36 protein-coding genes, 1 rRNA gene and 4 pseudogenes (1 of these 41 running past the window's edge) are annotated in these 57,671 nt (G+C 37.0%); 27 read left to right on the plus strand and 14 right to left on the minus strand.

Annotated elements, in window-relative coordinates; genetic code table 11:
* Window positions 1-1,657: 1,657 nt before the first annotated feature.
* A pseudogene (locus tag ACFINL_RS06975) lies at window positions 1,658-2,104 on the minus strand (integrase arm-type DNA-binding domain-containing protein); the annotation flags it as partial.
* Between the two features lie 2,408 nt (window positions 2,105-4,512).
* On the opposite strand from ACFINL_RS06975, the gene ACFINL_RS06980 reads away from it, so the two are divergent.
* The 5 genes from ACFINL_RS06980 (at window position 4,513) to rrf (ending at window position 16,962) form a co-directional block, all read left to right on the plus strand.
* Window positions 4,513-7,035, plus strand: coding sequence for an autotransporter outer membrane beta-barrel domain-containing protein (locus ACFINL_RS06980; protein ID WP_375651208.1), 2,523 nt, complete (start codon window positions 4,513-4,515; stop codon window positions 7,033-7,035).
* A 631-nt stretch (window positions 7,036-7,666) separates the two neighbouring features.
* Window positions 7,667-10,015 carry an autotransporter outer membrane beta-barrel domain-containing protein gene (locus tag ACFINL_RS06985; protein WP_375651210.1) on the plus strand — a complete coding sequence of 783 codons (2,349 nt, stop codon included), beginning with the start codon at window positions 7,667-7,669 and terminating at the stop codon, window positions 10,013-10,015.
* Window positions 10,016-10,155: 140 nt separating this feature from the next.
* Entirely contained in the window at window positions 10,156-12,222 is a 2,067-nt protein-coding gene (locus ACFINL_RS06990) for an autotransporter outer membrane beta-barrel domain-containing protein (RefSeq protein ID WP_375651212.1), read from the plus strand.
* Window positions 12,223-12,357: 135 nt separating this feature from the next.
* A complete protein-coding gene (locus ACFINL_RS06995; protein WP_375651214.1) occupies window positions 12,358-15,495 on the plus strand; it encodes an autotransporter outer membrane beta-barrel domain-containing protein in 3,138 nt (1,045 codons plus the stop codon).
* Window positions 15,496-16,847: 1,352 nt separating this feature from the next.
* A 5S ribosomal RNA gene (rrf, locus tag ACFINL_RS07000) occupies window positions 16,848-16,962 on the plus strand.
* Between the two features lie 408 nt (window positions 16,963-17,370).
* Here the strand turns inward: rrf and ACFINL_RS07005 are convergent.
* From ACFINL_RS07005 to parA, 9 genes are all read right to left on the minus strand, one after another.
* Window positions 17,371-17,775, minus strand: coding sequence for a flagellar protein FlgN (locus ACFINL_RS07005; RefSeq protein WP_273790974.1), 405 nt, complete (start codon window positions 17,773-17,775; stop codon window positions 17,371-17,373).
* Window positions 17,776-17,945: 170 nt separating this feature from the next.
* Window positions 17,946-18,167, minus strand: coding sequence for a hypothetical protein (locus ACFINL_RS07010; protein ID WP_375651215.1), 222 nt, complete (start codon window positions 18,165-18,167; stop codon window positions 17,946-17,948).
* A 3,463-nt stretch (window positions 18,168-21,630) separates the two neighbouring features.
* Window positions 21,631-21,849 (minus strand): EexN family lipoprotein, encoded by a 219-nt coding sequence (locus ACFINL_RS07015; protein ID WP_375613558.1) that lies wholly within the window; start codon window positions 21,847-21,849, stop codon window positions 21,631-21,633.
* 3 nt (window positions 21,850-21,852) lie between these two features.
* Window positions 21,853-22,122: an EexN family lipoprotein gene (locus ACFINL_RS07020; protein WP_375627922.1), complete on the minus strand. Its 270-nt coding sequence runs from the start codon at window positions 22,120-22,122 to the stop codon at window positions 21,853-21,855.
* Window positions 22,123-22,166: 44 nt separating this feature from the next.
* Window positions 22,167-22,379 carry an EexN family lipoprotein gene (locus ACFINL_RS07025; protein WP_375621543.1) on the minus strand — a complete coding sequence of 71 codons (213 nt, stop codon included), beginning with the start codon at window positions 22,377-22,379 and terminating at the stop codon, window positions 22,167-22,169.
* A 3-nt stretch (window positions 22,380-22,382) separates the two neighbouring features.
* Window positions 22,383-22,649, minus strand: coding sequence for an EexN family lipoprotein (locus tag ACFINL_RS07030; protein ID WP_375651217.1), 267 nt, complete (start codon window positions 22,647-22,649; stop codon window positions 22,383-22,385).
* Between the two features lie 189 nt (window positions 22,650-22,838).
* Window positions 22,839-23,126 (minus strand): EexN family lipoprotein, encoded by a 288-nt coding sequence (locus ACFINL_RS07035; protein ID WP_375638604.1) that lies wholly within the window; start codon window positions 23,124-23,126, stop codon window positions 22,839-22,841.
* A 1,089-nt stretch (window positions 23,127-24,215) separates the two neighbouring features.
* Window positions 24,216-24,446 carry a plasmid partition protein ParG gene (locus tag ACFINL_RS07040; protein ID WP_375651219.1) on the minus strand — a complete coding sequence of 77 codons (231 nt, stop codon included), beginning with the start codon at window positions 24,444-24,446 and terminating at the stop codon, window positions 24,216-24,218.
* Window positions 24,443-25,072 (minus strand): ParA family partition ATPase, encoded by a 630-nt coding sequence (parA, locus tag ACFINL_RS07045; RefSeq protein ID WP_375613562.1) that lies wholly within the window; start codon window positions 25,070-25,072, stop codon window positions 24,443-24,445. Before parA ends, ACFINL_RS07040 begins: the two co-directional genes overlap by 4 nt.
* A gap of 990 nt (window positions 25,073-26,062) precedes the next feature.
* Here parA and ACFINL_RS07050 point away from each other — a divergent pair.
* Window positions 26,063-26,392, plus strand: a complete 330-nt coding sequence (locus tag ACFINL_RS07050) for a TIGR01244 family sulfur transferase (RefSeq protein WP_375610590.1) — start codon at window positions 26,063-26,065, stop codon at window positions 26,390-26,392.
* 2,110 nt (window positions 26,393-28,502) lie between these two features.
* Here the strand turns inward: ACFINL_RS07050 and ACFINL_RS07055 are convergent.
* On the minus strand, window positions 28,503-29,504 hold the full coding sequence (locus tag ACFINL_RS07055) for a bifunctional riboflavin kinase/FAD synthetase (protein ID WP_375610591.1): 1,002 nt from the start codon (window positions 29,502-29,504) through the stop codon (window positions 28,503-28,505).
* Complete coding sequence (locus ACFINL_RS07060; protein WP_375610592.1) at window positions 29,504-30,349, minus strand: TIGR01459 family HAD-type hydrolase; 846 nt, start codon at window positions 30,347-30,349, stop codon at window positions 29,504-29,506. The genes ACFINL_RS07055 and ACFINL_RS07060 overlap by 1 nt, the downstream gene beginning before the upstream one ends.
* Before the next feature lie 1,195 nt (window positions 30,350-31,544).
* Here ACFINL_RS07060 and ACFINL_RS07065 point away from each other — a divergent pair.
* Window positions 31,545-31,903, plus strand: a pseudogene (locus ACFINL_RS07065) (helix-turn-helix domain-containing protein).
* 1,013 nt (window positions 31,904-32,916) lie between these two features.
* On the opposite strand, the pseudogene ACFINL_RS07070 reads toward ACFINL_RS07065, so the two are convergent.
* Both ACFINL_RS07070 and ACFINL_RS07075 read right to left on the minus strand, forming a co-directional pair.
* Window positions 32,917-33,045 (minus strand): annotated as a pseudogene (locus ACFINL_RS07070) (hypothetical protein); the annotation flags it as partial.
* A 1,149-nt stretch (window positions 33,046-34,194) separates the two neighbouring features.
* Window positions 34,195-34,920, minus strand: a complete 726-nt coding sequence (locus ACFINL_RS07075) for a hypothetical protein (RefSeq protein ID WP_375638527.1) — start codon at window positions 34,918-34,920, stop codon at window positions 34,195-34,197.
* A gap of 398 nt (window positions 34,921-35,318) precedes the next feature.
* On the opposite strand from ACFINL_RS07075, the gene ACFINL_RS07080 reads away from it, so the two are divergent.
* The 20 genes and pseudogenes from ACFINL_RS07080 to ACFINL_RS07175 all read left to right on the plus strand — a co-directional run.
* Window positions 35,319-35,642, plus strand: coding sequence for a TrbC/VirB2 family protein (locus ACFINL_RS07080; RefSeq protein ID WP_375613587.1), 324 nt, complete (start codon window positions 35,319-35,321; stop codon window positions 35,640-35,642).
* Window positions 35,643-35,951, plus strand: a complete 309-nt coding sequence (locus ACFINL_RS07085) for a type IV secretion system protein VirB3 (protein WP_273723684.1) — start codon at window positions 35,643-35,645, stop codon at window positions 35,949-35,951.
* A gap of 22 nt (window positions 35,952-35,973) precedes the next feature.
* Entirely contained in the window at window positions 35,974-38,328 is a 2,355-nt protein-coding gene (locus ACFINL_RS07090; RefSeq protein ID WP_375612194.1) for a VirB4 family type IV secretion/conjugal transfer ATPase, read from the plus strand.
* On the plus strand, window positions 38,325-38,810 hold the full coding sequence (locus tag ACFINL_RS07095) for a type IV secretion system protein VirB5 (protein WP_375651221.1): 486 nt from the start codon (window positions 38,325-38,327) through the stop codon (window positions 38,808-38,810). The genes ACFINL_RS07090 and ACFINL_RS07095 overlap by 4 nt, the downstream gene beginning before the upstream one ends.
* Window positions 38,797-39,783, plus strand: coding sequence for a type IV secretion system protein (locus tag ACFINL_RS07100; RefSeq protein ID WP_375610597.1), 987 nt, complete (start codon window positions 38,797-38,799; stop codon window positions 39,781-39,783). The genes ACFINL_RS07095 and ACFINL_RS07100 overlap by 14 nt, the downstream gene beginning before the upstream one ends.
* Window positions 39,784-39,993: 210 nt before the next feature.
* Window positions 39,994-40,296, plus strand: coding sequence for a type IV secretion system protein VirB7 (locus tag ACFINL_RS07105; RefSeq protein ID WP_375610598.1), 303 nt, complete (start codon window positions 39,994-39,996; stop codon window positions 40,294-40,296).
* Window positions 40,250-40,954, plus strand: coding sequence for a virB8 family protein (locus tag ACFINL_RS07110; RefSeq protein ID WP_375610599.1), 705 nt, complete (start codon window positions 40,250-40,252; stop codon window positions 40,952-40,954). Before ACFINL_RS07105 ends, ACFINL_RS07110 begins: the two co-directional genes overlap by 47 nt.
* Window positions 40,951-41,817, plus strand: a complete 867-nt coding sequence (virB9, locus tag ACFINL_RS07115; protein ID WP_375612192.1) for a P-type conjugative transfer protein VirB9 — start codon at window positions 40,951-40,953, stop codon at window positions 41,815-41,817. The genes ACFINL_RS07110 and virB9 overlap by 4 nt, the downstream gene beginning before the upstream one ends.
* Window positions 41,810-42,970, plus strand: coding sequence for a type IV secretion system protein VirB10 (gene virB10 / locus ACFINL_RS07120; RefSeq protein ID WP_375612191.1), 1,161 nt, complete (start codon window positions 41,810-41,812; stop codon window positions 42,968-42,970). Before virB9 ends, virB10 begins: the two co-directional genes overlap by 8 nt.
* Entirely contained in the window at window positions 42,967-44,037 is a 1,071-nt protein-coding gene (gene virB11 / locus ACFINL_RS07125) for a P-type DNA transfer ATPase VirB11 (protein WP_375651223.1), read from the plus strand. The genes virB10 and virB11 overlap by 4 nt, the downstream gene beginning before the upstream one ends.
* A 65-nt stretch (window positions 44,038-44,102) precedes the next feature.
* The gene (locus ACFINL_RS07130; protein WP_375651224.1) at window positions 44,103-44,318 is read left to right on the plus strand and encodes an antitoxin VbhA family protein; all 216 of its coding nucleotides are present in this window, start codon (window positions 44,103-44,105) and stop codon (window positions 44,316-44,318) included.
* Between the two features lie 10 nt (window positions 44,319-44,328).
* On the plus strand, window positions 44,329-45,975 hold the full coding sequence (locus ACFINL_RS07135) for a BID domain-containing T4SS effector (protein WP_375651226.1): 1,647 nt from the start codon (window positions 44,329-44,331) through the stop codon (window positions 45,973-45,975).
* 155 nt (window positions 45,976-46,130) lie between these two features.
* Window positions 46,131-48,047 (plus strand): Ti-type conjugative transfer system protein TraG, encoded by a 1,917-nt coding sequence (traG, locus tag ACFINL_RS07140; RefSeq protein ID WP_375612187.1) that lies wholly within the window; start codon window positions 46,131-46,133, stop codon window positions 48,045-48,047.
* Between the two features lie 516 nt (window positions 48,048-48,563).
* On the plus strand, window positions 48,564-50,192 hold the full coding sequence (locus ACFINL_RS07145) for a BID domain-containing T4SS effector (protein ID WP_375651228.1): 1,629 nt from the start codon (window positions 48,564-48,566) through the stop codon (window positions 50,190-50,192).
* 248 nt (window positions 50,193-50,440) lie between these two features.
* Window positions 50,441-50,623, plus strand: a pseudogene (locus tag ACFINL_RS07150) (type IV secretory system conjugative DNA transfer family protein); the annotation flags it as partial.
* Between the two features lie 703 nt (window positions 50,624-51,326).
* Window positions 51,327-51,485 carry a hypothetical protein gene (locus ACFINL_RS07155; RefSeq protein WP_375646909.1) on the plus strand — a complete coding sequence of 53 codons (159 nt, stop codon included), beginning with the start codon at window positions 51,327-51,329 and terminating at the stop codon, window positions 51,483-51,485.
* A gap of 334 nt (window positions 51,486-51,819) precedes the next feature.
* Window positions 51,820-53,418, plus strand: coding sequence for a BID domain-containing T4SS effector (locus ACFINL_RS07160; RefSeq protein WP_375646914.1), 1,599 nt, complete (start codon window positions 51,820-51,822; stop codon window positions 53,416-53,418).
* A 309-nt stretch (window positions 53,419-53,727) separates the two neighbouring features.
* Window positions 53,728-55,035, plus strand: coding sequence for a BID domain-containing T4SS effector (locus ACFINL_RS07165; protein WP_375651230.1), 1,308 nt, complete (start codon window positions 53,728-53,730; stop codon window positions 55,033-55,035).
* A gap of 342 nt (window positions 55,036-55,377) precedes the next feature.
* Complete coding sequence (locus ACFINL_RS07170; RefSeq protein WP_375651232.1) at window positions 55,378-56,223, plus strand: BID domain-containing T4SS effector; 846 nt, start codon at window positions 55,378-55,380, stop codon at window positions 56,221-56,223.
* A 354-nt stretch (window positions 56,224-56,577) separates the two neighbouring features.
* Window positions 56,578-57,671, plus strand: partial view of a BID domain-containing T4SS effector gene (locus tag ACFINL_RS07175; RefSeq protein ID WP_375651234.1) — the 5' portion only. The gene runs 187 nt beyond the window's last position; only the first 1,094 of its 1,281 coding nucleotides appear in the window; its start codon is at window positions 56,578-56,580; the stop codon falls past the right edge of the window.

Below are 57,671 nucleotides of genomic sequence, written 5' to 3' on the forward strand. Positions count from 1 at the left end.
TGTGCAACGATCTGGGGGCGTGTTTATGGCAATGCAAAAATCAATAAAAAAAGCAAAGTAAGGTTGGTTCCAAAAAAATGTGAGGTGTATGAAAGGGATAATGTTGTCAATATAACTGATAAAACAGAATAAAAAGAAACATGGGGGCGTGCATTCTTTATGGTTATAAACGCATATAAAATGCATTGCTATAAACATCTCATAAAAGATAGCATTCATAAAAAAAAGCCGTGTCGAAAGTGATATGACGCGGCTTTCAAATAGCGTTTTTTATTGATTAAAATGAATCATCCACAATGGAGTAATCAGTGCATATATACAAAACGTATCATATTGCAAGCGCTCTATTATCTTTATGAAAACTTATCAAAAGGAATGTAAATGATGCGTTTGATTTTTACTCACTCATTTGAATGAGAAAACCTATAAACGCTTTTTGTTGCTCTCAAACGTATCAAAACGCTCGGTAGCTTTAATAATTCAATCAAAAGCAAATGCATATTCAATAAATATCTGCAAAAAACGTTCTTTTTAGCTTGCAAGCATTGGTTTTTAAAAGCAGCTTTTTATAAGATAAATAAACAAACGCTTTTATAAAATGTAAGGTTTTTAAATTTTTTCTGCTGTGAAAGCTAAATCTTAGTTTTCTCATAAATGAAACGTTCTTAAGGGCAAATGATAACTAAGTTATAACTGTAATAAAAAAGAGTTTTAACGTTTCTTATAAAGATCTCATTTTATGTTTCAAACGTTTAAACGTGCATTTAAAGAGCTTTCATAAGCGTATTTGTACTTTTCATTAAAACCTAATTTCTTTAAATATTAGCCGGTCCATTTTGGGGGTGTTATCTTAGAATAGAGCATTCTTTAAACATTGTTGCTTTTAATAAAAAGTGAGAAACCCCATACCTTATGATGTTACAATGGTTTTGAAGTTTGTTTGCTTATCTTTGTCTTAATAGCTGCCCCCAAATTTGGAAAGAGCTCTTTTGGTTTCGTATTTTTAAACTATAACTTTTAAAACGTTTTTAGTACCAAATCTAAAGTAGATAGTTATTCTACTGCCATAGCATTATTTGCCTCCATTTTTTTGTGGAAGCGAATAGTTCCGTTCTTAAAGACTAGCCTGCAATCTATTCATTAAAAGGCTTTTCATTTCATGAGATATAGCGTTTTGAATTTCATGACCTTTATTTCCTACCGCGGTAAAAAATACCGTGGTTATAAAATCGATCTTGTCTTTAAATCCTTTTATGCAATCTTTATAAACTAAACCTATAAGCTTATGACCGTTTCAAACGATTATTCCTTTGAAGGTTTAGCTCAAAAAAGAGCAAAACTCATACCATTTTTTAAACCTATACAATTTATGTTATCGATATTTTCAAACGACTAAATTTTTAAATAATGTGATTTGTGCTGTGATAAAAACGTACCATAAAATTTATGAACTGTTATGAATGATATCTGCTTTTCATTTCATTTGAACGTTTACATGCGTTATAATATTTGCATCATGATTTGCTTTTTACAGTCTATTCATCCATGGCAATCTTATATAAAAAATGGTCAAATGAATCATGCATAAAAAGATGGATTCTTGAGTGGATTCATATAAAATAATTTCACACAACCTATTGACTTTATTGTGTTTTTTAGTATTATATCTTGAATGACCGATGGAAGCGAGGATATTGCGTATTTCTGTTTGTGTAATCTCTGAAATAGGCAGACAGCCTAATTTGAGGAGAATATGGAGTTTTAAAGGTGAAAACCAGTTTCCATCTTTACCATCATTTTTAATTCAGCTTTACGACTTTCAAAAGCATCTAAGGCAATGTCTTTTAAGTAATGGAGATTACGCATTGCCTCACGTTTTCGTTTCTCACGTTCTTTAATGGGGGCACGCCCCTCACGTAAAACAGCACGCCACCCAGTTGCCAATTCACGAGCTTGTTTTAAAAAGACATCTCTCAAAGCACCCAAGTCCATTTAGCGACAGCGCCCATGAATGGTATATGAATGGTATAACGATAAAGCATTGAGTACCCCCATCTTTACGTTTGTGAAAGAGCAATCCGGCACCATCATTATATTTTCCAGCTCGTGGGTGTTGCTAAAGCCCTTGGCTTTTGAGACGATTCATAAGAGTCATTTTAGTCCTTTCTTATACATTTTTTACCCACACGCCAGCCCCGCTTGTGGTGTGCAAGAGAATGGTTTTTCTTGATTTAAGACAAACAGGTTTAAAATGAGAGAATCTTACGTTATTCAGAACTCTAACTCAATGAAAGTAACGATAAATTATCATTATAAATCAGCATATTATACCATTTTTATCAAGATAAAGGATCAGGTATTTTTATCTAGAATATGTCACAAAGTATGCAGCCTTTTCGTACATGAAATCCATTTTTTCCTGAAGTGTTTTCTTTTCCACTTAAATACGATTTTTCTCCTCTTCACATGGGTTGCGCAGCTATTTATCATCGAATTTGCCCATAAAGCTAAGCAAAGTGTATTTCTAGATAATATAAAGATAACAGCATTAAGAATAAATCTTAAAAAATAGAAGATTTCTTGCTTTTTCACTTATGGAAGTACAGAAACTCTACCGTTTGATTATGCTCCTCTTTGAAGATAGATATGGTGCTAATATGCGCCATAGAGCTGTCCAAGCAAAGATGATATTAGAAAAATGAAAAGTTAACCACTGCACATTTAAAACAGATAGGAAACCTACAGCCACTCTCATTCATTCCAAAGGATATAGAAAATGAAAAAAAACATATCGGATAAATAATCAATCATAGCTTATAATATAAGAGCATAACAGTGTTTTCATATGGCTACACTCTTCCCTTATGATATCTGGACAGCAAATATCTCTAAAACTTCTATAAAAATACTATTAAAGTTATGCTGTAAAAATGTTAATTGCCTCAACAATCATTTGTCAAAAATTTGCAAAAAATAATCAGAGAACTAACCTTTTGAAGCACAAACATAATTTGTGTACTAAGAAATTGATTTTTAACGCCTTTTAACATATTGATAATCTTAAAATTAAATCAGACAGTCTCCCCAGTTAGTCCGGATGAGTAGGTATCTAACAAAAACTATTGTTAGGACCGTAGAAGATCGTACCCCATCCTTGTATGAGAAAGTGAACTTCCTTAAAAAACTTTGATATTAATGATACTAAACAGATTGGTATTCATTTTCACCTTAATCCGATAGATTCTGCCGTTAAAGGTGCGTTTAGCACAATACACAATTATCTCACAATTTAACTCTCTATATTGATGTAAACTATCAAAAATTTTTAAAAGACGTGTAGCCGAGACAAGTTTTTCTGATAGAATACGCTACCAATTTTAATATAAAAATTATAAAAAAATAAGCATATTAATCCGTTTACTATTAACAAAAAAACGGACTGTATTTTTTTATTTACAATCTATTATAGCAATAAAATAATTTCTTTCTTTACGATGTGTTGTCGCTATCTATAAAAATTTATTTACACTTCCATTGCTGGTTCTTCTAAACAAACAGTTTTGAGAAAATTAATGCATGAAAAGAAAATCTAACAACAAGCGCTTTATCTTTCATATACAAAATGCTCAAGAAAGCTAATTTTTTCATTTATAAAATGAAATCACTCAATAAAGTTCTTTTTATATCAATAAAAGATGTTTTAAATTGAATATTCAAAATATTGATTTATAATGATAATTTAGCGTTATTCCTATTGAATTAAAATCTTGAATATCGTAAATTTCTCTCATTTAAAATCTGTTCCATGTTGAACTAATCAAAATCATTCACTTACACATTACAAGCAGGGCTGGCGTGTGGAGAAAAGTTATATAAGAAAAGCCTGAGAATTCCTCTCATGAACTGTCTCAAGTGCCAAGGGCTTATCACAAATATTGGGAGCTAGCAAAATGTGTGACGGGCTTGCTCTTTTATTAAGCGTAAAGGTATCGGCTTGCTCCTTCGTAAGCGTAAATATGATGGGATTCTATGGCTTTAGCGTTATAGCATTCATGAACACCATCGCGAAATGGGCTGTGCTTCCTTAGAAAAATGGACTTTGCTACCCTTAGCCTCTTTAAAGAAAGCCTGTGAATAGCCCCCTCATCTCTTCTTCTTATAGCAGAAAAAATTTGCTGATCGTTTTGGTGAGTGCATCAAATAATACATCTCAACACTATAGAGCTTTTTATAACGATTATCTTTAATAGACAATTTTTAAATATCATACTTCATAGTGCTTTTAGCATAAGCTTAACCAAGCTAGGTTTTATGAAATCCACTTTTCTCAACTTTTTATGATCATGAAAAAAGTTTTTCTGAAGCAAAACTTCAAATCATAGAGAACATCATCGATATAATTCGTTTTGTTATTTACAATAAAAACATAATGATATAGAAACTGTCTGGGTACTTGCGCCATCAGGGGAATGAAGTAAGCATCAAAGCATACCAAATACTAAAGGCATATCTATGTGTAAGAAATATATTTATAAGAAAAATTTTTTGTTATGTACAATTGCTGGAACTTTGATTTTTTCTCATTTCGGTTCAACTTATGCAAATACATCGGCTCCTGAAACTCCTGGAATTTTGGGAAAGATTGAATTAAATAAGGGAGAAGAAAAGACTTTAAATAATGTTCTTGTCCGCGATAAAGGACCTGGAATATTAGCGCATGATAAAGCAGCTATCACAATTGTAAAATCAACAATACACACGGAAATGTCTGCACTTTCTGTATCAGAAGGTGGACGCATTCATGCTAAAGAAATTAAAGCAAATACAGTATACAAAGGTTTAGAAACAAAGAATGGTATAATCAACGTTGAAGATTCAACCATAACCGTCCAACGAGGAGGTGCCGGTGGTATCGTTTTTTATGAAACAAAAGATTCTTCACTGAAAAGTGGAGAAAAAGTTGTCAATAAGGTTGTTCTTAGCAATACAAAACTTCTTGTGAAAAACGGTACCGGTATTCTTGGTCCCTACTGCTCAAGAGCCGTTGCTGAAGTTCAACTTAAAGACTCAGAAATTCGATCTGACGTATTATTGAGAAATAAAACGAAACGTAAATATTATGACAACGATACTCTTCCTGTAACTTTAGCATTAACCGCTGATAATTCAACAATAGAGGGACGAGCAAGAACTTTAAAAGTCAATACAACGGTTTTGACTCTGAATAACAAAAGCAAATGGTACTTAAAGACCTCTCAAGAGGAAGTCGATACTGACTTTAATGTGTTTAACTATGAGCTCAGTGATATTAAACAACGAGCCCTTTCTACCGTTTCAGTACTGAATCTTAATAATAGTTCTATCATATTTAAGACACCACAAGGGCGGGAAAAAGATCATTATCATACCTTGTATGTAGGGCGAACAGCTGAGGTTCGTAGACCTGAGGGAAGTACAATCCCCGATATAGAAAGCACTTATAATACAGTTTACAATGCCACAGGCGATGCAAAAATTTATTTTAATATTGAATGGAGTGATGGTCTAGTAAAAGAACAGCAAAAAGCTGACCGCCTCCTTATACATGGTGATGTATCAGGCAGCACAACAGTCCATATCAAGAACCTTGCGAAAGGTGAGATATTAAAAGCTGAAGATTCTGTGTCTTCGAATATGCGTGGTCTTTCACTCATTCAAGTTTCTGGAAATGCAAATGAAGATTCCTTCAAACTTGCACACGGCTACACCACAATGGGGGGATTGCCCTATAAATATATACTCAAAGCCTATGGTCCAACATCCAGCCATGGGGCAGCCGATAGCACACAAAGTCATTTTAGCGGAATATCACAAGAATCAAAAGAAAATACCCTCAAAGACTACACAATCTACACGATATCAGCATCAGGAACAATGATTGAAGGTGTTTCACCAAAAGAGAAAGAAGCGCAAAATACCGGTTCATCATCCCTTGGACAAGCAAACAACGCACAAAACATCTTGGAAAAAAATCAGAATTTCTGGGATTTTCGCTTGCAAAATGCGACTCTCGATAATGAAGGAAAGATCAGAGCTCTCGTTCCTCAAGTGGCAAGCTATTTGTCCATGCCTAACGCACTATTCTCAGCTGGACTGGCTGATATAAACAATCAAAACACTTTACTCAACTCGATGCAGGAAAACACCTTTGAGACAAAAGATCATAAAAACAAAGGAGTCTTCTTCTCAACTTATGGAAATAAGATGACATTATCCTCTCACCGTACGCCATTACAATATGGCTATGGTGCCGATATTCACTATGCAGCTTTACAGTCAGGCATTACATTAGCAGCTCTAGAAGATCAAAATATGACCGCCAATTTCGGTCTTTTGGGGACATATGGGAAATTAGCTTTCACCCCTAAAGACATGGAAGGTGCTGACAAGAGTACACTCAATAAATGGTCAATTACTGCATATAGTGGGCTGCGCCATAATAATGGGATATACATCCATGCGCTCTTCTCCTATGGAATGCTCAAGGGAGATATCACCACAGCTCTCATAGGAAAGACTGCAGAATTGAAAAATGCTGATACATTCAGTGCGTCAGCAACCATTGGACAAAAATTCGAAACCAGTAAGAAAGGATTGGTCTTTGAACCACAAGCACAACTTGTTTATCAACGCCTCATGCTTGGCACACTCTCAGATGTCGATGGCTTTGATGTGGATATGGGAAATCCTTATCAATACTTAGTACGTGTGGGTGGACGCTTAACGCAAACGAAGCTTTCTATTGAAAACGGCGGTATTCTTTCTTTCTATGGTAAACTAAACGTTGTTAAAGCTTTTTCTAACAATGGTACGATACAGATTGGTGAACCATTCCACCTTGATTCTATAGGAGCTGCCCTTGAAGGTGGATTTGGTGTAAATGCACAATTATCACAAAATATCGCCCTTCATGCTGATGTTAACTACCAATATAAGCTTCAAAAAACTGGTATATCTGGAGCAAGCTTTTCAGGTGGAATACGCTATCAGTTTTAAGAAAACGCAAAAAACAATTTATATTCTATTCATTTTAATAAAAGGCAGTGCAAATGTGCTGCCTTTTTACAATCTATCGGAAAGAACCGTTAACAACTATTCTTTCTACCACCTTTCTTGAGCCAATTAATCTCACTCAAACCAAATGTAATAAAATCTGTTATCTCTAAATGAATACTGAATTCTCAAGAGAGCTGCCTTTTTGATTTATAAAAATCAAATGCTTTTAATAAAATTTTTTGTATTTTAAAACACGTAATAAATAATTCTCTGTGTAAGAAAATCAATTAAAAGCTTTTTGTAAGCACAAAGCAACAGCTTCTCCAAAAACTTTGTAGAGTTTCCATAACAACAGCCTTAAGCAACAAACATCCTTGCAAAATATTTTGTTTCTTAACACTTTTAAACGGAATACTGATCAATCTAGCTTTTCTGCAATTCATAGTTTCTAACTGCAATTTTTATTTTAAAAGCTCTTCTAAAATCATTTTTTTAACGATAAAGAACACGATACAATATTTCGTTTTGTTGTTTACAATAAAAACATAATGATATAGAAGTTGTCTGGGTACTTGCGCCATCAGGGGAATGAAGTAAGCATCAAAGCATACCAAATACTAAAGGCATATCTATGTGTAAGAAATATATTTATAAGAAAAATTTTTTGTTATGTACAATTGCTGGAACTTTGATTTTTTCTCATTTCGGTTCAACTTATGCAAATACATCAGCTCCTACAATGGTTATGGCTCGTGCGGATAAAGCAGGAGAAGAAAAAACCTTTAATAACGTTTTTATCCGCAGCGCATATACAACAGTGGTTGCTGATGACAAAGCCTTTATCACCATTACAAATTCAACAATGCGTTCAGACTCAAATTTATTTACCGCAACAACAGGTGGACGTATTCATGCTAAAAAAACTGTAGGAAAATCAAATTCCCGTGGTTTAGAAATTTCAAACGGCATCATCCATATTGAAGATTCAATCATAAATGTTTCCGGACATCACAAAAGTCGTGGTATCCTTTTTGATTACATCCCAAGTTCCCAAGTAAAAGAGGGCGAAAAAGTTATCAATAAAGCAATTCTTACCAACACAAAACTTCTTGTTGAAAATGGTATTGGTATTCTAGGACCAGATTATGCAAAATCTGTTGCTGAGGTAGAACTTAAAAGTTCAGAAATTCGTTCTGATATATTATTAAAAAATAAAATCCCAGAAAACTCAAAAGATATCGATCCTCGCACTTTTATATTAAGCGCTGACAATTCGATTATAGAAGGACGAGCAAAGACTTTACCTCAAAATACAACGATTTTTACTCTCAATAATAACAGCAAGTGGTCCCTAAAGATTAGTCAATTTGAAGTAGACAAAGAATTTGACAGCTCTAAAGGATACTTGCTCACTGATATTAAACAACGTGCACAGTCTATTGTCTCAGTATTGAACCTTAATAATAGCTCTATTACATTTAATGCGCCGCATAAACTAGCAGACAATCAATATCAAACCTTGCATGTGGGAAAACAGCCAACAGCTGAAGCTGCAAAAGCAGAGCAAAACAGAAGCTTCGATGCAACAACGGTTTACAATGCATTGGGCAACGCAAGGATTTACTTTAATACCGAATGGAGTAATGGTCTTATAAAAGAACAACAAAAAACTGACCGTGTTCTCGTTCATGGTAATGTCTCAGGCACCACAACGATCTATTTCAACAATCTTTCAAAGCGTGCAGAACCATTCGATAATGATGAAGTTTCAATTCCTTTGAATGCGCGTGGTCTCTCACTTGTTCAGGTGTCTGGAAAAGCAGAGGAAGCCGCCTTCACGCTGGCAAATGGCTACACTACAATGGGTGGATTGCCCTATAAATATGTATTAAATGGCTATGGACCAACATCTAGCCGTGGGAGAGCTGACAAACAGCAAAGTCTCTTGCAAGAAAGTGAAGAGTTTTGGGATTTCCGTCTACAAAATGCGACTCTTGATGATGAAGGAAAAATCAAAGCTCTTGTTCCTCAAATGGCAAGCTATTTGGTTATGCATAATGCAATATTCTCCTCTGGCTTGGCTGATATAAACAATCAAAATACACTGTTAGATAATATGCACTCAACAGTTTTTGGATTAGAAGGTCATAAACAAAAAGGGATATTTTTATCGACTTATGGCAACAAGATGACGTTATCTTCCAGCCGTAGTCCATTGGAATATGGTTATGGTGCTAATGTTCACTATGCTGCTATACAAGCAGGCATGACATTAACAACGTTAGAAAATCAAAATATAACCGCGAATCTTGGTCTTTTAGGCACATATGGAAAGCTCGCTTTTACGCCAAAGGACATGGAAGGTTCTGACAAAAGCATACTGGATAAATGGTCCTTTACGGTATATGGGAATCTCCACCATGACAATGGTCTCTATATTAATGCACTTTTCTCCTACGGCATTTTAAACGGACATATTACAACAGCCCTTATCGGCAACACCACAGAATTAAACAATACGGATACATTAAATATATCAGCTACCGTTGGACAAAAACTAGCAACTGGTGTTGAAGGGCTGTCTTTTGAACCACAAGCACAACTTATTTATCAACATATTGCCTTTGGCACTCTTTCAGATATTGATGGCTTCCAAGTTAATATAAAGCCCCCTTATCAATGGTTGGTCCGTATTGGAGGGCGTTTAACAAAAACAATGCTTCCTATTGAAAAAGATCGTGTTCTTTCTTTTTATGGTAAATTGAATGTCATCAAAGCTTTTGGTGAGGAGCGCACTATCGATGTTATGGAATCTTTCCATCTCGATTCTATGGGCTCTTCCCTTGAAGGTGGGCTTGGCATTAACGCGCAGCTTTCTAAAAATATCGCACTTCATGCTGACGTTAATTACCAACATAAACTTCAAAAAGCTGGGTTCTCTGGAATTAATTTTTCCGGAGGAATGCGTTATCGCTTTTAGAAATCTTAGCTCTCTATTTTGACGCATAAGCAGCGCTGAGATGAAAACAGTGCTGCTTAACTACATTACAAAAAACCGTAATGTGTCAAAAAGTGGTTCATTTTTAGCAAAATAAAGAAAATATCTTAAGGAACATCTCTATGCATAAGAATCTTTTGTTATGTACAGCCGCTTGTGCTTTATTTTTTTCTTCTTTTAACTTCACATCTACCAGCACCGCCTCTGCTCTAAGCCCCCAGGAACGCCATGCCATTGAAGGGATTATGAAATTACCTGAACAATATCGCCGTGCTATTGATTTAATAAACACACCAACACAAGCAGAAAAAAATCTTGAAAAGATAGCCTCTGGCGCCATGATGGAGGATAATTCGCACTTCAACCAAGCACTTGAAAATCATATGGATCGTGTAAGAGATACGATTAACAGCTCTTTTGCAGGTGCAGGTCGTTATGGTTCTGGTGCTCATATAAACGTGGTGAACCGTGAAATGGATAATATACGTGCCCAAGCCATGGCAAACAAACACCATCAAGATATGCAAATCATGATGCAAGCCAGAGCAAAACTTGAACAATTACGTCAGAATCGATTAAAAACAAGAGAAAATTTATTACGTGGCTACGACAAAGCAGTTTCCGATGCCGTAAAGGCGGCAGCAATCCTTGAAGCTGATAACCAACAGCGTGTTAATGCTGCACACCAACAATGGGTAAGCCAAGACAATCGTGATTGGCACAAACTGCAAAATACAGCAGAAATATTACATAAGGCGGCACAAGTGGATACTGCCTTACAAGGACAAAACAAGGAACTTTCCAATACTTTACGCAAAGCAGTATTAGAGACTTTGAACGCGGATGGAATAACCAACGTGGAGAGAAAAGAAAAAACATCCCCTCCTGCATCTGAAAAGAATAAACAACCTCTTATTGACTCCAGTACAAAACAAAGACGCGCTAGTGATAAATTACCACCCGCTCATGTTGCTGCCCAACACAAGGACAATTCATTCACAAGAACAGATCATGGAATGAGACAGCCTAAAATAAATGAAAATTCGCAATCTGATATTGATCCCCAAACAAACACCACTTCCTCGGAATCAAAAACGACTCTTAATACATCAGAAAAAGCGCATATGAAATTGCTCCCAAAGGTTGAGAATACCGCTACCGCTGCGACAGAGAGCACCTCTAAACTTACAGATGATGATAAAGCAACCGCAGCTTCTACTTCTCTTGATGGAACAGACAAAAGCACAACTCTTACACCACAAGGAGAAAGTTCTTTAACCATGCCTATTGCGATGTTTGCTGTTGGGTTTAGTGATGTCAACAATCAAAATATCTTGTTAGACAATATGCAAATAACAATGTTTGAACCCAAAGATCATCCAGAGAGAGGCGTTTTCTTATCATCTTATGGCAATAAAAGCACCTTTTCTTCTAAGGTTCAAGCAAAACAAGATGGTATCCAAGCAGATATTCGCTATGCTGCATTGCAAGCAGGAGCAACACTAATAGCGCTAAAAGATCAAAATATCAGCAGCAACTTTGGTCTTTTCGGAACATATGGGAAACTGTCTTTTACTCCTAAAAACAAGGAGAGCTTTCAAAAAAATATGTTTGATAAATGGTCACTCACCGCATATGGAAATATTCAGCATGACAGTGGCATCTATGCAAGTGCCTTTCTCTCTTATGGAATTTTCAAAGAAAATCACGCTACAGCTCTCATCAAACATACCTCAAAAGTGAAGAATAGTAAAACATTAGGAGCCGCTGCAACTGTTGGTCAAAAACTGTCAACCAGTTTGGAAGGTGTAATCCTAGAACCGCAAGCACAACTTGTTTATCAACGTCTCATGCTTGGTTCTTTATCAGATAGGAGCTCTTTCTCAGATGACGATAACTCTAAAATAGACATAAGTAATCCTTATCAATGGCTGCTCCGTATTGGCGGACGTTTAACGCAAAACAAAGGACATGCTGTTTCTTTCTACGGCAAACTGAACATGATCAAAACTTTTAGTGAAAATTTTCAGCTTGCAGCTATGGGATCTTTAATCGAAGGTGGTTTTGGTATTCACACACACTTATCACAAAATATTCAGCTTCATAGTGATCTCAGCTATCAACATAAATTCAAAAAAGCTGGCATCTCTGCAATAAATATTTCCGCTGGAATACGCTATCACTTTTAAAAATACTTGTATTCCTTATCTTGAAATATGAAGAGATCTCATTATGTTTCGTTTTGTCTCTTACAAAAGAGACATAATGAGGTCAAAGTTTTACTTTTTATGAGAGAGGGGGAAATATTTTAGGAATACATCCATATGAAAAAAAGCTTCTTACTATACACAGTTTCCGGAGTTCTGTTTTATTCTTCCAGCGGTTTGTCTTATGCTATTCATAGTACAAATCCATCAACAACGATAGATTCTTCTTCTCTACAACCTGCTCGTGTCAAGTCACAAATAAATCTATCCGGAGTTTTTGATCCGTATAAAGATCCATATGATGGAATCGGGCGAATTATGCCATCATATCCATCTTCAACCCCTAATGGCCTCCTTCCCCCTACAGCACCTAGCTCCACAAGAACGAGCGCAAGCCCTATTTCTACAGGAAGTAAACTTACAACGCCTACTTCTACAAGCACTCTACCTCCCAAAACACAACTTGAAGGAAATTCAGCTGGAAATATAATTTCTTCTTCAAAACAAAACTCTGATCTTAGTCAAGGAAGTACACAAACACCAAAGACTAAAGTTACAGAAGGTGTACAATCTAACCCTACAACACAAAACACTCCTATTATACAATCTTCAACAACAGGAATGGAAGCAAAATCTAGAAGACGTTCAGGGGCGCCCTCCTCTTCTGCAGACTCTTCCAGCGAAAAAACACTATCGAATTCTGCTGTGTCTTCACAGCCAGAACCTACACAACCTTCACCGAATTTACAACCAGCACTTACAAAGTCTGAACCTACAAGAACGGAACCTACAAAACCAACAACAGAGCAAATACCAACATCTAATGAACCAGAACTCGCACAGCCAATATCTTTAAGAGTAGAAACTGAAAAAACAAGATTACTGGTACCACCAAAATCTGCAAAGCCAGCGCCAGTGCAATCTTCATCTGCACAAAAAATATCTGAAAAATCAGAGATTGAAAAACCAATATCACCAATAAAACAACCTGAAAAGTCTACACAAATTGAGGATATAAGCGCTGGAGTTGAAGCTAAAAACGGTAAGACCATAACGCTACATAACAAAAAAATTCAAGACAATGGTTTTGCTGTACATGCAGAGGGAAATAATTCAAAAGTCAACATGATAGGGGGAACAGTTGATGCGCGTTTTGTTGCACTAAGTGTATCAGATGGTGGAGAAATTGATGCTACAGGCATTACTGTAACAGCAGAAACAGCTGGTTTGGTAAACATGGAGGGCACAATCAAACTTAAGGATTCAAGCGTCCATGTCACGGGAAATTATGAAGCAGACGGTATTATTTTCCGCAACAATCCGTATAATGCCCCTAGAAAACGATATACACGCAATGCTGAAAGGAACACCAATGCCGTTCAAGAACAAGATGTAGCCAATATTGCTGATAAAGTAACCCTAGAGAATACAAAGCTTTTCGTTGAACATGGTAGCGGTATCAACCTTTATGGAACAGGCGTAAACGGGAAAGTCAACCTTAAAAATTCAGAAGTTCATGCCGATATTTTATTAAAAAATATCAAGAACGAAAGTGCCTCCACAAACACCATTACATTAGTTGCAGACCACTCTTCTTTAGAAGGTCGGGTAAGAACTTCTAAAGATAATAGAACAGTTTTTGATCTAAAAGAGAGGACGAAATGGCTTGTAAAGGCGAATAAAAATGCCACAAATAATGATAATATTTTAAATGACTATAGACAGTTTGGTGTTGATGAAAAATCATACTCTAATCTTTCTGAATTGCACCTTACAAACAGCGCCATTATGTTTGACAAGCCCATTGAGGGACATTATCAAACTCTGTTTATAGGACCTAATCTTTCGCAAGAAGACGAAACAACTCACACAGCAGCGGTTTATAGTACAGCGGGTCTTGCAGAGATTTATGTAAACACTCAATGGGATAAACATTCTCCTATCACGGAACAACAAACTGATCGCATTGTGATTAATGGTGATGTCTCAGGGAGTACTGTTGTTCACATCAATCTCCAAACCGATAGCTCTGCTGTTTGGGAAGAACGCATGGCGTCACTTCCTTTAGGGACACATGGGATTTCAATCATTCAAGTTTCCGGACAAGCAAATGAAAATTCCTTCACGTTAGCAGGAAACTATATGACAATAGGGAAACAACCTTATAAGTATGTACTTACAGGCTATAAACCTGGAACATCTCATGAGAGCCAAAATCTTTTTGGTAAAAACAGTAATTTCTGGGATTTTCGCTTACAGAATGCCTACATTGATAAGGATAAAAAGGTTCGAGCCCTTTTACCACAGGTAGCAAACTATTTAACCATATCTAATACTTTATTTTCTGCTGGATTTACTGATGTAAACAATCAAAACACGTTGTTAGACAATATGCGAACAACAGTATTTGGGGCAAAAGACAATATAAAGAATGGTATCTTTTTCTCTTCCTACGGCGAGAAGGTCACCCTATCTTCCAACCGCGATCCACTGCACTATGGTTATGGTGCTGATGTAAACTATACTGCCTTACAATTAGGGGGCATATTAGCCGCCTTAGAAAGCAAAGACATAAGCGCATATTTTGGTCTTTTAGGAACGTACGGAAAGCTTGCCTTTACGCCAAAAGAGATGCAAGATTCTGAAAAGACAACGCTTGATAAATGGTCACTTACCGCTTATAGCGGCATCCAGCATAGCAATGGTATATATGTCAACGCTCTTCTTTCTTACGGAACCTTAAAAGGAAATATTACCACAGCTCTTGTTGGGAATGCCGCAAAATTGGATGGTACCGAGATGCTTAATATATCTGCAACCATTGGTCAGAAATTAGCAACCAATACAAAAGGGCTGGTCTTTGAACCACAAGCTCAATTCATTTATCAAAATCTCATGTTTGGTATTTTCTCAGATACCAATGGCTTAAAAGTAGATATGGGCAATCCACATCAATGGTTGATCCGTTTTGGTGGACGTTTAACAAAAACGATAATGGCTGTTGAAGAAAACAAGGCTGTTTCCTTCTATGGTAAAATGAATGTTATCAGAACTTTTGGCGATGGTAAAACAATAAAAATTGCTGATACCTTTCATGTTGATCCTACCGGTTCTTCAGTTGAGGGAGGCATGGGGGTGAACGCATATCTTTCTCAAAAGATCGTACTAAACGCCGATATCAGCTATCGGCAAAAACTGCAAAAATCCGGTGTATCTGGCACCAATTTGTCTGGCGGAATACGTTATCGTTTCTAAAGCAGAAGTTAATTTTAACTTAAATAAAAAAAGCAGCACAAAGTGCTGCTTTTTTTATTTAAATTTATATATTTTTTAAAATTCTCAAAAATCATTATCACATCAAAGAAGATTTTGACCTATAATATTTCTTTTGCATATTGAATAAAAAACTGAATATTTTAGCATTCTCTCATCAAAATACCCCTTAAAGTTTTATATCTTATATTATCACCACACCTCAAGCGATGATGTTTTTACAGCACAACAGAATAAGCATTCATGCATATTTTTAAAAAAAGTCAGCCCCTTCTTCGCTGTGGACACTCTATTTATTTTAGATGATGTACATTTAATATACCTGCTATAAAGACTAGTATCTGGTATAAATTCTTAAAGGCAAGTTTTTCCTCTAAAATCTCAATGCTACAGCAGCTCCATTATAAGACAACATATTGATTTATAAAGACAATTAATTGTTTTCCATGTTAAATGAGAATCCAGAATATCGTCAGATTCTTTCATTTTAGACCTGTTCCATGTTGAATCAACAAAAAACATATCTCTTACAAGTGACAAGGGGGAAGAGCCATAGGGATAAAAAACTATTAAGAAAGGATTAAAAATGCCTCTAATGAACTATCTCAAGTGCCAAGGGGCTGTAGCAACATTGGGATCAAACAAAGAATATGACAGTGTTTGAAAAATATAACAATATCAACTTGCTCTTTTATTAAGCATAAAGATGGTCGCGCCCTATAGATTTTATATTATTTCCATGGGAACTTTCTTATTATACCATTCACAAGCACCGTTGCATCAAAGATGTCGTTGCGCCGCCCCACAAACACCATCACGAAATAGACTTGAGAGCTTAGATATCTCTTTAAAACAAGGCCGTGAATTAGGAATAACAAATCCATTCTATTTTGAGTATTTTGTCGTGCATGAAGGACATGCCCGCAGTAAAAAACACAATAAAAAAAGCGTGAAACAATGCGGAATCTTCATTATTTAACAGATAGTGCTTTAGATACTTTTGAAAGACATAAAGCTAAATTAAAGAACGGCGGAACAGAGGGAAGCTGATTTCTACCTCTTTATTCTTTCCCAATGAGATTGCCTCCCCATTTCAAATATTACGCCAACAAAGATATACGCACTATGTCCACTCAGATCGGGATGCTCTCTCCAATCTGACATACAAAAACTAAAACAACAGAAGGAAATAATAAACCGCTTTAATTTTTATCTCAAGCCTATAGATTTAAACAACGAACCGCGTCATATCATCACACTTTAAAGGACAATATTCCATGAAGCTTATAGGCAATATTCATCACATACTCTTCATCATTCATGCTTTTTGCTGACTTGGTGGTTATGGCGGAGTGAACGCACCAGATCCCATCCCGAACTCGGTCGTGAAACACTCCAGCGCTGATAGTACTTTGCCTTAAAGCACGGAAGAGTAAGTCGCCGCCAGATCTGCTAAATGCAAGCAAAAGACTCAATGTATAAACCTTACATTACCACAGCCCCAAGGAAGCTGTTTTTAAGGCATCACAGGCTGGTCTAAATATTCTCTTGATCGCGCCTCTGCCTAAACTAAAAAATGAAGCTCCCTACTGACTTAGTCTGTAAACAATTCTCTGTAAATAATCCGCCTTCTCTGAATTCTCTTCTAGCCAGCTTCTCACCGCATGCGGTTCACATCACGACACCTTAAAAGACATTGTTTTAAGAACAGCGTTTTACAGTACATCAGGATAATAATTTAAATATCCAAATGCACTTAAAACAAGTCTACTCACTAAACGCACTATTTATCCAAATCAACTGCCCTACCTAATCATTGTCATTACTTAGAACAGCCCGTATTAATCAGATTTGAATTTATTCCTCTATTTCTTTTGCACGTCCAGATAGTTGTATAGCTCTAGAAAGATCATTAACTGCATTTAAATGTGTTTGAAGTAATTCACTATTACGCTGTAATTTTTCTTGTAAATCAGACAACAAACTTTCAACCTCATGCTCAATATCTTGATTCATATAGCGCTTCACATCACTCATGGATTTATTAAGATCACGCAAACCACGTATTTTACGCAAATTTATTTCTTCGTAATCTGGAACACCACTACTCTCTAGCATATTGCTTTCATAATCAACAACTTGAGCTAATCCTTTAACAGCAGCAACAAATTTTGTCATCGCCCAATCACGATCAATAAGGTTGTTATCAAGAACTTTTGCTTTTGCCGCAAAACTATCATCACCATATTGCACTACAGACATTTTTACTTCCCCTTCAACACTATTGTTCAATCTTACTTTCAAATGAGGGAGACTAAACAGGTTCTCTTCAATGCTGATACACTCAACCAAGCTCGTGGTGCAAACATTGCTCAAACAACAGCACGACAATCCTTCAAAGCGTATACCACTTCAACTTTCAACGCGTTCTCTCAAATATTTTTCTTGCTTTGCTCCAAAACCACCATTGCGGCTATACTAATCCATAAAAACGCTATAGACTTAAACCTTCCAGCAATATCGAAACTTCCATATTTGCTCTGTCTATTTCGCCTTGCCGATTTTATCTTTGCCGATTTTATCACGAACTCATCTTCAACAGAAAATAACAATGCTTTCACGAAAACTTCAGCCACAAAAATATCTGCCGACAAAAAACCGCAGCCTATCTTGCAGCATATAAAGACATAAGCCCATTAAAAATTTCAGCATTTTACTGATAGAAGCACTTTACCCTCCATAACCTTATGGCTCTCTCTGCACTTAAACTTGTATACCTTCCATCGCCCCATAAGATGGCGCCCGACAAGATCAGTTTGCACCCATTCAAAAGGACACCCCCTCTCCCATGCTCTTTCTGCACACATGCAGTATTTCGCATAAAACACAAAAAGAATGTTCTTTCGAACAGATCAGCCATACAGCAATATAAAAAAAGACATCTTCAAATAGCTAAACAGCCATCAATCTTCCTTTTTTAAATTATCATTCGCTTTTCTTTGCAATGAACGACTATATAAGATTTTTTGAACCTTTTCAAGAGTTTCTTAGCCAATCAGTTCGATACGTCTTCAATCGCATATTTACGCGCTTGTTTTAAAGAAATATCTCTTAAGTGCACCCAAGCCTATTTCGCACCGCGGCCCATCAATGGTATAATGATAAATCTTCCATGACATGTATAAAATCCATTGAGCACTTTCCATCTTTACGCTTAATAAAAGAAGCAAGCCAGCACCATCACATATTTTTCTAACCCCTTATGTTCTGATACCCTTGGCACTTGAGACGGTTCATAAAGCATGGCCTTTCTTGTACAATTTCTCTGCGCATGGGAGCTCCCTGCTTGTAACTGCAAAAGACATTGTTTTGGTTAATTCACCACGAAACAGATTTGGAATGAAAAAATGTCCAGTATTAAGGGATCTAATTCAAGTTGAATAACGATAGATTATCATCTATAAATCAAAATATTATCCAATGCATAATGCTTAACGCTCCCCCCATTGATATTTTCAGAATTTTCACAGCATCTTCTTACAGATTATTTCATTCCATAACACAGTTTGCTCTTAATATCGCGACTTTACATGCGCTACTGGTATAAAAACAGAGAAACAATCATTTTATAATCAAGGTACAATTTTTGTTTACGATCTTTCTCTCGTTTTCAACCTTTTAAATGCAGCTCTTCTCTTTCATAATCATCACATTTCAAATCTATTCCATGTTGAATAAATTAAAATCACTTGCTTGCACATCACAAACAACGCCCTGATGTGTTGATAAAATACGCTGAAAGAAAAAGACTTCTTATGAACCTTAGCAAATGCCAAGAACTATAATAAACATTGGAAGCAAGCGTACGATGATTGTGACTTGCTCTTTCATAAGTATAAAGATGATAGCATTTTATAGATTTTTATATTATTCAAAGTTTATATTATTTCATGAGAGCTTTACTGTTATACTATTCACATTTACCGTTATACCATTTATGAATGTCATCGTAAAATGTCTTTCGTGTGCGTTAAGAGATATTTCTTTAAAACAAGTACATAAATATGCAATACAAATATACTAATATACAACATAAGTATATTTCTTTTGGAGCGTTCTTTACTTTTGTGCAAAACATGCCCCATTAGAGCAGCATTAACCAATCTTGCTATGAGATAAACGATCAGAAAACATTTTTATCTTCCGCCGCTCACCTTAAAGGACTAAGATCTTAACTCAATCGGCTCTGTACGCAGTCCGAATTTTTGTCAAACGATCTTCTCCTGACTTTCCCCTCATCTGCTTCACTTAAACGAAAGACTCAACAAATAAACCTACGAATATTCATCGTACACTAAAAAATACTTAAACGTTCCAAGAAAACTTATATGTCTTATATTACCGTTATAAATGACAGTGCTTTATAGCATAACAGGATAAAAAAAGTTTCCAGCAACACAAAACTTACAAAATCAATCAATAGTCCTTTTAAAGCTTTCTTTTTTAGGATTCACAATACTCCAACTCCTTAAGCTTTTATAAAAAAAGGAACGATTTTAAGCTTGCCGAATATGTTGTATCAGCATATATTACAGATTGTAACATATTGTTATTCATAAAATCACCTCAAAAAGAACAGAAAGAGGTTTTTATGGCTGATCTCGTAAAAGCCGCTATGCTTTATTCAACCTTGATTATCACCATCAATGCTTTTGTTGTTATTTTAGTTCTCGTAATAGAAATATACTAAGCATACTCTTTTGGCTTTTTATAATCTGTGCAAATGAGCATCTTAATTTCACATAAGAGCAAAGCAAAATTTTAATTCTACAGATAAACCACACACCCAATTTCAAACATCGCTTGCAACTATTTGAGTATAAACTCTGCTTTTTGTATGCATTTTTAACCATCAGTGTCCGTCTTTTCACGCTATCTTGAATCTTAACTTCACTCCCACCTTAAAAAACGAAATTTTCTATCAGATATGATCTGTAAATAATTTGTCTCTTTATTGAGTAAATTTCCCCTTCAGGGCATATCACAATTCTAAAGAATAATATTTCATGAAGCTTATGATAAATCTATTGAACACCATCTTTACCCTTATGAAAGAATAAACCAGCAGCATCACACACTTTTCCAGCCCCAAATGTTGCCAACAAACCTTTAGCACTTGAGATAATTCATAAAAGGCATTTTTACGTCTTTCTTCAACAGTTTTTATCCACACGGCTCTCCCCGCTTGTACCATGCAAGAAGATGGTTTTAATTAATTCAACCGAGAACAGATTTGGAATAAGAGAAGCTTACGTTATTCGAGATCCTTATTCAACATAAAATAATTAAATTATTTTTATAAATCAAAGTGTTATTCAGAAAAACATTCATCACACACTCGAGAACAAAAAACACCTCATACGTAAAGTTTTATATGCGCTCCACCGCTCAACATGATAATATTACAACACAATTAAGATAAAAAAATAACAAGGAAAACCCTTGTAAACTCAGAAAAGAGAGAGGAGAAAAATGAAAAGATGTGGAGAGCGCTCAATTCCTCACACATCCAGCAAAACCGTCCTAGCAAAACTGTCTCACAACTTAACTAATGTTATAATATTCTCAAATCAAAAGAAATTTTTTAAAAATAGTTCGAGAAAAACATTTGAGTATGAAACAATAATAATTCTATTCAGAATGTTTTTCTCTTTATTAAAACAGAGAAAGTAATTTCCAAACAAATGTTTCCTCCTAATTTTTCCGAAATTAGCCGCAACACTTAAAGACGATCTTAGTGTGATGAAACATTTATTTGTGATAAACGCAAAAAAACACCCCAAAGATAGATTTAATCTCATATTTTAAATACATGTAACCAAAACATTAAAAAATTAGCAGTAACACGTAACAACTCATTGGGAGGCAATACTATCTACAATTGAAAGCACTTTTGAGCTGAACAAATGACAGTATAGCATACGTTTACACAAAGAGTACTGATCGTAAACGACTAATTCTTGAAGCCATAAAAAGACTCTCTAAAAGTTAGAGAGAGCCTAAAAACGCAATAGAATCAAGAACTAAAAAATTCCTTATTTATTGAACTGTATGTTTTTAATTAATGCCAAACATAAGTTCCATATATGCTTGTCTGGCATGTTGGCAATTTTTAGATTTCTCCATAGAAGATTGATCCAGCTTTTCACATTTTTTTGCCCACTCTTCGAGTAATGTTTTATCTTTCTTAAATTCCGCTACGCTGTAGTTTTTTTCGCAACCAGCAACGACAAGTCCAGTACAAAGCAGCAATGCTGTAATAATAACTTTATTCATGATTTAATTTCCTTCCTTTTTCTCTTCAGTTTTTTTCTCGTCATCATGTACAAAGCTTGAACCAGGCCAATCTCGGGCATGAACTTCACGATACGCTTTATCTGCGTTTTTACAATTTTGAGAATCTAAATCCTCTGATATCATGCATTTCATTGCCCATTGCTCGAGTAATTTGGGATCCTTCTTAAATTCCGCTACGCTATAAGTTTTTTCACAACCAGAAACGACAAGTCCAGCACAAACCAGCAATGCTGTAATAATGGCTTTATTCATCAATAAATTCCCCTTTTTCAAATTTACAAAGTTTAGGACACAATTTAGGGCCTTAAAAAAAGTTCTACATATGCTTGTCGAAGGTTTTTACAATTTTGAGAGGATTTGAGCGGTGAATCATCGTTCTCACATTTCTTTGCCCATTCCTCGTATAATTTTTCATTTGTTTTAAATTCTTTTACACTATAAGTTTTTTCACAACCAGTAACAGCAAGTCCAGTACAAAGCAGCAATGCTGTAATAATGACTTTATTCATAATTTAATTCCCTTCCTTTTTATCTTCAGTTTTTTCTTGGTCGTCCTTTCCAGAGCCAAAAATTCCCCATTTTTTACGAGTTTCTAATTCAGCTTGTTCTGCGTTTTTACAATTTTTTGAATCAAAACTTCCTGCAATAAAACATTTCTCTAACCACTGATTGAGTAATTTGGGATCTTTCTTAAATTCCGCTACGCTATAAGTTTTTTCACAACCAGCAACGACAAGTCCAGTACAAACCAGCAATGCTGTAATAATGGCTTTATTCATCAATAAAATTCCCCTTTTTTCAAATTTACAAAGTTTAGGACACAATTTAGCACCCGATTAAAATTGTACATTCGGTTCATTGTGCATTTTCAAAAATTTAAAAATCTACTTCTGTACGCGATTTTTCCGAACCTATGATGATAAATCGCGTACAAAGAAAAATACCGCTATCAATATATTTTTTATGATTTAATTGTTGTCCTGCTTTTTTTCAGTTTCATTCCCCTTTTTGCTACTTTCACGAAGTTCCTTTGCAAGATTTCTATAATGCTCTTGAAAAAGTTCCATATCGGCTTGCATGACATTTTGACAATTCTTGGTTTCAAAAGCAGAGGGGCCCATTTTATCGCATTTCTTTCCCCATTCTTGCATCAATTTTTTATCTTTCTTAAACTCTGCTACGCTATAAGTTTTTTCACAACCAGAAACGACAAGTCCTACGCAAAGCAGCAGCACTGTTATAATGATCTTGTTCATGATTTAACCCCTCTCTTTGTTTTATATTTTATTAACAATATCTTTGGATTCACATCCCCTCCTATATTGTGACCTTGCGTCTAATTTTCCTTTGCAAATACGCACATTTTCAACGCAAACATGTTAAATCATGAGAGCCGCTTTCATTTATCAGACTTGCATTTGTAACATTATCTGCACGGCAGCTCTTTGTATTTGAAGTGTTAAAACTTCAGCAAAAATTCTGATATCTTGACATTCTCAAAAAGCTTTTTAATCATTTCTTTTCCTTCAAGAACCTCTTGGTAACGAGAAGCAGCACGATATCTTACCCCAAATTCGTCATGCCTATACCCATTGCAAATTCCCTGCAAACGAAAGAATACAGCTTTTAGTCAACTAATTGCGCTCTTATCATTTCTAAACCACCGGAAAAGAAAGAAAGCTTTAAGTCCCCCTGCACTTTTTAAAAGCCAATAGAAATGCTAAAAAAGCAATCTTATACATTCCAATTGAAGAAAAAAGCCTATTGCCTTGCGTACCATTACAGCTGGCATTAACTATTTAAGACTATAAAATCATATAAATGTAAGAAATATTGTCTATAATATGCTCAATGACTTCTTTTGTTTATTAGGAAAAATTATAGCGCGTCAATATCAGTAAATTTTACTTATTTTTATCCCCCCCTTTATAAACATGAATATAATTTAATAAAACGGATTGCTGAATAACAGAAAAAAATAATCAACGCTACTCTTAATTACATTATTTACGCATGTATTAAGTACAATAAACAAAAAAATAACCTGATGTTTAAAATCATTATCAAGATAATTTTTATGGAAGAATAAACTTATCTACTCATCTAGCGGATAAGATCACAAGTAGTATGATGATTATCACATTTATAGGGAAAAGTTTGAAACGGAGAATTTTTCGCAAACTCATAGCTCTTTCATGCGATGATACAGAACCTTATGAAAAACAACTTGAATGAAGCAACCATCGTGAAAAAAGAAGAGCACTTTTATTATTAACTTCGTATAAAAACAATCGATATCATCTCTAGAAAAAGCACTCAAAGCAATGAAATTATCGTATCATTTTTTACACTTTTCCGTATTTTTGTGAAAGCAATTCGCGGACCTCATCAGCTATTTTAGTTCCACGACTTGCACAACTGACCTTAATCAACCGATGCAAACTTTCTGGTATATCAATCGTGAGGCGTTTCATACCTCCACTCATGCTCCCTTTGTGGCTTCCTATCCATGCATCCGCTATTAAAGGAATTGATTTATTGGTTGGTTTTGTGCCAATTTTAATTTTTTTACTCATCGTGCTAACTCCTTGATTTCCGCTGCAACCGCTTCAATCTCTGCCGCTGCGGGTCCTTGCTTATCAACTTCATAAACGGCCTTCCCCTGTGCTGCTGCTTCTGCAAAAATCACGCGCTGCGCAACACTAGAAGAAAGAACATGCACAGGGTATATGCCAAGAGCTTCGTTCACATCGCGCCCTATCGCTGTATTGACGATTTTACGATTAATAACAAAAGCAGATTTGAGATTTTCTTTATAAACGCGTGCTTCATCAATCAGCTTTACAATTCCATCCGCTGCCCAAATATCATAGGGACTAGGCAAAACAGGGATAAGCACCAAATCCGAAGCCATAAGAGCACTACGAGCAAGATCCGTCACACGCGGAGGACCATCGATAATAATATGATCATAACCATGACCAATCTGTGTAATCTCTTTGTGAACCGTTGCACGCGGTAAACCAATAACTGAAAACAAAGGAGCATCTTCACGTACAGCAGCCCAATCCAATGCGCTTCCCTGTGGGTCAACATCAATAAGCAATACCCGTGTACCAGTACGTGCAAAACTGGCAGCAAGATTAACACTCAACGTCGTTTTTCCGACACCTCCCTTTTGATTCAAAAGTCCAATGATCATCCATTACGCCTTTCAGTATTATCGTTTTTACGATTATACTGAAAGTAATAAAAGAAACAAGCATCCAATACGTGCAAAATAACCATTTCTCCCATTTTCAGGATAAATAACAATAGCCCGCAATTTTTTATAATATTCTTTAACATGAGCAAAACATTATGAAGATGATATTCTTGAAAATAACAAAATAAATTTAAAAGAGGCATGCTCTTCTCCCCCCCCCACCCTAAAACGAAGATTCTTAAATCCATGTCGATCTGTAAACAATGCGCTGTAAATGATCCAGCTTCTTATTTTGCACTGGCCTTTTGGGATTCTCCCTTCATGCAATCCACTTAATGCAACTCTACAAACAAGCTCCACTCTGAATATACAACAAACTATAAGGAGAATTCATTGTTTTACGCGTTGAATGAGAGAGCTGAAATCAGGAAGATTCTCTCATTTCATGCCTCTTATATTAAATTAATCAAAATCATATCTCTTGTACGTACAATCAGGGCTGGCGGTAAAAACTGTACAAGAAAGGATTTAAAATGCTTCTTATGCAGAATCTCCAGTACCAAGAACTATTACAATATTGGGGGTTGGCAAATATAATAGGTGCCGACTTCCTTCTTCATAAGCGTAAAAAGGGTGGTGATCCATGAATTTTATACTCTTTGACGCTCGACAGAGTAAAATGGGCTTAAGAGAAATAAGGGTACCTCTAGCAAGCGCGTAAACAAACAACACAATGAAATGTCTATGCTGAGTAAACACTATAGATTATCCATAAAGACCAAACATCCGTCTTTTATAAGATCGCATAACGAACATGTTGCGGAGTGAGATATTTTGCATCTTACAGCTCATTTTTCCCAAATAGATCTTCTCGACAAAAAGAATATTTTTGTTAAGATGCCACTGAAAAACTTACCTTCATTATGTTCTTTCTATATACCAGACCAGAGGGTATCGTGAAGATCATGCAATTGGGAATAAACAAAAATGAATTTACAACAAATTGAACCTGATATTTTTATCAGCGCCCAACTTAGCATAGAAAATATCAAAACATTGGCACAAGCTGGTTTTAAAACAATTATCTGTAACCGCCCCGATCACGAAGAGCTCCATCAACCTGACTTTTCTAGCATTAAAACGGTCGCAAATGAATATGGCATAAAAGCCTATCACATTCCCATTTCTCCTCCAACTATAGAAAAGTCAGCTGTTGAAGCCATGCAAACAATTTTAAAAACAGCCTCTCTGCCTCTTCTTGCCTATTGTCATCACGGATCACGCTCGCTGCATCTTTATCGTTTAGCGCGTCTTTAAACAGAGGGTTCGCACATTTCCTACGCACCTTAAAAGACGAAGATTCTTAAATACGCATCGATTTGTAAAAAACAATCTGTCAATAATCTTTGTTTTGCGCCTTTCCTTTGGCTTGCCACTTCATAAAACTCTACAAGCAAGCTTTGCTCCTCAATATACAACAAGCATACACACCCGAAGCCATAAAAATGCGTGAAAATTCATATGATGATCGAAGAAAATTATTTTCACCTCACCTTTTATCACTGCTCCACCTTCTTTTTCTCTTCCTTTACCAATACGAACTCATTCGTACGCCACAGACACCTAAAACGACAGTAAAACCACTAAGAAAACCCCATATTCCGAATAAACGGCATGCAGAGTATTTTATAAAAAAGCCGTAAGCCATAATCTATGATTAACTGCGACATATTGATTTATAACAATTAATTATTTTGCACGTTGAGTGATAAATCCTAATACCGTAAGATTCTCTCAAGTCTATTTATAGTGAATCAATCAAAAGCGTGTTTCTTGCATGTCACAAGCAAGAAATATTCGTGTGAAATAAAACGAGTTAAGAACAAACTCTCATAAACGCTCTCAAATAGCCAAGACTGTACAACACTAAAGGCTTGTCAATATAACGGATGGTGTCGGATTGCTCTTTTATTAGGCATAAAGATGATAGCGCTCAACGGAGCTTTCAAGATACCATTCATGAGAGCCATCATGAAAATGAATATGAGAAGCGTTGAGAGATATTTCTTTAAAAGAAGTGCATAAATTAGCAAAACAAGGATATTCCAGCATTTTATTTTACCTGTGGAACCTGATATCCTATGCAAAGAACAACAAAAGCCTGAAGCTGTTATTTTCATGATTTAAGAGATATTGCTCTGGACCCTTTTGAAAGTGGCAAACCCGAATGTAAAAAAGACTGTCATCTGGACTGATTTTCCCCTTTATAACTTCATATTTTTCCCCAATAAGGCTGTAAACCGGTTTCAGAGATTATCCAAATGAATATAGCAATAGACTCTCCCCATCTGGTATACAAAAGCTGTAACAGTAGAGAGAGCACTAAAGCGCCTTAATCCTTATCTCAAACATACTGCTCGCGTTGAGAATCGCTAAACAAAAAGTTTTATGAGAAAAACAACACCATAAAGTCATGAATAGACCGAACATAGATTGGAAAGATGTTCTAACTTTTATCCAATATTTCTATCAAAAAACAACAAAACATTATTGGCTTTGTGTTTTCATATCCTTACAAGACTGTCTTTCCTTTGCATTATAGGCGTTACATTTGTGAAAGACAAAGGAAATATATGGATAGTTTTTAACTTGAAAATCTGAAAGATTGACGTGTTACGACAACAAAATTGTGCCTTTATCCATCAAAAGCATTAGAAATTTTGAAACAATACACCTGCTTTCTCGCAATGATTTCTTTTATCTACAATCAATCGCAGTCTCCTTAATATGCATTCCCCATCACAATATACAAGAGAAACGAAACTTAAAGCATTTTCCAGCAGCTTCATTCTCGTTTACGTGATTGGTCAGCACGAAAACTGCTGCTGACCACTAATCTTCTTCACAAGACTCGACAAACAAAACTTTTGTAAAAATATTCATTACATAATACAAAATATCACATGCGTAAGGTTACACGAACCAACTCTCATCATAAACGATGATACAGCATAAATGACATAATAAGCCAAATTAGAAAAAAGAAACAATAACCTTTTAAAATAAAAAAAGTCATCAATTAAATTTTATCAAACTATAAGCTTAAAATCGCAAGAAATTTTAAAAACAGCCTTTCTCCTTCTTCACGTCTATTATTGCTAAATAGGCTGGTTGCTTATTCTTTACTGCATCTTTTATGATAAGTTTTAACGTATCAGAAAGAAACAAGCAGTAAAGTTTTGAATGACAACAAAAACCATAAAGTTAACTTTGAAAAAAATGATGCCAAAATCAGATCTTCAGATATTCGATTCTCCCTCTCAACAACGGAAAAAACATATATTCCACGATGTTTTGGAATATATCTTTGTGATTATAATCACTTTAAGTGCTATTTTTACAGCTCTTCTCTCTTTTTCAGATCAGTTTAGGACATATTTTTAAAAGTAAGCAGCCTATCCAACGTTGATAATGGTTGTACTGTCTTTAAAACTTCTTTTGCTTTTTTTTCATCACGATGCATTTGCGCAATCAAAGGTTCAAGCCCATCAAATTTTTCTTGTCCTCGCAAAAACTGGAAAAAAGAAACGATACAGCTTTCCCCATAAAGGTCGTCGTTAAAGTCAAACAAATAGGTTTCCAAAAGGGGCGCCCCATCCTTAACAACCGTTGGACGACAACCAAAGCTTGCAACACCATCATACAAAACACCGTTCGCACGACGCAAACGTACCGCATAAACACCATGAGCCAAACGAACTTGGGGAGGCAACATTTGATTAGCGGTAGGAAATCCCAAAAGACGTCCAAGTTTTTCACCTTGAATAATATTGGAGCGTATCCGATAGTGATACCCTAACAAATGGGCTGCTTTGTCCACTTCCCCTTGTGAGAGAAGTTGCCGAATAAAACTCGAGGAAATGATCAAAGATTGTGACTCTTGAGGACGAGCAACGCAAGGAACTTGCACAACCTCAAATCCATATTTCTCTCCCCTTTGGCAAAGAAGATGTACATTTCCACTTTTCTGATGACCAAATTGAAAATTTTCGCCTGTCACCACAACTGAAACATCAAAAACTTCCTTTAAAAACGACTTAATAAATTCGTCCGCTGAAAGAGCGGCAAACTGTGCATCAAAGGGCTGTTCAATCACGCCGTCAAAACCAAGGGTTTTAAAAATTTCAGCTTTTTCAGCTGCCTCTGTCAAACGATAGACAGGAGCTGAATGTTGAAAAAAACTTCTTGGATGGGGTTCAAACGTTAAAACAACAGATGGTTTCTTTTTTATACGCGCGAAATCAAGTGCTTTTTGCAACACCACCTGATGCCCACAATGAACACCATCAAAATTTCCAAGTGCCAACACTGCTCCCCGCCAAGCCGAGGGAAACATATGAATTCCCTGAAGACGCAAAAAATTAGTCATTACTGAAGTGCCCACATGATTGCTTGTGGTTTATAACCATGATGTTCAAGAAAAGAATGCAAAGCTTGCTTATCAACCACACCCTTTTGCGTATAATCATAATGATGAATCCCCCCCATAATATAAAGGGCATCAAGACCAAAGTGAGCCGCCCCCTTAATATCCGTTAAAAGACCATCACCAATAGCTAAAACTTGACTTTTTTCTACTGTTCCCCGTATTTTTTGAAGTTTTTCAAAGGCACATTCATAAATAGGCGCGTGAGGTTTTCCAGCAATGCGCACTTCCCCCCCTAATTGTTGATAAAGACGAGCCAATGCACCAGCGCACCAAAATTCTTTATTTCCATAATGGACAATCACATCTGGGTTTGCACAAATAAAAGGTAAATTCCGCGACCGCATGCGACGAAACATCTCCTCATAAGCAGAGGGTTCTTCGTCAAAATCTTCAAGAAAACCGCTACAGACGACAACAGAAGCCTCCCATTCTTCAACAAATTCACACTCTAACCCTTCAAACAGCACCAAATCACGTTGTGAACCAATGAAAAAAACTTTACGTGGAGCAGTCTGAATGAGATCGCGCGTTACATCCCCTGAAGTGATAATGGCATCATAATAGTCGCTATGAACATTCATGCTTTGTAATTGAGCAGCAACATCTTCCTGTAGCCGAGGAGAATTGGTTAATAAAATGACAGTTTTTCCCATTTGTCGGATTTTATACAACGCCTTCAACGCTGGTTCAAATGCATGCACACCGTTATGCACAACACCCCACACATCACAAAAAACAGCATCATAATGCGCTATAATAGTCTCAATATGGGTAAGTTCATTCATGGTGCACCTATCTCTATTTGTCATTTAAAGCTGTCTTTTACTTTAAAACTACTTACCGAAAGATAATACTTGTGTCATCTGCTTTCTCAAACCATATCCCAACTTTTTATCGTCTATAGAGATCATAAGAAATGATAAAATAACTAAGTTATCATTAAGTTGTGCAAAATTCTAAAATGCTTGATAGCAAAAGCTTATCATTCCCCAATGCTCATTTTTCTCATAAAAATTTTAATTCTAACAACAACGACGTTGATAGAGTTTTTTATCTAAAATACTCAAATTCTTCACTGAGAAAATAAACGTATCCCCCTCTTAAAAACATGCATCATGAGAAAGCCCAATATATTTTCTCATTTCAAATTTGTTTATATTGAGTCAATCAAAACCTATTCGCTTACACATTATAAGCAGAGAGCGTACAGATAAAAACACGTGAAGAAAGAAAAAATAGCTCTTATGCTCCCTTTCAAAGGCAAAAACTGTCGTAATATTTTGAACTGGCAGAGAGTATGTGTCGTCCGAGCATCTTTTTTTCAGTAAAGATAGCAATATAGCTTTTATCCCATTCATAGAGGCTTTTACGCTATATACTTTACGAAGCGCCATTGTAAAATAGGCGCTAACATTGAGAAATATCTTCTAAAACAAACATGTGAATATACAACAATCAGATCTATAATGTTTTGAGTTTATTTTGCATGAGGGCTCTTTACTCATAAAAGCTTTCCCCTATCATCATGATATCTCAGACGCATCAAAACAAGCCATTTTGGTTATTGGTTAAGAGCAACACCGTAAGCGGTGCCTTGAGCTTAAAAACCAAGCTTTACCTTCGTAAAATGCATATCTGATGTCATGAGTTGAGTAAGCAAACCTTAAAAGTTTGAAAGGCAAACAACCTCCTATTAAAAAAAATCTATCCGTCTCAAGAAAAACTATTTTTATTGCCAATCTCCTAAAATTACTTTATGAATCGAAAAGTGTTTTGATCGCATACGCAACGATCAAAAGGGGTCTTGAAAACCCGAAACCCTAGCGTAAAAATAAACCCACTATGTGGGTATCCCAGAATTCCGAGAGATTTTCCTATGTCCAGGTGCTCCAAGCACTAAAAGCAAAATGCTGACTAGGGTTCAGTGTTTTCAAGCTCTCGGAATACCAATGCGAGGGCGCTCGCACCTAGAGGGGGAAAATGCAAGCTCAAAATCTTAATATTGATCTTTTTGTAGGCAAAAAAATTCGCTTTAGGCGAAAAGTGCTAAAAATGTCTCAAAAAACATTAGGGCATCATTTAGGTGTCACTTTCCAACAAATCCAGAAATATGAAAAAGGCTTAAATCGCGTGAGCGCAGGACGTTTAAAGGAAATTTCCGATATTTTGAATGTTCCACTTGCCTTTTTTACACTGATATCATCAAAAAAGACAACACCCCGTACCATTATGATGAAATCGCCTCGAGCAAAGAGGAATATTTGCTTTTAAAAAGTTTTAGAGTCCTCACATCTGTCAAGCAGAAAGCGATTTTAAACTTAATTTGTGATCAAAATTAAAACGCTTTAAAAGCATAGCTATAAAGTGCTACACACCCTATTCTTGTCTTTCTCCCCACACCCCAAAAGGATGCCCCCCTCCTCAAACCGGTTGATAAACGATCCGCCTTTTCAAAAATAGCTCCTTCTCAGCTTCCCATTTCATATGGTTCCTTTCACAAAATTATATAAACAAGCCCTCCCTTGAATATTCATCACACTCTCTTATCAAAATACCCCATGTATAAAGTTTTATGTCTTATATCACCACACCCGCAAACAATAGCGTTTTACAGCACAACAGAATAAGTATTTATCTGTATTTAAAGAGTGGCCCCTTTTCGCTATGGACGCTCTATTTATATTAAATGATGTACATTTAATATACCTGCTATTAAAGACTTAGTATCTGTTATAGAGTCTTAAAGGCATATTTTCCCTCTAAAATCTCAATGCTACACCAACTCTATCATAAGGCAAAACATTGATTTATAAAGACAATTTATTATTTTACATGTTGAATGAGAATCCAGAATATCGTAAGATTCTTTCATTTCAGACTTGTTCCATGTTGAATCAACCAAAACTATATCTCTTGCAGGTTACAAGTGGGAAGAGGCGTATGGATAAAAACTATTAAGTAAGAATTAAAAATGCCTCAAACGAACCGTCTCAATTACCAAGAGCTGTAAGCAACACCCACAAGCTGACAAACTGTGTGATGGTGCAAGGCTTACTCCGTTATGAAGCGTAAAGATGGGGGGCTCAATGGATTTACCCTTATACCCTTTACGAACAGCGTCGCAAAATAGGCTTGAATACCTTGAGAGATATTTCTATAAGACAATGCTATCCTGTTTTCTCATGATCATAATCCTCAATCTAACAAAGATGAAACAAACAATAGGATTGCGAATATGATTTGGGGAGCTCATCTGAAAGATAAAAAATGATAAAAAATCCGCTATAACAATTGAAGAAGCGAGCATTCGTTGAGCCGTAACTTCTTTATTTTAGAATTTTTATATCACACTTTACTGTTGAGATGCATGACCACGGTCTGTAACATCAAGCTTTGGCGAGAAAAACATTTCAGTATCTGCTTGTAAAACATTTTGACAGTTTTTAGATTCCTTAACAGCTTGTCCTGAAAGAGAACACTTCGTTCCCCATTCTTCTCTTAATTTTGCATCTTTTTTTAAATCTTCTACGCTATAGGTTTTTCACACCCCACGACGAATAATAGAGTCATGCATAATAAATAATTTTTTTCATTTTACTCCTCTTTAAATACCTTATCTGTTAATATCATCCCCCCAAATGAGGGTTGAATTTTCACACTGTATGAGAATACAGCCTCACTATCACTTGCTTGCTTTTAAAGTGAATACTCTGAGTAAAATAACGCAAGAAGAGCTCACAATAGCCATCGTATGAGTTTGTCATAAAATACAATGAGAAGGGAAAGAGCCCAAACTGAATACAAATGATGAAATCAGAAGACGCATTAATGCTTTTGTCCAACTGATTTCAAATAGTTACATTGCAATAGGCATCGCCCCTAACCCTATAGAAAGCCTATGAGCATTATAATACTTAAGTCTCACGATCAATGGACTATGCAGCCATAACAAAAAAGTATGAACTCTTTTTACCTATTTGTATGTTGATTATTGTTCCTCCATCGAGGCCTAAATAGAAACGTTTTGTGATATATAGAAAACAATCAGCAATGCAAATCATTTTACGAAGATTTCTTCGTGTAGAGTCTATTTGAAATCCATCCATCATTTGGAAATCTGAATTTAAAAGCAGATAATTATGAAAGCTTTTCAAGGAATGCAACAGATTGATCACTTTTAAAGAAGTAAAAAACGTGATCCAATCCTGAAGACAAAAATTCTGATGAAAAAACTTTTGCTATGAATTCTTTTAAGGCATTGTGAAAGATTTTATCCGTTATATCAAACGTTACACCATTTTGGGGTCTGTTTATTTTTTACTTTTATCAACACCGCTCTAGAAATCCGTTTCTTGAGCGTTTTTTATCGCCTCACTTTCTCCTTCAAACACAAATACTCAAAAATGCTTTGCCACCAACAATGACATTTTCCTGCTTTTATAAAACACATAAGTAAAAATAGAGAAGCGATTTTGAAAGCAACCCTCCCTTGAAAAGGGAAGTACCATCCATTTACTTCCTAAACGAAAATAATCTCACCGTTTATTCAAATTTGCTCTACGATTTGGTACAATTTTATTGATAAAGTTTTCTCTATAAAAATTTAAGTAAATATGTTCGTTAAAACCAATCATGGACTAGCAAAGGGGTTATAGGATCCATTATCTCGCCGCCATTTTAAAGGTTCAGTGAAATCACTCGACCAAAGACCAATCTTGTTGCCACGTGCTTTTTCTTCCGCATGATGATACTGGGCTGGAATAGGATTTTTCCCCTCTTTTGAGAGTACCAACATACCTTCTTTAAGACCTTCCTCAGCTAAATCAACCCCTTGAACAAAACATTGCGCATAATAAACACCATTGTGCATCAAAGCCTGTTTACAGGATAAATCCTGCCCAAGTGTTTTGGTGACAAGCCAAGCCGTTGTAACCGCACCACAGGGCCATTCTTGATCATTTAATCTTGCTTTTTGACGGGGTGCACATGTGTCCACACCATAAAGATGAATATCACGGGAGATATGTGAGCGCCAAGATTGTGCAGCAGGCGTCAGTAATTTAAATGTAACCCCACTTGTAACAGAAGCCTTACCATGAAAAACAACAGCATTATTTGCAACATCATTTAATGAAACACTCTTCTGCAAATCGAGAGCTGGTTCATTTTTTTCTAATTGCTGTTTGGTGATAGATCTACCCAACTTTTTTTCTTCTCGATAGAGATCGACAATATCTTGGATATCTTGCGTCTCAAATGTTTTAAGAATGCTGAAATCCATTTTATCTTTATATTGGCTTAATCCCCACACCGTAGCCCCCATAATGTAAATAATAACAATCAATTTAAATAGCATCTCTTAACACGCTCGCTCAAAAAATTCGTTTTTTTCCTATCATGTCAGATTATTGATCAGCAATCCCCTTGTTTTTAAAGAAAAAATCCAAATATAAGTGTTGCAGATTAACTACATTTTGTAAAGAATGATATTCTTTCTTTCATTATTTTAATATTGTTATTTTTACCAATATACACAACTTAAAATTGCCATTTTCATGTAACACAATCTCAATTTGAAAAGACTTCTGTCTCTTTACGAAGAAGAGCTTGAGAGTGAACAGATCCGCGATCAAGGCTTTTAAAACAAACAAACGAGAAGAATTAAACTGTCATCAAATGACAGCACTTTCCAGTTTGTTAGAGGCAATGGAATGTCGACATATGAACAAATATTATTTGTTAAAGAGAGGTAAAATGACAGATAATAGATTCCAAAACATCATTTTTATCGTGACCATGCTGCTTTTTACGGCAGTTTTTGTATCTGATTTTTCTTATGCTGCTTCTTCTACTACTGGTGGAGGTGGTCTGGGAAATCTTGATGGTGTTTTAGGCAACATTGTCACAATGATGACGGGTCCAACGGCAAAGCTTATTGCTATTATATGTGTTGCTGCTGTGGGGATTGGCTGGATGTACGGCTTTATTGATTTACGCAAAGCAGCTTACTGTGTTCTGGGGATTGCTATTGTTTTTGGTGCCCCTGCTCTTGTCGGTAAATTAGCGGGCACAACATAAATGAACGAAGATACTCTTTTCCTTGCCTGTACGCGCCCAGCCATGTTTGCTGGTGTTACAATGGAAGCCATGGCGCTCAATGTCATGGCGACATCCATTCTTTTCATTTTGACCAGTGATTTTACCATGTTTGGTCTTGGGATTGGGATACACTTTATTTTGCGAGAAGTGACAAAGTACGATCACAACCAATTTCGCGTATTATTTGCATGGCTCAATACCCGAGGAAAACAAAAAAACCTCAACCGATGGGGAGGAGGTTCAACCTCCCCTTTACGCCTTATCCGCACTTATAAGGAACTAAGCTGAAGGAACGAAACTGGTGAAACAGATGTCAATAATGAAACGGGAAACTTTGCCTGAAGAATATATTCCCTATATACGCTACATCAACCAACATGTCGTTGCTTTAAATTCACGCTGTTTAATGGTTGTGATGGCTGTTGAAGGTATAAATTTCGACACTGCGGATATTGATCAATTAAATTCTTTACACAACCAATTAAACACCCTTTTAAAAAATATCGCAGATGAACGGCTTGCTTTATATTCTCACATCATCCGCCGCCGTGAAACGATATACCCAGAAGGTCATTTTCTTTCATCTTTTGCAACAACATTAGATGAAAAATATAAAAAGAAAATGGTTTCGCAAGAACTGTATAGAAATGATCTATTTATTTCACTGCTTTGGAATCCGGCCGCGGATAAAACAGAAAAGCTGGTTTCATTTTTTCAGCGCTTGAGCAAAGCCAAGAAAACACAATCTGAGCCCGACGAGGAAGCTATTCGTAAACTCGAAGAGTTAAGTCAAGATCTTATGCAAGGTTTGGAAGAGTATGAAGTCCGTCTGCTATCCATCTATGAACATGAAGGACTTTTATTTGCCGAACAAAGTGAATTTCTCCACCAGCTAGTAGGGGGAAGACGTGAGCGTATTCCTCTCACATTTGGAACTATTGCTTCAACAATTTACTCGGATCGTGTTATTTTTGGGAAAGAAATTATCGAAATTCGCCATGAAAGCAATGAACGCTTTGTGGGCATGTTTGGATGGAAAGAGTATCCTTCTAAAACACGCCCAGGTATGACTGATGGTCTGCTTACGGTGCCATTTGAATTCATTTTAACACAATCCTTTGTCTTTAAAAGTAAGGCAGCCGCCAGTGCGATTATGAGCCGTAAACAAAATCAAATGATCAATGCAGCTGACCGTGCTAGCTCACAAATCGATGCACTGGATGAAGCGCTAGATGATTTAGAATCAAACCGTTTTGTTTTGGGAGAACACCACATTTCTTTAGCTGTTTTTGCTGATCATCCTAAAATATTGTCTGAAAACTTATCAAAAGCACGTTCCCATTTAACCAATGGAGGAGCCGTGATTGCCAGAGAAGATTTAGGATTGGAAGCAGCATGGTGGGCACAGCTTCCTGGAAACTTTAGCTATCGTGCGCGTTCAGGCGCCATTACCAGCAGAAATTTTGCCGCTTTATCGCCCTTCCATTCTTTCCCTGTTGGCAAACTGAACGATAATGTTTGGGGAGCTGCTGTCGCATTGCTAAAAACACAGGCTGGTTCACCTTACTATTTTAATTTTCATTATGGCGATCTTGGAAACACATTTGTTTGTGGTCCATCAGGATCTGGTAAAACAGTGATTGTTAATTTTCTTCTTGCACAATTACAAAAACACAATCCAACAATGGTTTTTTTTGATAAAGATCAAGGAGCAGAGATTTTTGTACGGGCTGGAGGAGGGAAATACAAACCTTTAAAAAATGGGCAGCCCACGGGTATTGCTCCCTTAAAGGGCATGGAATACACCGAAAAAAATAAAATCTTTCTTCGTAATTGGATCTTAAAGCTGGTGACCGCTGAAGGGCAAATCGTAACAGAAGAAGAGCGACAAGATATCGCCAAAGCCATTGATTCCTTGGAAAACTTACCCCCAACCCAGCGCTCTCTTGGTGCCCTTCAACTGTTTTTTGACAACACATCCAAAGAAGGAATTGCCATACGGCTGCAACGCTGGATTAGAGGCAATGATTTAGGATGGGTTTTTGATAATGACCAAGATGATCTCAATTTAAATGCGCAGTTCATTGGCTATGACATGACCGATTTCTTAGATAATGAAGAAATTCGGCGCCCCTTAATGATGTATCTCTTTCACCGCATTCTTGATCTGATTGATGGGCGGCGCATCATTATCGTCGTTGATGAATTCTGGAAAGCTTTAGAAGATGATTCATTTAAAGCTTTTGCGCAAGATCGGCTAAAAACAATTCGTAAACAAAATGGCATGATGCTCTTTGCAACACAAAGCCCTAAAGATGCTTTGAACTCAACAATCGCGCACACAATCATTGAGCAATGCCCCACCCAAATATTTTTTCCAAATCAAAAAGCAAATTACAATGATTATGTCGAAGCTTTCAAACTTACTGAGCGTGAATTTGAACTGATACAGTCAGAGTTAAGCAGAGAATCCCGTCGTTTTCTCATCAAACAAGGACAAAGTTCCGTCGTTGCAGAACTTAACTTACGTGGAATGAATGATGAGATCGCCGTTTTAAGCGGCACAACAAAAAACATTGAACTCATGAATGAAATTATCAACGAATATGGAGCTGCCCCTGACAAATGGCTGCCCATATTTTATCAAAGGAGAAAAAATCAATGAAAAAATATGGCTTAGTTACACTGTTATCTTTTTCTTTTATTTCTCATGCAATAGCGCAAACAACATCTGATGTGGATGAATATTATAAACAAGCACTCGAGAACACACAAAAATTAGATGCTGCAAAATCAGAAACAGCTGAAAACATTTATAAAAGCGCAACTGAAACTGCAAAAAAAATCAAAGAAATAAATCATCAACTTGAAAATATTAAATCAAAACCAGACACAAAACCAGAAGAATTGCAAGCCCTTCGACAAGATCTTCAAGTAAAGCTTTCTCTTCTTCAAGCCGATCTTCAAGTAGCTTCTTTAAAACTTCAGTCTCTTGATATGATTCAAGCAAGAGATACGAAGACAAAAGATGAATTACGTGAAGAAAAGGAACAAAAAAAGCATAAATATCTTGAGGCACAATTAAAAGAAAAAGAAAAAGAATTAAAAGAAAAACTTGAAAGTACAAGTACAAATGTCAGACTTTAGTTTTTCTCCCTTTGAAAGCGTTTCTGGGTATATTTTAAAACCCCTTGATAATGTGATGGACACGACGGTGAGTGGGCTGTCTTCTGCTATTTCAGCGCCCTTAAATCTCGCCGCAATCATTTTTATCTTTCTTTATGGCTATAATGTTATGACAGGTCGCGTTGCGCTTTCCATGCATAGTCTTCTCAATAATGTTGTTAAAATCGTTGTTGTTACAACAATGGCAACGAATGCGGATACATTTAATACTTATGTCAAGGATATTTTCTTCAATGATTTATCCAATGCTATTGGGAATGCGCTTAACAGTAATCCTGCAAGCTCCAATGTTTTTGATTATATTTTGTTAAAGGCAAGTTCGCGTTATCAAGAAGTCTTATACAATGCTTGGTTTTTTGAAAAGATCATTGTGGGTCTTCTTGGTTCTATCATGCTTCTCGCGGTTATTCTTTTTTGTATAGGTGGTTTTATTGTGCAAATGTTTGCACAAGTTGCACTCGTCATGATTATAGGTCTTGGGCCTCTATTCATTAGTTTGTATTTGTTCAATGCAACGCGAAAATACTCCGATGCATGGATTACAACTTTGATCAATTTTACCATTTTACAAGTTCTCGTAATCATGCTTGGAACCATTATATGTCAAGTTATCCTACAGGTTCTCAAAGTTTCATATGAATCAATTTATGTTCTTTTTCCCCCTGTCATCGTCATTTCGATCATAGGAGTTATTATCTTCCGTGCGCTTCCTGGTATTGCAACAGCGCTGGCCTCTGGCGGACCATACTTTAACGCTGGTGTCTCTTCAGGAGGACAGATTTTTACAATGCTTTCCAATGGTGCAAGAGCGAGTGGCAATGCAGTAAAAAGTGCCACTTCACAAATCTCAGGAGCTGCCGGTAACGCTGTTAGAAGTGCGGCAGGGGCGGCAGCAAAAGCAGGTAAATCTGGAGGCGGTCGTGGTCGATTTTAAGATAAAGCACCTCTTTAAAAGAATAAGCATTTTTGTTTTTGCCTTGTGTGCGCCCTTTGGCGTACACGCCATGATCCTGTTCCAGATAAGATCTAACATCTTGGGTCTAACAATAAAACCAATCAAAACCTTGCATCACATAAACTTGTAAAAATGTTCAGAACAAAGGCTCTCATGCATTGTATTCCAAGATATTTGTGAGTTCAAAAAATGAAACGAAAAATAACTTTTGTTATGGTCCTAACAATCGCTCTTACTGGTTGTGCCTCTTTGAGTGGCCCTAAAAAACCACCACGCTGTAATGGCAAACATACACGCGCTTTAAATAAAGATAAGTGGAATTGGGACAATAAAAACATTGTCTACCCAGAAAAGAGTGTAAAGCCTGTTACCACTCCCATCATTCTCAATACTTTGGAAAGTGAAAAAGTAACAGCCAATTCAGCTTTATTAAAGCCGGTTATTCATGAAGCACGATCTGATAAAACTGTGGAGGTTATGCGTGAAAAGTGATGCCCTTGAAGAATATATAAAAGAAGCGCGCTCATTTGACATTGATCGCATGCATAGCATGCGCGTGCGGATGAAAATCTCCATGGCTTTAACAGTGCTTTTTGGATTGATGACAATTGCGCTGGCTTTAGCTGTCGCAGCTTTGACACCTTTGAAAACGGTAGAGCCTTTTGTTATCCGCGTTGATAACTCAACAGGCATTATTGATACTGTAAGCGCCCTAAAAGAATCCCCTAACGACTATGATGAAGCGATAACGCGTTATTTTGCCAGCCAATATGTTCGCGCTCGTGAAGGTTTTCAAGCATCAGAAGCAGAAAACAATTTTCGCTTAGTCTCTCTTTTATCTTCTCCAAAAGAACAAAACCGTTTTGCAAAATGGTACGCGGGCAATAATCCAGAAAGTCCGCAAAATATTTATCATAACATGATTGCTACGATCACAATCAAATCAATCTCTTTTATAAGTAAAGATCTTATCCAAGTTCGTTACTATAAAACGATCAGAGACTTGAATGAAAAGGAAAATATTTCCCATTGGATTTCAATCTTAAATTTTTCCTACGTGAACGCACACATTTCAACGTCTGATCGTCTTATCAACCCTCTTGGTTTTCAAGTATCGGAATATAGATCTGATCCAGAGGTGATAAAATGATCAGACTTTTACAAACAATCTCTTTAATTTTTACGATCACTGTCAGCTTTCACACAGCTCTCTCACTTGCGGAAACAGCGCCTGTCAGTGCACGTAAAGATAACCGCATCAGATTTGTCAATTATGACCCCTACAACGTCGTACAAATCATTGGCTCCATTCGCTCTTCGGTTCAACTAGAATTTGCCGTTGATGAAGAAGTAACCTATGTAGGAATTGGAAATTCGGTTGCTTGGCAAGTTGCACCGGCTGGACACTTTGTTTTTCTCAAACCACGTGAAGTTCAGCCTGTGACCAATTTACAAATTGTCACAAGCCGCCAAGATGGAACACAACGCTCTTATCAATTCGAGCTACAAGTCCGTGAAGGCGATGTTTCAGCCGGCAATGAGACGTATTTCTTGGTAAAGTTTCGTTATCCAGAAGATGAAGCCTTACGTAAGAAATTAGCCGAAGCAGAAAAAGAAAAACAACGTGAAGAAAACTTTGTCAATGATATTTTAAATATCCATGAAGATTTTGGACCACGCAATTGGGCTTATGAAGCTCAAGGCTCATCTCTTATTGAACCTGCTTCTGTCTATGATAATGGGAAAACAACAACCTTTACCTTTTTAGGCAACATTGAAATCCCTGCCATTTACATTGTATCGCCTGATGGGCAAGAAGCGCTTATTCCCAAATCGATTAAAGGCAACAAGGTTATTGTTCATGCAACAGCTGCACAATTCACGCTACGACGTGGGAATGAAGTATTGTGCATCTTTAACAAAAGGTTCGTACCAAAAGGAATTAATCCTGAAACAGGTACGACATCACCATCTGTACAACGTAAAGTGAACCTAGGAAGCAGCCATGAATAACACCGTGGATGAAAAAAGCATTAATGATCGCGATACAATAAAAAATGCTCAAGGGAAAAGTCAACAGAACAATGTGGGGAAAGCTATTGCTCTTATTATTCTTTTCAGTGTCTGTCTTTATTTAGCCTATTCAACACTTGTTACAGACAAAAAGCAACCAATTGAATCTTCAAAAGAAGGAAAAGTTATAAAACAAACAGAGCTTTTTCATCCTGCAAAGCCTACCCCTCCCCCCTTTGAACAGCCTCAACGAAATAACGCTCTATTACCAAAAGTCGAGCTACCAACACCAAACATCAATCAATTAAATTCTGATGACTCACTGCTGGAGGCAGCACAACGTGCTCCTGTATTAGCTTATGCAAGTACACAACAAGGCAAAATAGATTCACAAACAAATAATGGTGCTTTGCCTCACCAACTTGAAAGCAAACCTGATGAAACGACACAACGTTTTAATCATCTTCTCAAACCCACAGTGCTTGAAGGTATTCGTGCTTCAACCCTTGGCAACCGAAACTACATCATCGCGATGGGAACTTCTATTCCTTGTATTTTAGAAACAGCCATCAACAGTGATCAACAAGGTTTTGCCAGTTGTATCATCTCCAGAGATATCTTATCAGACAATGGTCGTGTTGTACTTCTTGATAAAGGCACCCAAATTGTTGGTGAATATCGCGCCGGATTGAAAAAAGGCCAAACACGTCTCTTTGTACTATGGAATAGAGCAAAAACCCCCAATGGTATCATTATATCTTTAGCTTCACCGGCAACGGATGCTTTAGGGCGTTCTGGTATGGATGGAGATATTGATAACCATTGGCTCGAGAGGATTGGGTCTGCGCTTCTTGTCTCACTAATAAAAGATGCAACACACTATGCCAATAAACGTTTATCAAAAAAACAGGAAAAAGAAGAAACTGAAACAATCTCTTCAGGACAAAACATCGCAAACATTCTCGTAGAAAATTACGCCAATATTCCTCCAACATTATCCAAAAACCAAGGGGAAATGGTGAATATCTTTGTTGCCCGCGATTTAGATTTTTCCAGCGTTTATAAATTGAAAGTCATCGAAAACAAAAAACAGATTATCAATCGAGCTGTTTCAAGAAACTTTTACAAAAATTCGGCGGTAACTTTAGAATGAACTCAAACTTACATACCATGAGCGATGAAACCGTTGCGATTGTTCTCACAAAACTTGAACCCATCAGTGCTTTTTTGAAAGATGATAGACTCTTTGAAATTGTTATCAATCGTCCCTATCAAGTCATGACTGAAGGATTTGATGGATGGAAAACAATAGAAGCACCGAGGCTCTCTTTTAATGAGCTTATGGGGATTGCGAAAGTTGTAGCATCCTATTCCAAGCAAAACATATCGGACAAAAACCCAATATTATCTGCAACGCTACCAGGCAATGAGCGTATTCAAATTGTCATTCCGCCCGCTGTCGAAAAAGACACGATTAGTATGACAATTCGTAAACCGTCATCGCAGAGTTTTTCTCTCGAAGAGCTCGCAAATAAGGGCCTCTTCTCGCTCTGTGAACAGATCTCTTTCACACCCTTGAATGACTATCATTCTCGTTTTAACGAACTCAAAATCATCGAGCATAAATTAGCCAATGCCTACTGTAATAAAGACTTTGTCTCTTTTTTAAATCAAGCTGTAGAATGCCAGAAAAATATTTTAATTGCGGGAAAAACCGGTTCGGGTAAAACAACATTATCAAAAGCATTAATCGCAAAAATCCCTCAAGAAGAGCGTATTATCACCATCGAAGACACACAAGAATTGGTGATACCACACCCTAACCATGTCTCAATGTTCTATTCAAAAGATGGACAAGGCTTAGCCTCCGTTGGCCCCAAAGAGTTGCTTGAATCATCTTTACGGATGCGTCCTGATCGTATTCTTTTGCAAGAACTTCGAGATGGTACAGCCTTTTATTATATCCGCAATGTCAATTCAGGCCATCCAGGTTCCATTACGACGGTTCACGCATCAACAGCCCTTGCAGCCTTTGAGCAGATGACCCTTTTGGTCAAAGAAAGTGAAGGCGGTGGTGATTTAGAGCGTGATGATATTCGAGGCCTGTTGATTTCAATGATTGATATCATCATCCAATGCAAACGGATTGAAGGAAAATTTAAGGTCACAGAAATTTATTACGATCCCTTCAAACAACGAAACATCTTTGGAGGTGACTAAAAGAAGATCACACCGGCTGCCAAAGGTTCTTTTAAAGCAACGATTGCAAATAAGAGAAAAAATGCATGAAAATCAACGAAACAGAAAATAGAGAAAACCTTTTATCGATGACAGAAGAAGAATTAAAAAAACGCCGTGAAGCCGTTGAAGCAGCCATCAGCACCCATACGATAGAGGGAATAGCGCTTCATCCTACAACACTCAAAATTTTAGAAGAATACGCAAAGGGGAATATTTCACTCGAGGAATTTAACACTCTTATGGACAACGTAAAATTATAAGGAAGCTGCGATGCCAAAAGCAAAAGCAAAAGCAAAAGCAAAGACAAAAAATATACAGACAGTTTCTCCCCATCATTATGTCTACCCAAACACCACAACACTCAAAAATAAATATGGAATAAAAGACTTAAAATCCTTTCTGGAGAAATGCTCACATGATACAGCAGAAGCAATGGTTAATCTGCGTGAATCCCCCGTACCAGAAAAGTTTGATAGCTCCTATCTATGCTCTATTCATCACCACTTATTTAAAAATACCTTTGAATGGGCTGGATATCTGCGCCATCTCCCCTTTACATTTGAAGATGGCACCACAGCCGCCATGCCCGAAATGAAAAGAACAGGATGGGAAAATCCTTTTGCACTCGGCGATGAAATCCAAGACGGTTTACAAAAATTAGATCAAACGCTTGCCGAAAAAGATAATTTGCAAGGCTTAACACGTGAGAAATTTAACGCTGAAGCAATAAGCTTATTTAACTTCCTTCACCAACTCCATCCTTTTAGGGGAGGAAATGGACGTACACAACGGGTCTTTTTTGAAAATCTCGCCAAAGCCGCAGGGCATCAGCTTGACTTTTCACTTGTTACAAAAGAACGCATGATGCTCGCCAGTGTTGCTGTAGCAGAAAATGGTGACCTAGAGCCAATGCAACATCTGTTTGAAGATATCTCTAATCCCAATAAAATACTTCTTTTAAAGGAATTCATGAACAACATGAAAGAACTTGGGCGCAATGTTAATGATCGTCCTGTTATGGTTGCAAAAGAAGGTGAAACTTACACAGGTACCTATAGGGGTGCTGGTTATGATAGCTTTGCTTTCAATGTGAAAGGCGCTTACATCATCGGCAATAAAGAACAGCTCACGCCAGAACAACTCAAAACATTAAAACCTGGTGATAGATTTACTTTTACCGTTCCCAAAACAAAAAAGCTTGAAAGCATTCTCATTCCACAAGAAAGATTAGCCCCTTTGACAGAAAATGAAACGGCCCAAATGGTTGCAGAAGATTCTTGTGTCCACGCAAGCCTAAAACAGGTTCAGCAATTGTCAAAAATTGTTTATGGTAGTACAAAAACATTAGACAAACAGATGGTAGAAATCATCAAAAATCCAAACTTAGGCCAACCGCTCGCCAACCAGATTGAAAGAGCACCGCACTCTATTTCTCATCTTGCCGGTTTCAGTTTATGTGGACTACAAAATCAGGCACGTGCAAACGCTAAAAATCATCTTGAGATGCTCTGTACTGCCGTTGTAAATTTTGCCCATGCAGTGAGACATGCTGAAAAGGAAATTACGCAAGAACATGCAACAGAACAAAGTCGCCTTGCAAAAATGGTAGAAATGCCAAGTCAAAGCTTACAAAACCTCTTCGCCTTGCCAAAAGAATTACAGCAAGAAGCTTTAGCAAAAAATCCTTTATGTCAAAAAGAGCTCAGCAACTTTGTAAAAAAGATCAACACCCGTCTCTCACCAAATGAACATAACGCAGTTCAAAATAATGATTATGGAACATTGACTCAAAGCATTGGTGTATCAGAAAATAAAGCCAAACAAATTACACAAATTATTAAGCAAACCAAAGAAGTACACCAGCAAGCACAAGTATGCACAATGCACCGTTCCAAAGCATTCGCTATGGCCTGCTAAGAATAGACAAAACCTTCCTCCTTAATGAGAAAGGCTCATAAACGAAAACTGTTTGGCGTTATCTGCACCTTTGCAAAAAGAGATGAGAGTTCATATCACACACTTGGAAAAGAGCACTTCGCAACATATTCTGACAGAATTGAAAGTAAAATACAATGAAATATACCAAAACACAAATGGTACTCATTTTAACACCGATCGCTTTAGGTGCTTTAACGATATTCCTTGTCCCTCATTTTTTATTGTTTATAACAAATGGACTAAAAAGCGATCAAATTTATTGGACACTTCGTTCTGAGCCTTTATTAGTCTTAGCACTAACGGCTGCTGTTTCATTGTTGTATAGTCTCTCGCAAAAACTGCACCTGCGTAAAATGATCACTTTTGTCTCCGTTGTCTTTTTTGGAACAACCGCTCTTTACTATATTAGTGGTGAAATAAAACGTTTAAGTCCCTATGTTGGCCAACAAGGAATAACATGGGGCTATGCTCTTCAATTCATGGACCCCATGGTTGTTTTTGGCATCATTATTGGTGTTTTTTTTTCCATCATTCAATTCGTAACAACCCTTCCCCCTAAAAGTAAGGTCAAGCGTGCAAAAAAAGGTATTTTTGGTGAGGCAGCTTGGATGAATTTAAGAGAGGCAGCAAAAATCTTTCCTGCCAATGGGCAAATTGTTGTGGGTGAAAGATACCGTGTCGATCAAGATAATGTGTGCAACATTCCCTTTGCACCTAGCAATAAAACAACATGGGGGAAGGGTGGAACAGCCCCTTTGCTAACCTTTAATCTTGATTTTGGTTCAACTCATATGATCTTTTTTGCTGGTTCTGGTGGCTATAAAACAACAAGTACAGTAGTTCCCACGTGTTTAACCTATCCAGGGTCTATTATTTGTCTTGATCCTTCAACAGAAGTTGCCCCAATGGTCAAATTTGCGCGTCAAAAAATGGGAAATAGAAATGTCATTGTTCTCGATCCCAACTCATTGTTAACAAAAAACTTTAATGTCATCGATTGGCTTTTAGACGACAGCGTACCACGCACACAACGCGAAGCGAATATTGTAAGCTTTTCAAAGTTGCTTCTTACAGATAAAAAATCAGACAATTCTTCAGCGGAATATTTCTCAACACAAGCCCATAATCTATTAACAGCTCTTCTTGCTCATGTTGTATTTTCTGATGAATATGAAGACAGCGAGCGCAATTTAAAAACATTGCGTGGTATTCTCTCTCAATCAGAAACAGCTGTTGTTAATCAATTACGCATGATTCAAGAAACAACACCTTCTCCTTTTATTCGTGAAATGGTTGGTATTTTTACAGAAATGGCAGAACAAACCTTTTCAGGGGTTTATACCACCGCCTCAAAAGACACCCAATGGCTTTCTTTATCCAATTATGCAGATCTTGTCTGCGGAGATGATTTTTTTTCCTCAGATATTACCAATGGCAATACAGATGTTTTTCTCAATCTCCCCGCAAGCATTTTAAACAGTTATCCAGCTATTGGACGTGTGATTATTGGCGCCTTTCTCAATGCCATGGTTACAGCAGACGGTAACTATAAAAAGCGTGTTTTATTTGTCTTAGATGAAGTTGATCTTTTAGGCTATATGAATATTTTAGAAGAAGCCCGCGACCGTGGACGTAAATACGGTACATCCTTGATGCTCTTCTATCAATCCTCTGGCCAGTTGGTCAACCACTTTGGAGAAGCAGGAGCACGTTCATGGTTTGAAAGTTGTTCCTTTGTCAGCTATGCTGCCATTAAAGATCTCCAAACTGCCAAAGACATTTCAGAACGCTGTGGTCAAATGACCGTTGAAGTAACCGGAACGAACAAATCAAGAGGCTTATCTTTAGGAAAAAGTTCATACAACGTCAATTACCAACAAAGAGCCCTGATTTTACCCCATGAGGTTATTCAAGAAATGCGTCAAGATGAACAAATTATTCTGATGCAAGGACAACCCCCTTTGCGATGTGGACGCGCCATCTATTTCAGAAGAAAAGAAATGTTAGCCGCAGCTGCAAAAAACCGCTTTGCTCCACAAAAGAAAAACTAAAAAACACCCTCTAATGGAGGCCATGCATCAAAACAAAAACATCAAAGGATAAAAGCAGAGATTCTATCTCATAAAAGCCTATAAAGAAGGAATTCCCGCTTGATACAACAAGAAAAATATGGGGAAAAGTCTTTAAATGATGGTATTATGCCTGTGCTTACCAATGCCAATTTTCTTTATAAAGCACTCTCCTCATCTCCAAATAATAAATACCAATCATATCTATGCCTTGAGAATCCTATCAGGAAACTTTTGAAGGCACCGCTTTTATAGGGAAATTTTTCTACAAAAAAATTAAAAGACAATATGCATGAAAACAACCCAAATGAACCATTCTCTCTCAGTAAAAGAAAAAAGTGCCAAGATAAAGATTGATACACTCAAAAACACCTACGAATTTGAGGGATTTTTTCCTCACCCAAGTCTCAACATCTCAAAACAATATGCGTGGGGGATTTTCAAACAAAAAGTTTAACACACTCTCATAGACAATGTAACATTATAAGGAATATAACAATGCCCAAAGCAAAAGAAAAAACAAAAGGAATTCCCTCACCCCATAATTATATCTATCTTGGTACCCAAATTCTCAAAAATAGATATGGAGAAACAGATTTAAAACGTTTTCTGGAAAAATGCTCACATGATAGGCAAAAAGCCATGATCAATCTGCGTGCAGAACCCCTGCCAGAATATTTTAATTCAACTTATCTATGCTATATCCACCAACAATTGTTTAAAAATACCTTTGTATGGGCTGGACATCTGCGCCATATCCCCTTCGCATTTACAGACGATAGCATTGCCGCCATGCCAGAAATGAAAAGAATGGAATGGGGCAATAATTTTGCAACCGGTGAAGAAATCCCTGAACTCTTACAAAAATTAGATCAAACGCTTGCCGAAAAAGACAATTTGCAAGGCTTAACACGCGAAGAATTTGTCAAGGAAGCAACGAGTCTATTTTATTCTCTTCACAAAATCCACCCATTCATAGATGGCAATGAGCACACAGAACAAGTCTTTTTTGAAAATCTTGCCAAAGCTGCAGGACATCAGCTTGACTTTTCGCTTGTCACACAAAAACGTATGATGGCTGCCTGTAGCGAAGCAATGCAATATAGCAATACACAACTGTTGAAAGATCTTTTTGAGGATATCTCCAATCCCCCCAAAATACGTCTTTTAAAAGAATTTATGGACCACATAAACAATACGGGACGCAACGTGGATGATCGCCTTGTTATGGCAACAAAGGCAGGAGAAACCTATATAGGAACTTATAAAGGTTGTTATTCAGAAGGTTTTATACTCGATATGCAAGGAACTTACATCATTGGTAGCAAAGATGATCTCACACCAGAACGATTAAAAACACTAAAACCTGGTGATATCATTACCTTTACCGCCCCCAACAGCAAAGAGCTTGAAAACACGCTTATTCCAAAAGAAACATTAGCGCCTCTCACAAAAAGTGAATGTGCCAAAACAGTTGCGCTAGATAGTTACGTTCTCAAAGCTCAAAAGCAAGTCCGAGCTTACGCAAAAGCTGTTTATGGTGACGCAAACGTATTAAACGAACAGATAGAAGAGATTATTAAAAATCCAGAATTAGGCAGACAGTTTGCTAATCAGATTAAACAGGCACCGCACTCTGTTTCTCCTCTTGCAGGTTTTAGTATATGCGGTCTACAAAATCCGGCACGTGTACACGCTCGAAATTATCTTGATGTGTTCTCTCTTGCAATTGAGAATTATGTGTATACTGTAGAAGCTACCTATAATATAGTCACTCGAGACCATAAAATTAAACAAGAACGCCTTGGAAAAGCGGTAGAGAATCCCAGTCAAAACTTGCAAAATATTTTTGCTTTATCACCGGAAAAACAAAGAGAAATCTTGTCTCAATCTCCTCAATTATACCAAGAGCTCCGTACTTTTATAAACAGTTTAGAACATCGTCTCTCATCAAACGAATGTAGTGCGATCACAAACAAAGATTATGAAACACTTGCACAAAGTATTGGTATATCAGAACAGAAAGCACGAGAAATTACCGACATTGTTCAAAAAGCAAGGAACGCTCATAGCCAATTCTACACACGCACACAAAATCGTTCAAATACACTTGCTATGGCCAACTAAAAAATATGAAACTTTGTTTTTTTGATTTAAACGCCTATGTGGAAGAGATATTTTAATATTCTTATCATACATGCAAAAAACAGACTACTTAAGCGCCCTACCACCAATTTTGCACATAGCATATACACCATATCCAAAGCAATTGGACAGGATAATTGTTAATTCCTTTTAAACGTCATGATTACTACCGACGAAAGCTACAAAAGCCTATTTTATTTGTCTTAGATGGAGTCGATTTTCGTGGTTATATGAATATTTTAAAAAGAGCACTCATTTTACCCCACGAAGTTATCCGAGAAATGCGTCAAGATGAACAAATTATTCTGATGCAAGGCTCCCCTTCGCGATGTGGTTGCGCCATCTATTTCAGAAGGAAAGAAATGTTAGCCGCAGCTGCAAAAAACCGCTTTGCTCCACAAAAGAAAAACTAACTTCCTATTATGAGATCTTGACTATGAAAAGACCAACCACAAAAACAACATACATTTCTATTTTTTAAAAACCCGTTAACAAAAAGTTTTTGACCGCTTCTTCACACATAAGGAAAACATGATAAAAAATCCGTGTGTTTTCCTTTTTGTATTTTGTGTATCGTTTTACCAGTACCATCGTCTTTACAAGAAAGTCCACCCCCCTCAAATCACCTATAACCAAACCAACATTTCCACTTGAGAACGTCCTGCAAATACATTCCTACAAAGCTTTTTGTTTATAATTTATCCCCTACAAACAAGCAAAAACATTTCACAACGCTAATCACCAATATCAAGACTTAAAAAAAACGGTTGATCTTTGAGACAACAACTCTCAAAACACCTACACTCAAGAACATCGATTTTTTCCCAAAAAATATTTAAGATATACATCAAAATGAATAAATCATTCTTATACAAGCTTTTCCCCCTTTACGATATCATAAAGTGTTCTATTTTAATGATAAAGCGCTGAAAAAGGCTTTTCTCCCCAACCAAAGAAAGGGTTTCCTCTCTTATGGATCTTAAAGCAGCGCAATATAATAAGAGCAACAATACAAAAATAAAAAACATTTTGTTGCAAAAATACACAAAAGAGATGTTCGTATGGCAAGATATTCATATGGAACAATAAGAAAAACATAATGGAGAAAAATTTTTGATGACTGCTTTTGCCCATAGATTCACCAATCTGAGAGCTGTGTATGAAAAGTACCAGCACCATCCGCTAACCAAGAGCGATTACACCCGCTATATCCACGCTCCTCATCAAAGCGCTCTTGCAAACAACTTTGTTAAAGGAAAAAAACAACAATTTTAAGCAACATTTTTCTTTTTGACCTCTTCCTTACACCTCAAAGAACGAAGATTTTACCCAGAGTCAATTTATAGAAAATCCATTTTCTGACTACTTATGGGATTCATATCAGCGTCCTAAATACCAGCATTTTACAGTACAAGATAATAAACAAAGGAAACATCAGAAAAGCTTTTCAAAAGCATCACAAAACGATTGATACAACCCATACACTGGAGGGAAAAGTGCTCCCTCTCATAACAACCAAAATCTCAAAAGAATACGCGAAGGGGAATTTTTCACATGCAGCGTTTAAGACGCTCATCAACCACCACCCTACCTACTTAGGAGAGATTACATGTTAGAGCAAAATTATCTATATAAAGGAACCAAAACACTCAAAAATAAATATGGCATCAAAGACCCTAAAAAACTGTATCAACGCAGTACCCATGACGTCACTAAAGCAGCCGTCAATTTTCGCCATGAACCACCCCCACGAAAATTTGATTTCACTTATTTAAAATTAATCCATTGGAGCCTCTTCCACGAAACTTTTGAATGGGCGGGCCACACCCGTGATACATCCTTTACATTTGAAGACGGCACCTCTGCCCATATGCCAGCGATGCGTCCCAAAGGTTATGAAATTCCTTTTGCTATTGGACCGCAGATTAAAAAAGAACTCACACAACTCGAAAAAACACTTAATGAAAAGAACAATTTAAAAGGTTTATCGCGCCAAGAATTTGCTGAAAGTGCCGCTGAAGTTTTTATGGCGCTCGAGCACGCACATCCTTTTAGAAAAGGGAATGGGCGCGTCAATCGAATGTTTATGGAAAAACTTGGACAAGCAGCAGGATATACCATTGACTTTTCTTTCATCACAAAAGGACGCATGACAGCAGCCTGTATTGAAGCCATGCAATATGGCAATCCCCAACCGATGAAAGATCTTTTTGAAGATATCACCCATCCGCAAAAATCCCTTGTTTTAAAAGAATTCGTCTCCCAAATGAGAAATGCTGGACTGGATGAAATTAACGATCGTGTTGTTGTTGCAGCAAAGGAAGATGTAACCTATGAAGGCGTCTTTAGAGGTTTTTCAGCAGAAGGTTTTGTCATGGAAGTAGAAGGGGCTTTCGTCGTCGGACACAAAGATGATCTCACCCCAGAACTCGTCAAAACATTACAAAACGGTGCCCGCCTCTGCTTTCAAAAAACCAACGTTCAAAGCTTAAAAGAAACACTGATCCCAAAAGAAACATTAGCCCCTCTTACCCATGAAGAGTTATTTGAAAGGATTTCAAATGACGCTTATGTTGAAGGGAGTCGAAAAGAAATCGAAAATTTATCAAAGACTGTTTATGGTAAAACCCACACCTTAAAGACAACATTAGATATCATAACGGCAGCTCCAAACTTAGGAAATCAGTTTGCCGATGAAACTTTACAAAACCCTCAATCAATTTCTAAATTTGCTGGGAGTAAAATACTTGGCATGAAAAGTTCAAATCGCAGACAAGCCGAACAGGCTGTTCCACAACTCAGCCAAGCCCTTAAAAATTATGGCGCAATAACACAACAAACAAAAGATGCAGTTCTAGAACAACACCAAAGAGAACAAAATCGCCTGAACCACACTGTCGAAAAACCTGGAAAAAATTTACAAAACCTTTTTGTCTTACCAGAAGAACAACAAAGGGAAGCTTTATTGCATTCTCGTTCACTTCGACAAGAACTCCATACCTTTTCACGACAACTACACAATCGTCTATCCTCAGAAGATCGTAAAGCCATACAAGAAAAAGATTATACCAGACTAGCTTGCCTCCTTGGAACATCGGAAAGCAAAGCAAAAGAAATTGCGAATACTGTAAAGAACACCCAAGAAGCACAATGTCAAGCTCGCAGCTTGAAAGTTAGTCGCTCTTCATCGCTGGCTCTTACCGGCTAAAAACGCGTGAACTTTTGCCTTCCAACAGAACTCTTTATACCAATCATTTTATCTCCATTACGCCCACCAATTGTTTTAAAATGTTACAAAAGATAGTCCTAAAAATGAATCCTATAATTTACTATAACTTATTGATAATATTTCATAAAAAAACTGTATAAAAGACATAAATGTCCATTACATATCAATATGAATAGCGTGAAGTCTTTGGAGACCATTCAGTTTGATATTCTTCTTTTGTCCTAAAAATATCAAAAAAGTGGGGAATGCGCCAAAGAGGTTTTCTAAAAATATTGAAAGGAAACAGCCATGAAAAAAAGTCACCCAACTCCTTCTACCAATGTAGAGGAACTAAGACGACAATTTGAACAACAAAATCTAGGAGCTTCTAATGTAGGAGACCTCTACGCAAAGGTTAACAAACCACCCAAAGAACAGCGCACCTCACCTCAATATACACTTCAACAACCACCAGAAACGGTCTATGCTCCCAAAAAGCCACTTGACCAACAAAACCTAGGAGCTTCTAATGTAGAAGACTTCTACGCAAAAGTTAATAAGCCACCCAAAGAACAGCGCACCTCACCTCAATATACACTTCAACAACCACCAGAAACGGTTTATGCTCTCAAAAAGCCACTTGACCAACAAAACCTAGGAGCTTCTAATGTAGAATACCTCTACGCAAGGGTTAATAAGCCACCCAAAGAACAGCGCACCTCACCTCAATATACACTTCAACAACCATCAGAAACGGCCTATGCTCCCCAAAAGCCACTAGGAAATCCCTATGACAGACTTGGTGAAAGACCAAGTGATGGGCGACGCACCGACAAACTCGTAAACCCCTATTCAATAACGGATTTGGCAGCACAAAATTGGCAAACACCCTACGACACAGTTGGTGAAGGTGCACAGGGTGGACGACATCCCCAAGAACCAAAACATTTCTATGCAGAGCTTGAAGTTGGTGAAAATGGTAGGCACTCTCCCCAAAGACCACTCGAATCCGTCTATGCAACGGTTGGCATGGGAGCTGAAGGCGGGCAAGAATCTGAACAACTAGAAAATCCCATCTATCAAGGCGTTGGCGGAGGCAGAATCTCCCCTCCCAGAACCCCAAAAGATGTGGTTACAACAAAGCTTTTAACAAACGTAGACTTTCAATATGGTGTAAGAGAAACGCAAGAATGGTGCAGAGTTGTTTATGGTAACGAACATGCTTTGAATCAACAACTGGCTAAGATTCTTGACGACCCTCAAAATGCAGAAAAAGTCTTATGGAGCCTTGCAGAAAATCCTGAAAGCGCTGGTAAGCTTGCAGGTCACAAAATACTTGGTGTAAAATCTCTAAGCCGCAGAGAAGCTGAAGATGGTTTTCGTCCTCTTTGCTCAGCTCTTGAGAGACATATACATAATACACAAAAGCTCCATAAACAGTTTACACGGGAGCAGGAAAGAGAAAGAGGTCAAAGACACGAAAGTCCAGAAAGAGACCCAGAACACAGACATCACCACCATCATCATCGTCACGCAAGAGGACAAGAACAAAATAGTCCAGAGCACAGCCCACAACAACAAAGACATGGAGAAAAAGGAATGGCTTTTGCCATGTAAGGGGAGCATAAACATAAAAACAGATAGTTTTTGTTTTTCATGTAATCTTTTTTTCAGTGAGTTTCTTGGTGCAAATCATTTTATCGTGATTGCACCAAGAATTGTTTTAAAATATTACAAAAAATAGTCCTAAAAATGGATTCTGTAATTTATTATAACTTATTGATAATATTTCATAAAAAAACTGTATAAAAGACATAAATGTTCATTACATATCAATATGAATAGCGCAAAATCTTTGGAGGTCATTCGGTTGGATATCTTCCTTATATAAAAGTTATCAAAACTAAAAGTGGGGAATGCACCAAAGAGGTTTTCTAAAAATATTGAAAGGAAACATGTATGAAAAAACATCATCCAAGCCCTTCTGCAAATCCAGAAGCCCTCTATGCAAAAGTTAATAAACCAACCAGAGGAAACCAGCGCGGTCCAACCCCAGAAGAGGAAGTTCTATACGCATCAGTTAGCACCTCTTCCCCTCTTTCAAGAGACAGACATCATGCTCAAAGGAGTGAAGATCCTGAAACCGACTATACAACGGTTGCTTCTCCAAGACATGAAACTGATGTTCTATACGCATCAGTTAGCAGCGTTACCCCTTCTTCAAGAGGTAAACATCAAAGGACAGAAGATCCTGAAACCGACTATACAACGGTTGCTCCGCACCAAAGAGGAAAGCCTTCATCTTCCCTCACAGCTGATCAAATAAGTGTCATGCTTTTAAAAAATCCACACGTCCAAGCACATGCAGAAGAAGTCATACACTGGAGTAAAATTGTTTATGGCGATGATACGATTTTCCAGCAGCACTTGCAAGGAATACTTACAGATCCCACTAAAGGAAAAGACCTTTCAAATCAACTTGCTGAAAATCCTGAATCTATACATAAACTTGCTGGCCGCTCCACACTTGGCTTAAAAAATCAAACACGCAAAGCAGCTGAAGATGGTTTTAGATCGCTCGTTGATGCCGTTGATGGTTATACGAAAGCTGTACAAGACGCAGCAACAAGACTATCGCAAACCCCTCTAGCGGAACAAAGACGCCATCAAGAAAATTCTCAGCAAGTTGAGAGACACCATCATCATCATCGTCATCATCACACAAGAGGACAAGAACACAATAGTCCAGAGCACAGCCCTCAACGACAAAGACACGGAGAAAAAGGAATGGCTTATGCCATGTAAGGGGGCATAAACATAAAAACAGATATTTTTTGTTTTTCATGTAATCTTTTTTTCAGTGAGTTTCTTGGCGCAAATCATTTTATCGCGATTGCGCCAAGAATTGTTTTAGAATGTTACAAAAAATAGCCCTAAAAATGGCGCCTGTAATTCATGCCGACTATTGATAACTTATTGATAATATTTCACAAAAAAACTGTATAAAAGACACAAATGTCCATTAAGCTGATTGCAAATAGCGCAGATCTTTGGAAGCTCATTCAGCTCGATATTTCTTTTATCTCAAAGCGATCCAAGCATAAAAGGCAAGAATGCACCAAAGAGGTTTTCTAAAACAATTTTTGAAAGGAAACATGCATGAAAAAAAAACACCCTCATCCTTTTCCATCCTCTTCAATACAAGAACTTATAAAGCTCTATGAACAAGCGGCGGCAGAGGTCTCAGGCGCAGCCCCCTTTCCTAAAGAAATACCTTCAAAAAGCAAAAGACTGTCATCCATACCGGAAGAAGATGAGGAAAGACAATCTCTTTTAAGCGAAGAAACTGTACATGCATCAACAAACCCAACAGCTTCGTTAACAAGAGGCAGCTCTACCAAAAGGCAGCAAAAACCTGAAACGACACACTCAACAGTTACTTCACAAATTACCCAAAGAGCAACAAGAGTTCTCTCAGAGGAAGAAATCATTCTATTGCTTCCACACCATTCATTGGTTCGAACCTATCAAGAGGAAATCCAACATTTATCCGAAAAAGCCTATGGTAACCCAAACATTTTGCAAGAAAAAATGCAGGAAATTCAAAAAAATCCTGCTGCAGGAGAGGAGCTCTCATGGCGCATGGCAGCTCATCCTGAAAGCATCACTAAACTTTCCGGCACCAACATGTTGGGCTTTAAAAATCGAACGCGTAGACAAGCGGAAGAAAGTTTTTCTGCTCTCAGTGTCACCGTTGATTGTTATACAGAAGCCGTAAAACAGGCAAGAGAGAGCCTCTTACAATCTCCAGAGCAAGAACTCAAAAACTATGAACGCTTAATAGGGAAGGAAGCTGTCACTAAACTTCTACAAAAATCAGATCAACGCGAAAAAGAAACGCTTTCAGAGACAGAAATTTCTACCAAAATTCACCAACATTCAAAAGTCAGAAGACACCATGCCCAAATCCAATATTGGTGCGGAGTTGTTTTTGGCAACACAAACATTTTGCAATCACAGGTGGAAATGCTTTTCCAAAACCCTGAAACAATAGAACAGCTGGCACAGCAACTTGCCGGAAATCCTCAGTCTTTTAACAAATACACTGGTCGTAACTTTTGTGGCTTTAAAAATAAAGCACGCAGACATGCTGAAGCGGGTCTTTCTCACCTCATTGACGCCGCTGACAATTATGCAACAGCTGTAACACAAGTAAGAGAGAGCCTTTCAAAAACTCAGCAGACAAAACAAGG

The sequence above is a fragment of the Bartonella sp. AA78NXGY genome, from assembly GCF_042197005.1.
In the GTDB taxonomy this organism is placed as follows: domain Bacteria; phylum Pseudomonadota; class Alphaproteobacteria; order Rhizobiales; family Rhizobiaceae; genus Bartonella.

Bases quoted from the DNA above. Each gene is read 5' to 3' on its own strand.
- ACFINL_RS07145 (WP_375651228.1), top strand. From the start codon at position 48,564: ATGCCCAAAGCAAAAGAAAAAACAAAAGGAATTCCCTCACCCCATAAT.
- ACFINL_RS07015 (WP_375613558.1), bottom strand. From the start codon at position 21,849: ATGAATAAAGTTATTATTACAGCATTGCTGCTTTGTACTGGACTTGTC.
- ACFINL_RS07100 (WP_375610597.1), top strand. From the start codon at position 38,797: ATGTCAGACTTTAGTTTTTCTCCCTTTGAAAGCGTTTCTGGGTATATT.
- traG (WP_375612187.1), top strand. From the start codon at position 46,131: ATGAAATATACCAAAACACAAATGGTACTCATTTTAACACCGATCGCT.
- ACFINL_RS07060 (WP_375610592.1), bottom strand. From the start codon at position 30,349: ATGAATGAACTTACCCATATTGAGACTATTATAGCGCATTATGATGCT.
- ACFINL_RS07170 (WP_375651232.1), top strand. From the start codon at position 55,378: ATGAAAAAACATCATCCAAGCCCTTCTGCAAATCCAGAAGCCCTCTAT.
- ACFINL_RS07165 (WP_375651230.1), top strand. From the start codon at position 53,728: ATGAAAAAAAGTCACCCAACTCCTTCTACCAATGTAGAGGAACTAAGA.
- ACFINL_RS07040 (WP_375651219.1), bottom strand. From the start codon at position 24,446: ATGAGTAAAAAAATTAAAATTGGCACAAAACCAACCAATAAATCAATT.
- ACFINL_RS07085 (WP_273723684.1), top strand. From the start codon at position 35,643: ATGAACGAAGATACTCTTTTCCTTGCCTGTACGCGCCCAGCCATGTTT.
- ACFINL_RS07110 (WP_375610599.1), top strand. From the start codon at position 40,250: ATGAAGCACGATCTGATAAAACTGTGGAGGTTATGCGTGAAAAGTGAT.
- ACFINL_RS07105 (WP_375610598.1), top strand. From the start codon at position 39,994: ATGAAACGAAAAATAACTTTTGTTATGGTCCTAACAATCGCTCTTACT.
- ACFINL_RS07095 (WP_375651221.1), top strand. From the start codon at position 38,325: ATGAAAAAATATGGCTTAGTTACACTGTTATCTTTTTCTTTTATTTCT.
- ACFINL_RS07090 (WP_375612194.1), top strand. From the start codon at position 35,974: ATGTCAATAATGAAACGGGAAACTTTGCCTGAAGAATATATTCCCTAT.
- ACFINL_RS07075 (WP_375638527.1), bottom strand. From the start codon at position 34,920: ATGCTATTTAAATTGATTGTTATTATTTACATTATGGGGGCTACGGTG.
- ACFINL_RS07155 (WP_375646909.1), top strand. From the start codon at position 51,327: ATGACTGCTTTTGCCCATAGATTCACCAATCTGAGAGCTGTGTATGAA.
- ACFINL_RS07020 (WP_375627922.1), bottom strand. From the start codon at position 22,122: ATGAATAAAGCCATTATTACAGCATTGCTGGTTTGTGCTGGACTTGTC.
- virB11 (WP_375651223.1), top strand. From the start codon at position 42,967: ATGAACTCAAACTTACATACCATGAGCGATGAAACCGTTGCGATTGTT.
- ACFINL_RS06980 (WP_375651208.1), top strand. From the start codon at position 4,513: ATGTGTAAGAAATATATTTATAAGAAAAATTTTTTGTTATGTACAATT.
- ACFINL_RS06990 (WP_375651212.1), top strand. From the start codon at position 10,156: ATGCATAAGAATCTTTTGTTATGTACAGCCGCTTGTGCTTTATTTTTT.
- parA (WP_375613562.1), bottom strand. From the start codon at position 25,072: ATGATCATTGGACTTTTGAATCAAAAGGGAGGTGTCGGAAAAACGACG.
- ACFINL_RS07130 (WP_375651224.1), top strand. From the start codon at position 44,103: ATGAAAATCAACGAAACAGAAAATAGAGAAAACCTTTTATCGATGACA.
- ACFINL_RS07005 (WP_273790974.1), bottom strand. From the start codon at position 17,775: ATGTCTGTAGTGCAATATGGTGATGATAGTTTTGCGGCAAAAGCAAAA.
- ACFINL_RS07055 (WP_375610591.1), bottom strand. From the start codon at position 29,504: ATGACTAATTTTTTGCGTCTTCAGGGAATTCATATGTTTCCCTCGGCT.
- ACFINL_RS07135 (WP_375651226.1), top strand. From the start codon at position 44,329: ATGCCAAAAGCAAAAGCAAAAGCAAAAGCAAAGACAAAAAATATACAG.
- ACFINL_RS06985 (WP_375651210.1), top strand. From the start codon at position 7,667: ATGTGTAAGAAATATATTTATAAGAAAAATTTTTTGTTATGTACAATT.
- ACFINL_RS07025 (WP_375621543.1), bottom strand. From the start codon at position 22,379: ATGAATAAAGTCATTATTACAGCATTGCTGCTTTGTACTGGACTTGCT.
- virB10 (WP_375612191.1), top strand. From the start codon at position 41,810: ATGAATAACACCGTGGATGAAAAAAGCATTAATGATCGCGATACAATA.
- ACFINL_RS07035 (WP_375638604.1), bottom strand. From the start codon at position 23,126: ATGAACAAGATCATTATAACAGTGCTGCTGCTTTGCGTAGGACTTGTC.
- ACFINL_RS07030 (WP_375651217.1), bottom strand. From the start codon at position 22,649: ATGAATAAAGCCATTATTACAGCATTGCTGGTTTGTACTGGACTTGTC.
- virB9 (WP_375612192.1), top strand. From the start codon at position 40,951: ATGATCAGACTTTTACAAACAATCTCTTTAATTTTTACGATCACTGTC.
- ACFINL_RS07080 (WP_375613587.1), top strand. From the start codon at position 35,319: ATGACAGATAATAGATTCCAAAACATCATTTTTATCGTGACCATGCTG.
- ACFINL_RS07050 (WP_375610590.1), top strand. From the start codon at position 26,063: ATGAATTTACAACAAATTGAACCTGATATTTTTATCAGCGCCCAACTT.
- ACFINL_RS07160 (WP_375646914.1), top strand. From the start codon at position 51,820: ATGTTAGAGCAAAATTATCTATATAAAGGAACCAAAACACTCAAAAAT.
- ACFINL_RS06995 (WP_375651214.1), top strand. From the start codon at position 12,358: ATGAAAAAAAGCTTCTTACTATACACAGTTTCCGGAGTTCTGTTTTAT.